At 76.0% G+C, this 57,671-nt stretch carries 44 protein-coding genes (1 of these 44 running past the window's edge); 21 read left to right on the top strand and 23 right to left on the bottom strand.

Features of this window, described 5'->3' with window-relative positions:
- From LG943_RS20010 to map, 5 genes are all read right to left on the bottom strand, one after another.
- Positions 1 to 389 carry the start of a S66 peptidase family protein gene (locus LG943_RS20010; protein WP_270073856.1) on the bottom strand. It extends 550 nt beyond the left edge of the window, so 389 of the gene's 939 nt are visible here — the first part of the coding sequence; its start codon is at positions 387 to 389; its stop codon lies beyond the left edge, outside the window.
- Positions 386 to 2,407, bottom strand: a complete 2,022-nt coding sequence (locus LG943_RS20005) for a prolyl oligopeptidase family serine peptidase (protein ID WP_270073855.1) — start codon at positions 2,405 to 2,407, stop codon at positions 386 to 388. Before LG943_RS20005 ends, LG943_RS20010 begins: the two co-directional genes overlap by 4 nt.
- Before the next feature lie 121 nt (positions 2,408 to 2,528).
- On the bottom strand, positions 2,529 to 3,920 hold the full coding sequence (locus LG943_RS20000; RefSeq protein WP_270073854.1) for a M20/M25/M40 family metallo-hydrolase: 1,392 nt from the start codon (positions 3,918 to 3,920) through the stop codon (positions 2,529 to 2,531).
- A 54-nt stretch (positions 3,921 to 3,974) separates the two neighbouring features.
- Positions 3,975 to 4,808 (bottom strand): M55 family metallopeptidase, encoded by an 834-nt coding sequence (locus tag LG943_RS19995; protein WP_270073853.1) that lies wholly within the window; start codon positions 4,806 to 4,808, stop codon positions 3,975 to 3,977.
- 117 nt (positions 4,809 to 4,925) lie between these two features.
- Positions 4,926 to 5,777: a type I methionyl aminopeptidase gene (gene map, locus LG943_RS19990; protein ID WP_270073852.1), complete on the bottom strand. Its 852-nt coding sequence runs from the start codon at positions 5,775 to 5,777 to the stop codon at positions 4,926 to 4,928.
- Between the two features lie 114 nt (positions 5,778 to 5,891).
- Here map and LG943_RS19985 point away from each other — a divergent pair, with 114 nt between their 5' ends.
- On the top strand, positions 5,892 to 6,095 hold the full coding sequence (locus LG943_RS19985; protein WP_270073851.1) for a hypothetical protein: 204 nt from the start codon (positions 5,892 to 5,894) through the stop codon (positions 6,093 to 6,095).
- 100 nt (positions 6,096 to 6,195) lie between these two features.
- Here the strand turns inward: LG943_RS19985 and LG943_RS19980 are convergent, their stop codons facing one another.
- Entirely contained in the window at positions 6,196 to 6,786 is a 591-nt protein-coding gene (locus LG943_RS19980; protein WP_270073850.1) for a hypothetical protein, read from the bottom strand.
- 147 nt (positions 6,787 to 6,933) lie between these two features.
- Here LG943_RS19980 and LG943_RS19975 point away from each other — a divergent pair, with 147 nt between their 5' ends.
- A complete protein-coding gene (locus LG943_RS19975) occupies positions 6,934 to 8,211 on the top strand; it encodes a cytochrome P450 (protein WP_270073849.1) in 1,278 nt (425 codons plus the stop codon).
- Between the two features lie 64 nt (positions 8,212 to 8,275).
- Here LG943_RS19975 and LG943_RS19970 read toward each other — a convergent pair whose 3' ends face one another.
- From LG943_RS19970 to LG943_RS19950, 5 genes are read right to left on the bottom strand one after another with little or no spacing between them, the layout of a single operon-like run.
- Positions 8,276 to 9,310 carry an ABC transporter ATP-binding protein gene (locus LG943_RS19970; protein WP_270073848.1) on the bottom strand — a complete coding sequence of 345 codons (1,035 nt, stop codon included), beginning with the start codon at positions 9,308 to 9,310 and terminating at the stop codon, positions 8,276 to 8,278.
- The gene (locus tag LG943_RS19965; protein WP_270073847.1) at positions 9,307 to 10,446 is read right to left on the bottom strand and encodes an oligopeptide/dipeptide ABC transporter ATP-binding protein; all 1,140 of its coding nucleotides are present in this window, start codon (positions 10,444 to 10,446) and stop codon (positions 9,307 to 9,309) included. The genes LG943_RS19970 and LG943_RS19965 overlap by 4 nt, the downstream gene beginning before the upstream one ends.
- Positions 10,443 to 11,369, bottom strand: a complete 927-nt coding sequence (locus LG943_RS19960; protein ID WP_270073846.1) for an ABC transporter permease — start codon at positions 11,367 to 11,369, stop codon at positions 10,443 to 10,445. Before LG943_RS19960 ends, LG943_RS19965 begins: the two co-directional genes overlap by 4 nt.
- Positions 11,366 to 12,409 carry an ABC transporter permease gene (locus tag LG943_RS19955; RefSeq protein ID WP_270073845.1) on the bottom strand — a complete coding sequence of 348 codons (1,044 nt, stop codon included), beginning with the start codon at positions 12,407 to 12,409 and terminating at the stop codon, positions 11,366 to 11,368. The genes LG943_RS19960 and LG943_RS19955 overlap by 4 nt, the downstream gene beginning before the upstream one ends.
- A gap of 4 nt (positions 12,410 to 12,413) precedes the next feature.
- Entirely contained in the window at positions 12,414 to 14,267 is a 1,854-nt protein-coding gene (locus LG943_RS19950) for an ABC transporter substrate-binding protein (RefSeq protein ID WP_270073844.1), read from the bottom strand.
- Positions 14,268 to 14,558: 291 nt separating this feature from the next.
- Here LG943_RS19950 and LG943_RS19945 point away from each other — a divergent pair, with 291 nt between their 5' ends.
- From LG943_RS19945 to LG943_RS19930, 4 genes are all read left to right on the top strand, one after another.
- Positions 14,559 to 15,272, top strand: a complete 714-nt coding sequence (locus tag LG943_RS19945; protein ID WP_270073843.1) for a metal-dependent hydrolase — start codon at positions 14,559 to 14,561, stop codon at positions 15,270 to 15,272.
- Between the two features lie 39 nt (positions 15,273 to 15,311).
- Positions 15,312 to 15,974, top strand: coding sequence for an O-methyltransferase (locus LG943_RS19940; RefSeq protein WP_270073842.1), 663 nt, complete (start codon positions 15,312 to 15,314; stop codon positions 15,972 to 15,974).
- Positions 15,975 to 17,174: 1,200 nt separating this feature from the next.
- Complete coding sequence (locus LG943_RS19935) at positions 17,175 to 18,326, top strand: exonuclease SbcCD subunit D (RefSeq protein WP_270073841.1); 1,152 nt, start codon at positions 17,175 to 17,177, stop codon at positions 18,324 to 18,326.
- Positions 18,326 to 21,334 (top strand): AAA family ATPase, encoded by a 3,009-nt coding sequence (locus LG943_RS19930; RefSeq protein WP_270073840.1) that lies wholly within the window; start codon positions 18,326 to 18,328, stop codon positions 21,332 to 21,334. Before LG943_RS19935 ends, LG943_RS19930 begins: the two co-directional genes overlap by 1 nt.
- Positions 21,335 to 21,907: 573 nt before the next feature.
- Here the strand turns inward: LG943_RS19930 and LG943_RS19925 are convergent.
- The gene (locus tag LG943_RS19925) at positions 21,908 to 22,774 is read right to left on the bottom strand and encodes an aldo/keto reductase (protein ID WP_270073839.1); all 867 of its coding nucleotides are present in this window, start codon (positions 22,772 to 22,774) and stop codon (positions 21,908 to 21,910) included.
- Positions 22,775 to 23,008: 234 nt separating this feature from the next.
- Here LG943_RS19925 and LG943_RS19920 point away from each other — a divergent pair, with 234 nt between their 5' ends.
- The gene (locus LG943_RS19920) at positions 23,009 to 23,716 is read left to right on the top strand and encodes an AAA family ATPase (RefSeq protein WP_270073838.1); all 708 of its coding nucleotides are present in this window, start codon (positions 23,009 to 23,011) and stop codon (positions 23,714 to 23,716) included.
- A gap of 7 nt (positions 23,717 to 23,723) precedes the next feature.
- A complete protein-coding gene (locus tag LG943_RS19915) occupies positions 23,724 to 24,155 on the top strand; it encodes a hypothetical protein (RefSeq protein WP_270073837.1) in 432 nt (143 codons plus the stop codon).
- Between the two features lie 9 nt (positions 24,156 to 24,164).
- Here LG943_RS19915 and LG943_RS19910 read toward each other — a convergent pair whose 3' ends face one another.
- Positions 24,165 to 25,145: a TIGR03621 family F420-dependent LLM class oxidoreductase gene (locus tag LG943_RS19910; protein WP_270073836.1), complete on the bottom strand. Its 981-nt coding sequence runs from the start codon at positions 25,143 to 25,145 to the stop codon at positions 24,165 to 24,167.
- A 120-nt stretch (positions 25,146 to 25,265) separates the two neighbouring features.
- Entirely contained in the window at positions 25,266 to 27,422 is a 2,157-nt protein-coding gene (locus LG943_RS19905) for a cytochrome c oxidase assembly protein (RefSeq protein ID WP_408648621.1), read from the bottom strand.
- 890 nt (positions 27,423 to 28,312) lie between these two features.
- Between LG943_RS19905 and LG943_RS19900 the strand changes: the two genes are divergently transcribed.
- The 3 genes from LG943_RS19900 (at position 28,313) to LG943_RS19890 (ending at position 31,643) form a co-directional block, all read left to right on the top strand.
- Positions 28,313 to 29,602 carry an amidohydrolase family protein gene (locus LG943_RS19900; protein WP_270073835.1) on the top strand — a complete coding sequence of 430 codons (1,290 nt, stop codon included), beginning with the start codon at positions 28,313 to 28,315 and terminating at the stop codon, positions 29,600 to 29,602.
- A 148-nt stretch (positions 29,603 to 29,750) separates the two neighbouring features.
- Positions 29,751 to 30,869, top strand: a complete 1,119-nt coding sequence (gene ald / locus LG943_RS19895) for an alanine dehydrogenase (protein WP_270073834.1) — start codon at positions 29,751 to 29,753, stop codon at positions 30,867 to 30,869.
- A 126-nt stretch (positions 30,870 to 30,995) separates the two neighbouring features.
- Positions 30,996 to 31,643, top strand: coding sequence for a class I SAM-dependent methyltransferase (locus LG943_RS19890; RefSeq protein WP_270073833.1), 648 nt, complete (start codon positions 30,996 to 30,998; stop codon positions 31,641 to 31,643).
- On the opposite strand, the gene LG943_RS19885 is transcribed toward LG943_RS19890, so the two are convergent.
- Positions 31,631 to 31,930, bottom strand: coding sequence for a hypothetical protein (locus LG943_RS19885; RefSeq protein WP_270073832.1), 300 nt, complete (start codon positions 31,928 to 31,930; stop codon positions 31,631 to 31,633). The two genes, LG943_RS19890 and LG943_RS19885, sit on opposite strands and share 13 nt — an antisense overlap.
- A 271-nt stretch (positions 31,931 to 32,201) precedes the next feature.
- Between LG943_RS19885 and LG943_RS19880 the strand changes: the two genes are divergently transcribed.
- Positions 32,202 to 33,332 carry an enolase C-terminal domain-like protein gene (locus LG943_RS19880; protein WP_270073831.1) on the top strand — a complete coding sequence of 377 codons (1,131 nt, stop codon included), beginning with the start codon at positions 32,202 to 32,204 and terminating at the stop codon, positions 33,330 to 33,332.
- 46 nt (positions 33,333 to 33,378) lie between these two features.
- On the opposite strand, the gene LG943_RS19875 is transcribed toward LG943_RS19880, so the two are convergent.
- Positions 33,379 to 34,440, bottom strand: a complete 1,062-nt coding sequence (locus tag LG943_RS19875; protein ID WP_270073830.1) for a 2-oxoglutarate and iron-dependent oxygenase domain-containing protein — start codon at positions 34,438 to 34,440, stop codon at positions 33,379 to 33,381.
- Positions 34,441 to 35,118: 678 nt separating this feature from the next.
- On the opposite strand from LG943_RS19875, the gene LG943_RS19870 reads away from it, so the two are divergent.
- Together LG943_RS19870 and LG943_RS19865 are read left to right on the top strand one after the other, a co-directional pair.
- Positions 35,119 to 36,234 (top strand): phosphodiester glycosidase family protein, encoded by a 1,116-nt coding sequence (locus LG943_RS19870; RefSeq protein ID WP_270073829.1) that lies wholly within the window; start codon positions 35,119 to 35,121, stop codon positions 36,232 to 36,234.
- 172 nt (positions 36,235 to 36,406) lie between these two features.
- Positions 36,407 to 36,862 carry a MaoC family dehydratase gene (locus tag LG943_RS19865; RefSeq protein WP_270073828.1) on the top strand — a complete coding sequence of 152 codons (456 nt, stop codon included), beginning with the start codon at positions 36,407 to 36,409 and terminating at the stop codon, positions 36,860 to 36,862.
- A gap of 88 nt (positions 36,863 to 36,950) precedes the next feature.
- Here the strand turns inward: LG943_RS19865 and LG943_RS19860 are convergent, their stop codons facing one another.
- The 4 genes from LG943_RS19860 to LG943_RS19845 all read right to left on the bottom strand — a co-directional run bounded on the left by LG943_RS19860 (position 36,951) and on the right by LG943_RS19845 (position 44,050).
- Positions 36,951 to 38,573 (bottom strand): glycosyltransferase, encoded by a 1,623-nt coding sequence (locus tag LG943_RS19860; RefSeq protein WP_270073827.1) that lies wholly within the window; start codon positions 38,571 to 38,573, stop codon positions 36,951 to 36,953.
- A complete protein-coding gene (locus LG943_RS19855; RefSeq protein ID WP_270073826.1) occupies positions 38,570 to 40,621 on the bottom strand; it encodes a glycosyltransferase in 2,052 nt (683 codons plus the stop codon). The genes LG943_RS19860 and LG943_RS19855 overlap by 4 nt, the downstream gene beginning before the upstream one ends.
- Complete coding sequence (locus tag LG943_RS19850; protein ID WP_270073825.1) at positions 40,618 to 41,640, bottom strand: class I SAM-dependent methyltransferase; 1,023 nt, start codon at positions 41,638 to 41,640, stop codon at positions 40,618 to 40,620. Before LG943_RS19850 ends, LG943_RS19855 begins: the two co-directional genes overlap by 4 nt.
- A 346-nt stretch (positions 41,641 to 41,986) precedes the next feature.
- A complete protein-coding gene (locus LG943_RS19845) occupies positions 41,987 to 44,050 on the bottom strand; it encodes an acyltransferase family protein (protein WP_270073824.1) in 2,064 nt (687 codons plus the stop codon).
- 355 nt (positions 44,051 to 44,405) lie between these two features.
- Here LG943_RS19845 and LG943_RS19840 point away from each other — a divergent pair, with 355 nt between their 5' ends.
- The 5 genes from LG943_RS19840 (at position 44,406) to LG943_RS19820 (ending at position 53,823) form a co-directional block, all read left to right on the top strand.
- Complete coding sequence (locus LG943_RS19840) at positions 44,406 to 44,954, top strand: hypothetical protein (protein WP_270073823.1); 549 nt, start codon at positions 44,406 to 44,408, stop codon at positions 44,952 to 44,954.
- 84 nt (positions 44,955 to 45,038) lie between these two features.
- Positions 45,039 to 46,682, top strand: coding sequence for a DUF2397 domain-containing protein (locus LG943_RS19835; protein WP_270073822.1), 1,644 nt, complete (start codon positions 45,039 to 45,041; stop codon positions 46,680 to 46,682).
- Entirely contained in the window at positions 46,679 to 48,121 is a 1,443-nt protein-coding gene (locus tag LG943_RS19830) for a TIGR02678 family protein (RefSeq protein ID WP_270073821.1), read from the top strand. Before LG943_RS19835 ends, LG943_RS19830 begins: the two co-directional genes overlap by 4 nt.
- Before the next feature lie 708 nt (positions 48,122 to 48,829).
- Positions 48,830 to 53,299, top strand: coding sequence for an SbcC/MukB-like Walker B domain-containing protein (locus LG943_RS19825; protein WP_270073820.1), 4,470 nt, complete (start codon positions 48,830 to 48,832; stop codon positions 53,297 to 53,299).
- 161 nt (positions 53,300 to 53,460) lie between these two features.
- A complete protein-coding gene (locus LG943_RS19820) occupies positions 53,461 to 53,823 on the top strand; it encodes a hypothetical protein (protein ID WP_270073819.1) in 363 nt (120 codons plus the stop codon).
- 42 nt (positions 53,824 to 53,865) lie between these two features.
- Here LG943_RS19820 and LG943_RS19815 read toward each other — a convergent pair whose 3' ends face one another.
- Entirely contained in the window at positions 53,866 to 54,591 is a 726-nt protein-coding gene (locus tag LG943_RS19815) for an SDR family NAD(P)-dependent oxidoreductase (protein ID WP_270073818.1), read from the bottom strand.
- A gap of 90 nt (positions 54,592 to 54,681) precedes the next feature.
- On the opposite strand from LG943_RS19815, the gene LG943_RS19810 reads away from it, so the two are divergent.
- Positions 54,682 to 55,293 (top strand): MarR family winged helix-turn-helix transcriptional regulator, encoded by a 612-nt coding sequence (locus tag LG943_RS19810; protein WP_270073817.1) that lies wholly within the window; start codon positions 54,682 to 54,684, stop codon positions 55,291 to 55,293.
- 220 nt (positions 55,294 to 55,513) lie between these two features.
- A complete protein-coding gene (locus LG943_RS19805) occupies positions 55,514 to 56,128 on the top strand; it encodes a superoxide dismutase (protein ID WP_270073816.1) in 615 nt (204 codons plus the stop codon).
- Positions 56,129 to 56,229: 101 nt separating this feature from the next.
- Here the strand turns inward: LG943_RS19805 and LG943_RS19800 are convergent, their stop codons facing one another.
- The gene (locus LG943_RS19800; RefSeq protein ID WP_270073815.1) at positions 56,230 to 56,904 is read right to left on the bottom strand and encodes an HAD family hydrolase; all 675 of its coding nucleotides are present in this window, start codon (positions 56,902 to 56,904) and stop codon (positions 56,230 to 56,232) included.
- A gap of 122 nt (positions 56,905 to 57,026) precedes the next feature.
- Positions 57,027 to 57,671, bottom strand: a 645-nt coding sequence (locus tag LG943_RS19795) for a transposase (protein WP_270073814.1), incomplete at its 5' end; no start/stop codon positions are given.

Raw genomic sequence — 57,671 nt, 5'->3', positions numbered from 1 at the left:
ACGGCGATCGCCTCGTGCAGCGCGGTGACGTCGCTGAAGCCGACGAACACCTTGGCGGGGGCGCGGCGCAGCTCGGCCGGGTCCAGCAGGGCCAGCAGCCGGTGCGCGCCGTCGCCGCCGCGCGCGCACAGCACGGCGGCGCTGCCGGGGTCCAGCCACGCCGCGCGCAGGTCGGCGGCGCGCTGGGCGTCGGTCCCGGCCAGGTAGGACAGCGTGGGGTGACGCGCGAGCACGTGCTCGCCGGGCACGGCCTCCAGCCCCCAGCCGCGCAGCACGGCGACGGCCTGCCGCAGGGTCTCCTCCTGCACCGGGCTGCACGGGGCCACCAGCGACACCCGGTCGCCGGGGCGCAGCCGGCGCGGGCGCTTCGCGGGGACCACGCCGCTCACGAGTGCAGCTCCAGCTTGGGCGCGTCGGTGGCGAACCCGAACACCTGGGCGTACAGCGACAGTTCGGCGTGCAGCGCGGCGGTGATGGTCTCGGCGCGGCGGAACCCGTGCTGCTCTCCCTCGAAAGCGAGGTAGGCGTGCGGCACGCCGCGCACCCGGGCCAGCAGCCGCTCGCACTGGGCGGGCGGGCAGATCTCGTCCTCCAGGCCCTGCATCAGCACGAAGGGGGCGCTGATGCGGTCGGCGGCGTTGACCGGGGAGCGCTCGGTGTAGCGCCGCCGCTCCTGCGGCCAGGGGCCCACCAGGCTCTCCAGGTAGTGCGACTCGAAGTCGTGGGTCTCGCCGGTGCGCCAGCCCGCCAGGTCCACGATGGGGAAGAGGATGGCGGCGCAGCGGAAGGCGTCGGTGAACGCGAGCGCGGCGGCGCTGGTCCAGCCGCCGGCGCTGCCGCCCCGGATCGCCAGCCGCCGGGGGTCGGCCAGGCCGCGCGCGACCAGCCCCTCGGCGGCGGCCACGCAGTCGGCCACGTCCACCACGCCCCAGTTGCCGCGCAGCCGCTCGCGGTAGGCCCGGCCGAACCCCGTGGAGCCGCCGTAGTTGACCTCGACCACGCCGATCCCCCGGCTGGTGAAGTAGGCGATCTCGATGTCCTGCACCAGGGGCGCGCGGCTGGTGGGCCCGCCGTGGGCCCACACGACGTAGGGCGGGAGTTCGCCCGGCAGCGGCTCGGCGGCGGGGTTGCGCGGCGGGTAGAGCAGGGCGTGCACCTCGCGGCCTCCGGGGCCGGTGAACTCCACCGTGCGCGGCTCGGGCAGGTAGGCGGCGCGCTCGTCACCGGCGGAGGCGTCGGCTGCGGCGGGGGCGTCGGCGCCCCCGGCCGGGCGGGGCCGGCTCAGGGAGCGCCACGAGCCGTCGGGGGCCACCGCCACGACCTCGGCGGCCAGGGCGGCGGAGGCGGCCACGCCCACGACGGTACGGCCGTCGGCGCCGGCGGCGGCCAGCCGGCCCAGCCACTCGGTGTGCGGTGTCGCGGCGTCCTCCAGGCGGCCGGTGGCGGTGTCGAGGACGCCCAGGGCGGTCGCCGCCCGGCCGTGCACGGCCGCGAGCCGCCCTTGGGGCAGCGGCAGCAGCCACGTGTAGCCCGGTTGCCACAGGGGGCCGCCGAACTCCTCCTCGCGCCGGGCCAGGGGCTCGGGGGCGTGCCATCCGCCGCCGGGGGCGGCGCTGAGGCGGTAGGGGTTCCACCAGCCGTCCGGGTCGGCGACGAAGTACAGGGTGGTGTCGTCGGCCCACTCGGCCTGCACGACCGACACCTCGGGGCCGCCGGCCACCTCCTCGGGGGTCCCGGCGCGCCCGTCGGGTCCGATCGGGGCCACGAGCAGCCGGGTGCTGTCCCAGGGCATGTCGGGGTGGTCCCACCCGATCCAGGACAGGCGGGAGCCGTCGGGCGAGATCCGGGGGCAGGCGAGGAAGCGGTGCCCGGCGGCGACCTCGCGCACTTCGTCGGGACCGTCGCAGCCGGCCAGCGGGACGGCGACGATCGAGCGGCGCACGTCGGTGGGCCGGGGGCCGGTGCGGCGCTCGCACACGCACCACACCTCCCCGCCGCCCGGCGCGAGCACGGGTTCGACGTAGCGCACGGCGGCGGGCGCGGCCGGCTCGGGCGTGAGGGGCCGGGGCTCGCCGCCGGGGTCCAGGCGGTAGAGCCGCTGGTCGGTGAACTCGGCGAAGACCACGGCGGCACCGGCCGCGCCGGGCACGAGCACGAAGGGCCGGCCGCCGTACTCGTGCACCCGGCTGCGGGCGTTCCAGGGGGCGGGCAGCACGGTTTCGGGCCGGGCGGCGGGGTCGTCCAGGCGGGTGCGGCACAGCGCCACCCGGCCGCCCTCCTGCGGGCGCGGCTCGGTCCACCACACCTCCTCTCCCAGGGCGGCCGGCCAGTTGGGGGCGCCGTCGCGGCGGGCGGCGTCGGCGGCGCTGATCGGCGAGGGCCAGGATCCGCAGGGCAGGGCGCTCATAGACGGGTAACGCCTTTCGTGGCAGGGGGCGGGGGGCGGTCGACGGGTTCTGTGGAGAGGGTCTGTCGACAGGTCTGTCGGCGGGTGCCCTCGGCGGGGTGCCGCCGGCAGGCGCGGCGGCTCAGGCGGTGCGCAAAAACCGGTCCAGCACGCGCGCGCCGAAGTGCAGGCCCGACACCGGCACGCGCTCGTCCACGCCGTGGAACAGCGCGCCGTAGTCGAGGCCGGGGGGCATGTGCAGCGGGGAGAATCCGTAGCCGGTGATCCCCAGGTCGGCGAACTGCTTGGCGTCGGTGCCGCCCGAGAGGCACACCGGCACCACGTGGGCGCCGGGGTCGAACTCCAAAAGGGCGGCGCGCATCCGGGCGAAGACGGGGGCGTCCACGGGCGCCAGCAGGGGGCGCGAGCGGTGTTGGTAGGTCCAGGAGACGCGCGGCCCGGTCAGCTCGTCCAGCACCGCGCGGAACTCCTCCTCGGCGCCGGGCAGCACCCGGCCGTCGATCCCGGCGGTGGCGGTCTGGGGCACCACGTTGACCTTGTAGCCGGCGGCGAGCATGGTCGGCACGGAACTGTTGCGCACGGTGGGCGCCACCAGTTCGGCGGCCTCACCGAGGCGCGCCACGAGGGCGTCCACGTCGCGCTCGGGGTCGAACCCGGGGGCGTCGAGGTCGGCGGGCACGCCCACGGCGGCGGCCAGGCCGGTCAGCGCGGCGCGGGTGACCGGCGTGAGCCGCACCGGCCAGCGGTGGGCGTGGATCCGGGCGACGGCCTCGGCCAGGGCGGCGACGGCGTTGTCGGGGTTGGTCTTGGAGCCGTGCCCGGCGGTGCCGGCGGCCGCCAGTTCCAGCCAGGCGGTGCCGCGCTCGCCGGCTCCCACGGGGTAGATCCGCACGGGCTCGCCGCCGGCGGTGCGGGCGTGCACGGTGTAGGCCCCCGACTCCCCCACGGCCTCGGTGCAGCCCTCGAACAGGTCGGCGCGGTTGTCGACCAGCCACTGGGCGCCGTAGGCCGCGCTGTCCTCCTCGTCGGCGGTGAAGGCGAGCACGATGTCGCGGCGCGGGCGCAGCCCGGTGCGCGCCCAGTGCCGCACCACCGCCACCGCCATGGCGACGGTGCCCTTCATGTCGACCGCGCCCCGGCCCCACACCATGCCCTCGGCGACCTCGCCGGAGAACGGCGGCACCCGCCACTGGGCGGGGTCGGCGGGCACCACGTCGAGGTGGCCGTGGACGAGCAGGCCGGGTGCGGCGGGGTCGGTGCCGGTCACCCGCGCCACGACGTTGGCGCGGCCCGGCGCCGTCTCCAGCAGCAGCGGGTCCAGGCCCGCGTCGGTGAGGCGCTCGGCGACGTACTCGGCGGCGGGCCGCTCAACGCCCTCGCCGCCGCCCCGGTTGGTGGTGTCGATGCGGATCAGCTCGGCGGTGAACCGCACGGCCTCCTCGTCCAACCGGGCGTGGGCGCCCTCGGCGCCGGCCGCCGCATCGGTCCGGGTCTCCTGGTCAGCGTGGCGCACGCGCCCCTCCGCCCTTTCGTCGCCGCGCGGCCCCGCCGGGTCGGCCGGGGCGCCTCAGCCGTACCGCTCCTCCACCGCGTTGGCGATGACCGTGGTCACGACCTTGAAGCAGCGGATCATCTCAAAGGCGGTGGGCGCGGTGTAGCGGACACGCCGTTCGCCCGCGAGGTCGACACCGGGCACCAGCGCGGCGGCGCCGGCCAGGTGGGCGGCGTCGACCTCCACCTCGACCGTGAACGGGCCCCGACGCGCGGGCTCGGTGCGGCGCGCCCCGGCAGCGGCGGCCTGGGCCGCGTCGGCGATCTCGGCGGCGGTGGCGGCGGGCGGGCGGCACACGGCGGCGTAGCGCGACACGTAGGTCTTGACGGCGACCGTGCGGGCGCCGGGGGCGTAGCCGGCGGCGTCCAGGCAGGTGCGGTCGTCGCCGGTGACCAGCACGACGGGGCTGCCGTACTCGGCGGTGACGGCGGCGTTGAGGCGGCCCTCGCTCGCGGGCTCGCCGTCCAGCCACACCCCGGTGACGGAGTTGGGCAGGTAGGTGTGGGCCAGCACGCCCTCGGTCCCGGCGCCGGTGTGGTAGCCCAGGAAGGCCACGCCGTCGACGTCGCCGCGCTGGACGCCCTCGACCATCGACAGCTCCTTGTGTCTGCCGGTGAGCATGGCCGCGCGCGGGTCCAGCCGCTCCAGCAGCAGGTTGCGCATGGTGGCGTGCGCCTCGTTCACCAGCACCTCGGTGGCGCCGCCGGCGAAGAAGCCGGACACTGCGGCGTTGACGTCGGAGGTGAACATGGCCCGGCAGCGCTGCCACTGCTCGGTCCCGGGCTCGACGTCGGCCGGCCAGGTCACGCCGGTGGCGCCCTCCATGTCGGCCGAGATCAGGATCCGCACCGCGCCTCCTCGTCTGGGTCGCCGGGGCGGAGGCCCCGCCCGTCAATCGTCGGGCGCGAGCCTAGCCGCCCCGTGGCCCCGGCGGGCGGACATCGGGTCGCGGGGAAGGTAGAGGGGCTAGGGCAGGGTGAGGACCTCGGCGCCGTCCTCGGTGATGACGAGGGTGTGCTCGAACTGCGCGGTGCGGCGGCGGTCGGCGGTCACGGCGGTCCAGCCGTCGTCCCAGACCTCGTACTCGACGGTGCCCAGGGTGATCATCGGCTCGATGGTGAAGGTCATGCCGGGCTCCATGACCGTGGTGGCGCGGGGGTCGTCGTAGTGGGGCACCGCCAGGCCGGAGTGGAACTCCGGGCCCACGCCGTGGCCGGTGAAGTCGCGCACCACCCCGTAGCCGAACCGCTTGGCGTAGGACTCGATGACGCGGCCGATGACGTTGATCCGGCGGCCGGGCCGGCACGCCTTGATGCCGCGCTCGGTGGCCTCGCGGGTGCGCTCCACCAGCAGCCGGGACTCCTCGTCGACGTCGCCGGCCAGGAAGGTGGCGTTGGTGTCGCCGTGGACGCCGTGGATGTAGGCGGTGATGTCGATGTTGACGATGTCGCCGTCGGCGATCACGGTGTCGTCGGGGATGCCGTGGCAGATGACCTCGTTGATCGAGGAGCACAGCGACTTGGGGTAGCCCTTGTAGCTGAGGGTGCTGGGGTAGGCGCCGTGGTCGCACAGGAACTCGTGGCCGACGCGGTCGAGTTCGTCGGTGGTGACCCCGGGCCGCACGTGCCGGCCGACCTCCTGGAGCGCCTGCGCGGCGATCCGGCCGGCGATCCGCATGGCCTCGATGGTCTCGGGTGTCTGGACGTCGCCGAGCACGCCCTCGACCGGGCGCTTCTTGCCGACGTACTCCGGACGCTCGATGCCGGCGGGGACCGAACGGGGCGGCGAGATGCGCCCGGGAACAAGCGGCGTAGTCATGTCTGCGGATTCTAGTTCGTAGCCGTGACCGGCCGATCCGCGTCGATACACCGACACGCGGGTAAGAGCCCGGAAGTAGGCAGGCGAAGCCGGACGAACCCGCAGGAGCCGACCATGAGCGACCGGGACCACTCCGCCACGCCGGACGAGGACCGGCAGTGGTGGTATTGCCTTCGACACAGCAGGCCCGAGCAGGGCCCGGGATGCCCCGGCAAGTACCGGCTGGGCCCCTATCCCGACGAGGCCACCGCGGCGTCGGCGCTGAACATCGTCTCCGAGCGCAACGAGGCGTGGGACGAGCAGGAGGACCGCGACTGAGCACCGCGACCGAGCGCGCCTGAGGACGCGACCGGAAAGCGCACCACCGGCGCCCGCGGCCTTCCCCACCGCCGCGGGCGCCGGGCGTGCGCCCGGCCCGCTACTCCGGGATCCGCGGGCCGCTCACGACGTCCAGGAACCGCGACAGCCGCTCGCGGAACCCGGGCTTGCGGTCGGGGTCGGCCTGCCCGGCGGCCGTGCTCACCAGGTGCTGCAACCCCTCGAAGGTCAGCGGTGAGGTGGCGGGCCGCAGGCTGATGGAGTCGTGCGCCAGCGAGGTCAACTCGGGGTCGCCCTGGTCCAGCGACAGGATGGTCGCGCCGGTGTGGCGGGCGTCGTCCACCCGCTCCAGCAGCGGCACGGGGGCCTCCTCGGCGGCGTTGACCACGAACAGGGTCTCACCCCGGCGGGCCTCGGCCAGGCGGTCCAGGCCGATCCGCAGGTGGGCGGGGGCGTCGGGCGGCGGCTGCCAGCGCACCAGCGTGGGCGCGAGCACCGGCAGGCCGCTGTAGCGGGCCTCGTCGTCGAGGTGGGCGGCCAGGTGCCAGGGCTCGTCGTCGGGCGTGCCGAGCAGCATCAGCCCGCCCGGGGCGCGGGTGCGGCGCAGCGCGCGGGCGAAGTCCTCGCTGCGCTCAACCCAGGGGGTCGAGGCCAGCAGTTCGCGCAGCAGCATCACATGTTGGGCGTCCACGTCCTCATGGTGCCTCATCAGGGCCCCGCCGCGCAGCGGTTCCGCCCGTTGGGCCCGGGGTTACCCCGCTTCGGGCGCGGGTAGGCGCGGCCGGTGGGCGCCGCGGGCGAGTGGCGGCGCCACCAGGCGCGACGGGAGGCCACCGCCATGGAACCCACACCCGGCACGACGGGGCTGGACCGCACCCTGGCCGCGCTGCGCGACCCCTACCGGTTCATCGGGCGCGCCGTGGACCGCCACGGGTCCCCGGTGGTGGCCACCCGGCTGCTGCTGGCACCGGCGGTGTGCGTGACCGGCGCCGCCGCGGCGGCGGAGTTCCAGGACGACACCCACTTCACCCGGCACCGGGCGGTGCCGCGCCGGGTCGTGGCCACGCTGTTCGGCCGGGGCGGGGTGCAGGGGCTCGACGGCGCCGAGCACCGCCACCGCAAGGCGATGTTCACCGGCCTGATGAGCGCCGACCGGGTCGCCGAACTGGCGGCGCTGGTGGACGCCGAACTGCTGCGCGCCGCCCGGTCCTGGCCCGTGGGCGAGCCGGTTGTGCTCTACGACGCGTTCCGCGCGGTGCTGACGCGCGCGGTGTGCGCGTGGGCGGGGGTGCCGCTGCCCACCGTGGACGCCGAGCGGCGCACCCGCGAGCTGACCGCCCTGTTCGACGGCGCGGGCGCCGTGGGGCCGCGCCACTGGCGCGCTCGGCTGGCCCGCCGCGCGGCCGACCGCTGGGCCGCCGACGTCATCCGCCGGATCCGCGCCGGGCGCATCACCCCGCCCGAGGACTCCGCCGCCCACGCCGTGGCCTGGCACCGCTCCCTCGACGGCGCGCTGCTGGCGCCGCACACCGCCGCCGTGGAGCTGCTCAACGTACTGCGGCCCACCGTGGCGGTGGCGGTCTACCTCGCCTTCGCCGCCCACGCCCTGCACCACCACCCGCGCTGCGCCCGCGCGATCGGCGACGAGGCCGCGGCGGACGCGCCGGGCGGCGGCTACGCCGAGCTGTTCGCCCAGGAGGTGCGGCGCCACTACCCCTTCTTCCCGGCGGTGGCCGCGCGCGCCCGCCACGACCTGCTGTTCCAGGGCCATCCGGTGAGGCGGGGCCGGCGGGTGCTGCTCGACCTCTACGGCATCAACCACGCCGCCGAGCGCTGGGGCGACCCCGAGGAGTTCCGGCCCGAGCGGTTCGCCGACGCGCAGTGGGACCCCTACGGTTTCGTGCCCCAGGGCGCGGGCGACCCCGCCACCGGGCACCGCTGCCCCGGCGAGCCGATCACCGTGGCGCTGATCGCCGCCGTGGCACGCCGCCTGGTCGGGCTGCGCTACGAGGTGCCCGAGCAGGACGACACCGTGGACATGGCGCGGCTGCCGGCGCTGCCGCGCAGCGGCTGCGTCATCCGCCCGCTTGGCCCGCCGCCGGAGCAGGCCCCGTAGGACAGGTGGTCCCCGCAGTCCTCATCGCCCCCGCGCCGGGCGCGCCCCGCGCGCCCGCCGGAGGTCAGCCGCCCGCGGCTTGCGCGCGCGCCCAGTGGCAGGCGGCGTCGGCCGCGCCGCCGGCGGGCAACGGACCGGGGTCCTCGGTGCGGCACCGCTCGGCCACGCCGGCGGCCTCGGCCCGCCCCGAGGCCAGCACCGGGCAGCGCGCGTGGAACCGGCAGCCGCCGGGGATGCGGGTGGGGTCGGGCGGCTCACCGGCGAGCACCTGCGGTTCCTGGCCGGCCTCGGGCAGCACCGACAGCAGCGCCCGGGTGTAGGGGTGGCGCGGCGCCGACAGCACCTCCTCGACCGTGCCGGTCTCCACCACCCGGCCCAGGTACATCACGGCGATGCGGTCGGCGATGTTCCACGCCAGCCCGAGGTCGTGGGTGACCACCAGCGCCGCCAGGCCGAAGTCGTCGCGCAGCCGCATCAGCAGGCGCAGGATCTCGCCGCGCACCGAGGCGTCCAGGGAGGCCACCGGCTCGTCGGCGACGATGACCTCGGGGTCGAGGATGAGCGCGCCCGCGATGACGACCCGCTGGCGCTGCCCGCCCGACAGCTCGTGGGGGTAGCGCAGCAGGAACCGCTCGGGCGGGCGCAGCCCGGCGCGCGACAGCGCCTCGGCCACGCGCTCCTGCTCGTCGGGGGTGGCGCCGTTGTGGATGCGCCGCCCCTCGGCCACGGCGTCGTAGACGGTGTGGCGGGGGTTGAGCGAGCCGCTGGGGTCCTGGAGCACCAGTTGGGCGCGCTCGCGGAACCGCTTCAGCTCCCGGGACCGGTAGTCCAGCGGGCGGCCGTGGTAGGCCACCTGCCCGGAGGTGGGCCGCACCAGCCCCAGCAGGGCGCGCGCCAGCGTCGACTTGCCGCAGCCGGACTCCCCCACCAGCGCGACGATCTCGCCGGGGCGGATTTCCAGGTCCACGCCGTCGACGGCGCGGGCGGCCCGGCCGCCGCGCCCGGCGAAGGTCACGTGCAGGCCGGAGGCGCTGAGCACCGGCCCGGCCGGCTCGGGCGCCGGCTGGTCGGGGGCGGCGGGCGCGGCGGGCGCCGTCATCGGGTCTCCTCGGGTTCGGGTGCGCGGTCGCCGCCGGACTCCGGCGTGCCGCCGGGCTCAGGCGTCCCCCCGGGGTCAGGCGTCCCGCCGGGGTCCTCGGTGGCCGCGGGGGCGGCCGGGACGCCCCCGCCGTCCGACCCCTCGGGCGGCGGCACGCCGAGGGCGCGCGCCTCCTCGGCGGAGAGCACCCGCACGCAGGCGGCGCCGCGGTCGGGGCCGGCCGGCCACAGCGCGGGGTCGACCTCGGCGCAGCGGTCCTGGACGGCCGGGCAGCGCGGCCGGAACGCGCAGCCGGAGGGCAGGTCGGCGGGGTCGGGCGGGTCGCCGGGCAGGCCGCGCGGCGCCCGGCGGGAGGCGGGGTCGCCCACGCGGGGGAACGCGGCGCTCAGCGCGGCTCCGTAGGGGTGGCGGGCGTCGGCGAACACCGCGCCGGCCGGCCCCTCCTCCACGATCCGCCCGGCGTACATCACGGCCAGGCGGTCGCAGGTGTCGGCCAGCACCGACAGGTCGTGGCTGATCATCAGCATGCTGATCCCGCTGCCGGCGACCAAGTCGTCGATCAGCCGCAGGATCTGGGCCTGGATCATGACGTCGAGCGCGGTGGTGGGCTCGTCGGCGATGATGAGGCGGGGCCGGCAGGCCAGCGCCATCGCGATCATGGCGCGCTGGCGCTGCCCGCCCGACAGCTCGTGGGGGTAGGAGCGCGCCCGCCAGGCGGGCAGCCCCACCTGCTCCAGCAGTTCGCCCACGCGCCGCCGCGCCTGGGCCGGGGTGGCCTGGCCGTGCACCAGGACGGGTTCGGCGATCTGGTCGCCGACGCGGTGCACGGCGTTGAGCGAGTGCATGGCGCCCTGGAAGACGATGGACGCCCCGGCCCAGCGCACCGCGCGCAGCCGGCCCCAGCGCATGCCCAGCACGTCCTCGCCGTCGAGCAGCACCTGGCCGCTGACGCGCGCGCTCGCCGGCAGCAGCCGCAGCAGGGCCAGGGCCACGGTGGACTTCCCGCAGCCCGACTCCCCGGCCACGCCGAGCGTGGTGCCGGGGGCGATGCCGAAGGAGACCCCGCGCACGGCGGGGACCTCGCCGCCGGCGGTGCGGTAGGCGACGTGCAGGTCGCGGACGTCGAGGTAGTTCACTGGCGCTCCCGCAGCCGGGGGTTGAGCACGCTTTCCAGGGTGCGACCGCACATGGTGAAGGCCAGGGACACCACGGCGATGGCCACACCGGGCGGCACCATGTACCACCAGATACCGGAGCTGATGGCGCCGGCGGTGCGGGCGTCCTGGATGATCCCGCCCCAGGAGACGGTGGCGGGGTCGCCCAGGCCGAGGAAGGCCAGGGTGGCCTCCATCATGATGGCCTCGGCGACCAGCAGGGTGGTCTGGGCGAGCACCACCGGCATGACGTTGGGCAGCACGTGGCGCAGCATGACGTGGGCGTGGCCGCCGCCCAGCGCCCGCGCCCGCTCGATGAACGGCCGGGCCTCCACCGCCAGGGTCTGGGCGCGCACCACGCGGGCGGTGGCCGGCCAGGCGGTGACCCCGATGGCGATGATGATGGTGAGGGTGCTGCGGGTCATGACCGCCGCCAGCGCCACCGCCATCACCAGGGCCGGCAGCACCGCGAACCAGTCGGTGACGCGCATCAGCACGTTGCCGGCCCACCCGCCGAAGTGGCCGGCGGTGACGCCGACGAGCGTGCCCAGCGCCACCGACACGAACGCCGCCAGGAACCCCACGGTCAGCGAGATCCGCGCGCCCCACACCACCAGGTCCAGCACCGAGCGGCCGTAGGCGTCGGTGCCCAGCGGCGCGCCCGCGCCGGGCGGGTCGAACCGGCCGCCCGGGGCGTCGGTGATGGAGAGGTCGCCGGGGCCGATGAACAGCGGGGCCGCCAGCGCGGCCGCCGCGATCAGCAGCAGCGCCGCCAGGCCGGCCATGCCGCCCCGGTTGGCGGCGTAGGCGCGGGCGTAGCCGGCGAGGGCGCGGCGGCGGCGCGCCCAGGCCAGGCCGCGCCGGCTCGCGGGCGCCCCCGCCGCGGGGGCCTCGGCGGCGCTCATGTGCGCACCCGGGGGTCCAGCAGCGGGTACACCAGGTCGGCCAGGAGGTTCATCAGGATCACCGAGCCCGCGAAGACGACGAAGAGGGCCTGGACGATGGGCAGGTCGGGCACGCGCAGCCCGGAGTAGAACAGCGAACCCAGACCGGGCCAGGCGAACACGGTCTCGATGAGGATGACGCCCGAGACCACCCGGCCCAGGTTGAGGAAGATGAGGGTGACCGTCGGCAGCAGCGCGTTGGGCACCGCGTGGCGGCGCAGCACCAGCGCGTCGCGCAGCCCCTTGGCGCGGGCGGTGGTGAGGTAGTCCGCGCCCGCCTCGTCGACCAGCGAGGACCGCATGATCATCATGTACTGGGCGTAGACCACGGCGACCATGGTGGCCACCGGCAGCACCATGTGGTGGGCGACGTCCAGGGCGACGTTGAGCGGGCCGGTGACCCCGGGGGTGGACATCCCGCTGGTGGGGAACAGCCCGGCGCCCGAGGCCAGCAGCACGATCAGCAGCAGGCCCAGCCAGAAGGAGGGCACCGACCACAGGGTCAGCGCCACCCCGGTGTCCACCCGGTCCATGACCGACCCGCGCCGCCACCCGGCGCGGGTGCCCAGCACCAGGCCGAGCACGGCGGCGATCAGCGTGCCGGTGCCGGCCAGCAGCAGGGTGGGGCCCAGCCGCTCCAGGATGAGGTCGGACACCGGCACCCGGTACTGGTAGGAGGTGCCGAAGTCCAGGGTGAGCATGCCCAGGCAGTAGTCGAGGAACTGCTGGGGCAGCGGCTGGTCCAGGCCGAAGTCCCGCCGCATGGCCTCCAACTGCTCCACCGTGACGGCCCGGCCCTGGGTCAGCGCGGTGACCGGGTCGCCGGGCAGCACGCGGAACAGGAAGAAGCTGGTGACCATCACGGCGAGCAGCGACACCAGGGCGGTGAGGACGCGCCCGCCCAGGTAGCGCACGGTGGGCGGCAGGCCGGGCCGCCGCCCGCCCGCGCGCGGGGCGGGGGCGGCGTCGGCGGTGGCGCCCGCGGCGGGTGGCGCGGTCATGGGGCTACTCCCGGTCCTCGGCGGTGGCGGAGCGGCGGCGCAGCAGGACGACCCCGCCCACCACCGCGACCAGGGCGAGCACGCCTGCCCCGGCCAGCGCCCAGGCGGGCACGCTCGGGCCGGAGGCGGCCTGGGTCTGGGCGGGGGTGGCCGAGGTCCAGGCCCAGTGGCCGTCCTGGCCCCAGATGTTGCCGCCGGGGTCGGGCTGGACCTGGATGTCGGAGATCTGGTCGGTGCGGTAGGCCTCCAGGGTGTCGGCGTAGGTCAGGACGTTGACCACAGCCTCCTCGTAGAGGATCTCCTGCATCTGGCGGACCTGCTCGGCGCGGCCCTCGGGGTCGTCGTAGTTGGCGAGCTGCTGCTCGTAGAGCCGGTCGTACTCCTCGTCGCAGAAGTAGGCGTCGGTGCGCATGGTGCCGCGCTCCACCGGCAGGGCGTCGCAGGTGTGGATGCCCAGGACGTAGTCGGGGTCGGGGTTGACCGACCAGCCGGTGAAGATGAGGTCGTAGGTGCCGTTGTAGAGGGCGTCGCTGAGCACGCCGGGGTCGACCGTCTGGTTGTCGATCTCGATGCCGATGTCGGCCAGGCGCTCGTCGATGAGGCGGCCCATGGCGACGTAGTCGGGCCGGTCGTTGTGGACGTGCAGGCGCAGTTCGAGGCGGTCGCCGTCGGGCGAGACGCGCACGCCGTCGTCGCCCGTCTCGTAGCCGGCGTCGTCGAGCATCTCGTTGGCGGCGTCGACGTCGAAGCTGAGCGCCTGGTCGGGGTCGGGCTCCCAGTGGTAGTTCTCGTAGCGCGCCGGGATGTAGCCGCCGGCGGGTTCGGCGTAGCCGCCGTAGACCGACTCCACGATCTCGTCCTTGTCGATGGCGCGCATGATGGCCTGGCGCAGCACGCGGTCGGTGAGGGCCGGGTGGCCGTCGCCGAACTCCTCGCCGTCCTGGGTGCGGGCGCCGGGGTTGATGGTGAACGCCTGGAACCGCTTGCCGGTGGCCTCGTTGACGGCGATGTTCTCGGTCTCGCGCAGGGCGTCGGCCTGGGCGGGGGTCAGCTCGGCGATGAAGGAGACCTCGCCGGCGCGCAGCGCCTCGACCTGGGCGTCCTTCTCCGGCATGTAGCGGAACACCAGCCGGTCGAACTTGGGCGGTTCGCGCCAGTAGTCGTCGTTGGCCTCCAGCGTGATCGACTGGTTGGCCCGGTGGTCGGTGATGACGAAGGGCCCACTGCCGACGATCGGGAAGTCCTCGTCGTTGTTGAACGCCCCGAAGTCCTCGACGTCCTCCCAGACGTGCTTGGGCACGATGGGGATGTCCAGGGCGAGCATGGTGGCCTGGGGCTCAGCCAGCTCGATGCGCAGGGTGGTGTCGTTGACGGCGGTGGCGCTCTCGAAGTTGGCGACGAAGTTGCCGTTGGCGGTGGCGGCGCCCTCGTCCTCCATCATCGTGGTGTAGGTCCAGGCGATGTCCTCGGCGGTGAGGGGCCGGCCGTCGCTCCACTCCACGTCGTCGCGGATGGTGAAGGTCCAGGTGCGGCCCTCGTCGGTGGTCTCCCAGGACTCCGCGAGCGCGGGGATGGTCTCGTTGGTCTCGGGGTCGTAGTTGGTGAGGTAGTCGTAGGCCAGCCGGTGGATGGTCGTGCTGATCAGCCGCTGGGCGAGGAAGGGGCTCAGCGAGTCGACCGGCTGCGAGACCGCGATGGTGAGGGTGTCGCCCTCGCCGCCCCCGCTGTCGGGGGAGGCGGCGGCGGGCGCGGCGGGCAGCGCCGCGAGCGCGGCCGCCAGGACGGCGGCGGCGGAGGACTTGAGCGCGGCGAGCGCGGCGGCGGCGCGCCGCCCGGGACGTTCCTGCGATCTGGCCATGAACTGGGCTACCCCTCTGTGGCGATGACGGGGGGACGGGGTGGTATTGCGGTGATCGCGACACGAACAGTTGGTTGTTTACCAGCGTGGACAGAATTGCGTCAACGATTTACACCGCGCGCGTCACGCGTTGTTCACAATCGCGAATCGGGTGGCCGACGGCCCGAAACGGACGCACGGCGCCTGGGCGCGCACCCGGCGCGGTTGGGTGCGTTCCCGCCGCCCGATCCGCGCCCGCCGAAACCCCTCCCGGATTCGCCAGAAAACCCGCCAACCGCTACGGTTCCCGCCATGATGGGGCACTCTCACGCGCTGAGCGGCGTGGTCGGCTGGATGGCGATCGTTCCCTTCGTCCAGGGCCGGGAGTTCCTCGGCATCCAGTTCGACATCGGCCCCGGTGAGATCGTGGCCGGCGCGCTGGTGTGCGCGGGCGCGGCCCTGATCCCCGACCTGGACTCCAAGAGCAGCACCATCACCCAGACCTACGGCGTGGTCACCAAGTGGCTGAGCATGGTGTTCGCCTGGATGTTCGGCGGGCACCGCAACGGCACGCACTCGCTGCTGTTCGCCGCGCTGCTGGGGCTGATCACCCAGTTGCTGGCGATGTGGTCCGACCTCGCGGTGCAGGTCTTCGTGTTCCTGCTGATCGGCATCGCGTTCAACGGCCTGGGGTTCGGCTCGGAGAAGAACCGGGTGGCCTCGGAGATCATCACCGCGATGGTGGTCGGCGGCATCACCCTGGCCCTCTACACCTCGGGCGTGGACTACTCCTGGATCGGCCTGGCCGTGGCGTTCGGCTGCATCCTGCACTTCATCGGCGACATGGCCACCGAGATGGGCGTGCCGCTGCTGTGGCCGGCGTGGAAGTACCGCTTCGGGCAGAACATCGGGTTCACCACCGACGGCAAGGTCGAGCGGCTGATCGTCACCCCCGCGCTCACGGTGGCCATCCTCCTGCTGACCGCCTACCTGTTCCCCTGGCCCGAACTGCTGCCGGAGGCGTGAGCGACGCCCGCCGGGGCGCCCGGGGCTAGAGTGTGTGGTGTGACTCGCCACACCGAACCGCTCACCCCGGAACTGCTGGAGTACCTGGTCGCGCACGGCGCGCCGGTCGACGACGTGCTCGGCGACCTCGCCGAGGAGACCGCGCGCAGCTACCCCGACCTCACCAGCATGCAGATCGGCCCCGAGCAGGGCACGTTCATGACGCTGCTGGCCCAGGTCGCGGGGGCGCGCGACGTGGTGGAGGTCGGCACCTTCACCGGCTACTCCTCCATCTGCCTTGCGCGCGGCATCCCCGACGACGGCACCCTGCTGGCGCTGGACGTCAGCGAGGAGTGGACCTCGGTGGCGCGCCGCTACTGGGAGCGCGCCGGAGTGGCGCACAAGATCGACCTGCGGCTGGCTCCGGCCCTGGAGACCCTGCGCGCCCTGCTGCCCGGCCCCGCCTTCGACCTCGCCTTCATCGACGCCGACAAGACCGGCTACATCGGCTACTGGGAGGAACTGGTCCCGCGCATGCGCCCCGGCGGGGTGCTGCTGGTCGACAACACCCTGTCCCACGGCCGCGTGGTCGACCCCGCCCAGGACTCCCCCGACGTCCAGGCCATCCGCGACTTCAACGACCACGCCCTGGCCGACCCCCGCACCCACCTGGTGCTGCTGCCCATCGGCGACGGCCTCACGATGGCCCGGCGGCTGCCCTAGGGAAGCGAAGCAGAGAAGAAGCGGAGAGGACCAGGGCACGCGGGTCGCGGGTGCAGGGCCGCGACCACCGTCCTTCGGGGCGGTTGGGCGGGGTTGCGACGGGGGCACCGAGGTGGGGCTGGGGTCCTGGGCGTGCGATCACCGCTCAGCGGAGCGGATGGTTGGGTGGCAACGGGGCGCCGAGGCGAGGCCGGGGTCCGGGCGGGCGATCATCGCTCAGCGGAGCGGACGGCTGAGATGGCGACGGGGCACCAACGCGAGGCGACCGGCCGGGGCTGCGGTCGTCGGCCAGCCGGGCGAACGGCCGGGGTGGCGACGGGCACCGAGGCGAGGCGGGGGGCCGAGCGGGCGGTCATCGTTCTTCGGGCGGGTGGCCGGAGTCGCGACGATCGGGCGGGGACGGCTTGCCGCTCGGGCGGCCGGGTGTCTGCTGGGGGTGGCCCGTCGGAGGGGGCGGGCGCGGCGAACCCGCGCTTCGTCTGCGCTCGGCGCGGCGCGTTCTTGGGATTCGCCCCTTTTGTCTCTTACAAGAGGGGCCGTGGCGGCGCCGAGGTGGCCCCATGGAGACCAATGTGTCCACATGATGAGACACCAAGACGATTTCCGCACCCTTTTGTCCGCGATGCCCGTTTCTGGGGATGACGAAAGTGCTCTTTGCTCCAATGCGGCGACCCGTAGGCGCATCTCGCGGTAAAAGAGGCCAATTTCGTCTCACCACGTGAGATTTCAGGGTTACGGTGACCGACTTGCCTGGTTTGCGAATCGGAAGGTCTCGCTCAACCGCAGATGAACGGCGAGACCAGCGACCAGGTCCCCGCGCCGCCCTCCCCGCCGCCCCGGTCGCCTGAGCGGCCACCGCCCCGCCGCGCCGATCCCGCCCGCCCGAGCCACCCACCGCCGTCGCCGCCCCCGTCGCCCACCTCAGTCGCAGGCACGCGCCCCGATCACCGCCCGCCCCAGCCACCCACCGCCGTCGCCGCCCCCGTCGCCTGCCCCAACCATCCGCCCCGCCGGACGGAAACCGCATCCCCGGGCCACCCGCCCCCCGTCGCCGCCCGTCGCCCACTCCCGCCACCGACCCCGCGACCCGGTCACCGCCCACCCAGACCGTCCGCCGCCGTCATCGCCCTCACTCGCCTCAACCCGCCGACCACCTGCCCCGCTGCGGTCTCGGCCTCCCCTGCACTACGCTGCCGGAACATGCGCCTCTTGCACACCTCCGACTGGCATCTGGGCCGCTCGTTCCACCGCGAGAACCTGATCGACGCGCAGGCGGCGTTCATCGACCACCTGGTGGAGACCGTGCGCGCCGAGGCGGTGGACGTCGTGGTGGTCGCCGGGGACCTCTACGACCGCGCGCTGCCCCCGGTTGAGGCGGTGCGACTGTTCGGCGAGGCGCTGCGCCGCATCCGCGCCACCGGCGCCCGCGCCGTGCTGATCGCCGGAAACCACGACTCCATGGCGCGCCTGGCCTACGCCACCGACCTCATCGACGCCTCCGGCGTCCACGTCCGCGCCTCACTGGAGGGGGTGGGCACCCCGGTGGTGATCGAGGACGCCCACGGCCCGGTCGCCTTCTACGGCATCCCCTATCTGGAGCCCGAGATCGCCCGGCCGCACTGGGGGCTTTCGGGTCGCGGGCACGCCGCCGTGCTGGGCCACGCCATGGACCTGGTGCGCGCCGACCTCGCCGCGCGCCCCGCCCCCACCCGCTCGGTGGTGCTCTCCCACGCCTTCGTCACCGGCGGCGCGCCCTCCGACAGCGAGCGCGACATCGCCGTGGGCGGCGCCGCCCACGTGCCGGTATCGGTGTTCGACGGGGTGAACTACGTCGCGCTGGGCCACCTGCACGGCCGCCAGACCATGGCCGAGTCGGTGCGCTACTCCGGATCGCCGCTGGCCTACTCCTTCTCCGAGGAGCACCACCTCAAGGGCAGTTGGCTGGTGGACCTGGACGCCTCGGGCTTCGCCGGCGCGCGTTTCGTGGAGGCGCCGGTGCCCCGGCCGCTGGCCCGTATCCGGGGCCGGCTGGAGGACCTGCTGTCCGGCGCGGAGTGGGAGCGCTACACCGGCCACTGGCTCCAGGTGACCCTCACCGACCCGCTGCGCCCAATCCTGCCGATGGACCGGCTGCGCGAGCGCTTCCCGCACACGCTCGTGCTGGACTTCGCCCCCGAGGGCGAGCAGCCGCGCGACGACCGCGCGTGGGCGCGGCGCACCGCCGACCGCAGCGAGCCCGAACTGGTGCTGGACTTCGTGGACTGGGCGCGCGGCGCGCCCGCCACCGACGAGGAGCGGCGCCTGGTGCGCGCCGCGTTCAAGGACATCCGGCACCGGGAGGCCGCGCGCTGATGCGACTGCACACCCTGACCGTCCAGGCGTTCGGCCCCTTCGCCGGCGCCGAGACCGTCGACTTCGACCGGCTCGGCGACGGCGGCCTGTTCCTCATCCACGGACCCACCGGCGCCGGCAAGACCTCGGTGCTGGACGCCGTGTGCTTCGCCCTCTACGGGCGCGTGCCCGGGGTGCGCGAGGCCGCGAAGTCCCCGCGCAGCAACCACGCCGCACCCGGCGTGGCACCCCGGGTGGAGTTGGAGCTGACGGTGCGCGGGCGGCGGCTGTCCATCAGCCGCTCCCCCGCCTGGCAGCGGCCCAAGAAGCGCGGCACGGGCACCACCGAGGAGAAGGCCAAGGTGGTGGTCAGCGAACTGGTGGACGGCCGGTGGCGGGGGCTGACCAACCGCCCCGACGAGGCCGGGCAGATCATCGACGACCTCCTGGGGCTGTCGCTGGCGCAGTTCTGCCAGATCGTGCTGCTGCCCCAGGGGGAGTTCGCCCGGTTCCTGCGCGCCGACGCCAAGGAGCGGCGGGCATCGCTGGAGCGGATCTTCGCCACCGGCGTGTTCGCCCGCGTGGAGGACTGGCTGGCCGACCGCGCCCGCTCGCTGGGCCAGGCCGCCGCCCGCGCCGAGGAGGCGGTCCTGCGCAAGGCCGACGCCCTGGCCGAGGTCGGGTCTTCGCCCCGCCCCGAGGGGGACGACCTGGACGCGCTCTCCCCGTGGGCCGCCGAGCTGGCGTCGGTCACGGCCGCCACGGCGTGCGACACCCGGCCCGTGGTCGAAGAGGCCGTGGCCGCGCGCGAGCGCGCCCGCCGGGCCGTGGAGGAGGCGCGCACGCTGGAGGACCGGCGGCGCCGCCACGCCGAGGCGCTGCGCCGCCAGGAGGAGCTGGCCGCGCGGGAGCCCGCCTGCGCCGCCGCCCGCGCCGAGCTGGCCGCCGCCGAGCGGGCGGCGGCGGCCGTGCCGCTCCTGCGCACCGAGGAGCACCGCGCCACCCAGGTGGACAAGGCCGACCTTGAGGCCGCCGAGCGCCTGGCGCTGGTGCGCGAACTCGCCGGCGACCCGCCGGCGGGCGCCGAGGAGGCGCACGACACCGAGGCCGCCGCGCGCCGACGCGCGGTGCTGGCCGAGGCCGAGCGCGAGCGGCGGGACGAGGCCGCGCGGCTGGAGCAGTTGCGCGGCGAGGCCGACCGCCTCGGCACGGTGGACGCCGACCTCGCCGCCATCGACGCGCGCGCCCGCGCGGCGCGGCAGGAGCTGGAGGAGTGCCGCGCCGGCGCCGCCGGGCTGCCCGAGCAGCGCGAGCGCGTCGCCGCCGAGCTGGAGGAGGCCCGCCGGCACACCGGGTCGCGCGAGGCCGCCGAGGCGGCGCTGCGGCTGGCCCGCCGCCAGCGCGAGGCGGCCGAGGCGGTGGTGCGCCTGGGCGCCGACCTGGCCCGCGCCGAGGCCGAGCGCGTCGCGGCGGTGGACGCCGCGCAGGCGGCCGTCGACCGCCTGCTGGACGTCCGGCGGCGGCGCATCGAGGGCATGGCCGCCGAACTCGCCGACGCGCTCGGCCCGGGGCGGCCCTGCCCGGTGTGCGGTTCGGCCGAGCACCCCGCGCCCGCGCGGGGCGCCGCCGACCGTCCCTCCCCCGCCGACGAGGAGCGGGCGCAGACCGCCGCCGACGCCGCGGCGGCGGAGCGCAGCCGCGCGGAGAGCGCCACCGCCTCCCTGGCGGAGCGGCTGAACGCCGCCCGGGCCGACTCCGGCGGGGTGGACGAGGCCCAGGCGCGCGACCTGGAGGAGCGGCGGCGGGGCGAGCTGGCGCGACTGGACGCCGCTGCCGCCGAGGTGGAGCGGCTGACCGCGCGGCTGGCGCGCACCGAGGCCGCCGTGGAGGCGGCGCGGGCGCGCGAGGCCGAGCTGGCCGCCGACCTCGCCGCCCTGGCCGAGCGGCGCGCGGGGCGCGCCGAGGAGCGCGAGCGGCTGGCCGGGCTGCTCGACGCGGCGCGGGGGGACGATTCCGACCTGGCGGCGCGGATCGCGCGCCTGATCGGTGAGGCCGACCTGCTCGGCGAGGCCGTGGCGGCGCTGGACCGGCGCGCGGCGGCGGCCGAGGAGCTGGCGACCGCCGCGCGCGAGGCCCGCCGCGCCGTCGCCGAGGCCGGGTTCGCCGACGCCGTGGAGGTGTGGGCGGCCGAGCGCGGCGAGGAGGAGCGCCGCCGACTGCGCGCCGACATCCGCGCGCACGAGGACCGGGTCGTGGCCGTCGCCGCGGTGCTGGCCGACCCCGAGGTCGCCGCGGCCGCAGCGCTCCCCGAGCCCGACACCGCCGGGCTGGCGGCCGCCGCGCGGCACGCCGAGGCCGCGGCAGAGGCCGCGCTGACCTGGCGCGACCGCTTCGAGCAGCGGGCTCGCCGGCTCGCCGACCTGCGGGCCGACCTCGACCGCCTGCTGGCCGACTCCCGGCCGGCCCGCCGCCGCCACACCACCGCCGACGGCCTGGCGCGGCTGGTCGCCGGGACCTCCGCCGACAACCGGGAGAGCGTGCGGCTGTCCGCCTACGTGCTGGCCGCGCGGCTGGAGCAGGTGGTGGCGGCGGCCAACGACCGGCTGCGCACGATGGCCAACGGCCGCTACGAGCTGAAGCACACGGTGGACAAGGCGGCGGGCGACCGGTCGCGCTCGGGCGGCGGGCTGGGCCTGCGGGTGCTCGACGCCTGGACGGGCCAGGAGCGCGACCCGGCCACGCTGTCGGGCGGCGAGACGTTCGTCGGCTCGCTGGCCTTGGCGCTGGGGCTGGGCGACGTCGCGGCCCAGGAGGCGGGCGGCGGCGACATCGGCACGCTGTTCGTGGACGAGGGGTTCGGCACGCTGGACGAGGACACCCTGGAGGAGGTGATGGAGGTCCTCGACGGCCTGCGCGACGGCGGGCGCGCCGTGGGCGTGGTCAGCCACGTGGCCGACCTGCGCACCCGGATCACCACCCGGCTCCAGGTGATCAAGACCCCCACGGGATCGCGCCTGCGCCAGACCTGAGGCCGAAGCGCGACCCGCCGGAGCCACCGTCCCGCTTCCCGGACCAGCGCCGAACCAGGCCGGGTGTGACCGCAGGCGCGGCGCACCGCCCCGCAAGGCATCGCCTCGGACGCCATCGGCGAGGCCGCTCCATCCCAGGGGCTGAGGCCGATGGGCACGGACGGGGATACGGCCTAGGCCGACAACCACGCGGCGCCCACGGCGGCTGACCCAGCCGTCTCCAACAAACGCGATGCGCGGATCCACCTTCCCGCTCCCCATGCCGGATCCGTCACCGAGCCCCGCGCCGGGAACGGTGCGACCGCACACGCGCCGCACCGCCCCACGCGGCAACCCGCCCCGGGCACCGGCGAAGAGGCGGCCCCTGTCCCAGGAAGGCTTGAGCCGACGGCCGAACGTCCGCGAGGCACCGACCCGGCGCGGCCGGCACTACGTGGAGGCAGGGCGCGGCGGTATCACCGCACACGCCGGGGGCCGGGCGCCCCTGGTGCCCCCGCGCCCGAGGCGCAGGGCCTAGGCGGGGAGCCCGACCCGCACCTGCGCCCGTCCGCCCGACCCGCTCGGTTCCCCCCGTCAGGACATCTCCAGGGGCCGGCTGCCGCGCGGCGGGGGGAACGCTGTGTCGAGGGCGGCCAACTCCTCAGCCGTCAGTTCCAGGTCGAGGGCCTCGGCGTTCTCCCGGACGTGGTCGGGGTCGACCGCCTTGGGGATCGCCAGTACGTCGCCCTCGCGCACGGTCCAGGCCAGCGCCACCTGCGCCGGCGTCACCCCGCGCGCCGCGGCGACCTCGCGGACCGCCGGGTTGGTGAGGATCTGCTCGCGCGCCCGGCCGCCCTGGGCCAGCGGCGAGTAGGCCATGGTCGGCAGCGCGGGCGCGGTCTCGCGGCACCACGGCAGCAGGTCGTACTCGATCCCGCGCTCGGCGAGGTTGTAGAGCACCTGGTCGGTCACGCACGCCTGCCCGGACGGCACCCGCCACAGCCGCTCCATGGTCTCCCGGTCGTAGTTGGAGACCCCCCAGTGCCGGATCTTTCCCTCGTCGCGCAGCTCCTCCATGACCGCCACGGTCTCCGACAGCGGCACCGGCCCCGGCGCGTGGACCAGGTAGACGTCGATCACGTCGGTGCCCAGCCGGGTGAGGCTCCTCTCACAGGCGGTGCGGGCGCCGCGTCGGCCGGCGTTCCTGGGGTACACCTTGGACACGAGCACGACCTCGTCGCGCCGACCCGCCACGGCCTCGCCGACCACTCTCTCCGCACCGCCGTCGCCGTACATCTCCGCCGTGTCGATCAGGGTCAGCCCCAGGTCGAGCCCCATGCGCAGCGCCCGCACCTCGTCGGCGCGCCGGTCCTCGCGGACGCCCATCTGCCAGGTCCCCTGGCCGATGGCCGGCGCCCGCAGCTCCGGGCCGAGCGGGATCCCGCGGTCGCTACGTGCCATGTCACCGAACTCCCTGCATTCGTCGTCACCTCGGTCCGCCGCCCGGCGCGGCGCGCGCCGGGCGCGGCGGGCACACCGCGCGGCGCCGGAGCGTTGGAAACGGCACGGCGCACTCCGCCCGCACTCCACGCGCATACCCCGCTTACCGAACATATGCCCATCGCGACCTCTTTAGCCGCCCATGAACGCACCCACCCTTAGCCGCCGCTTATCCGAAAGGCGCATAACGACCTCATGTCCCCTTCGACGCTTCCCGCCCCGGCACCCGGCGCGGCGTCGGGGTGCCCGCCGCAGATCCGGCGGATCTCCCCCGTGCCCCGCGTCCTGCGCTACCCCGCGAACTCCCTGGTCCTGGTCGCCGGCATCCCCGGCGCCGGCAAGAGCACGATGCTCAACCGCCTCTTCGGCATGACCGGCCGCGAGTCCGCCACCGTGCGCACCCGCGCCGGCGTGCGGGTGGTCGACTCCCAGCAGTCGCGCAACCGATTGCACCCCCTGCTGAGCGCCGTGCACTACCCGCTGTGGCGCCCGCTGATGCACCTGCTGCACTACCTGCGCATCCTCGCCGCGCTGCGCCGCGGCGGCCCGGTGGTGGTCCACGAGAGCGGCACCCGCGGCCCGGTGCGCCGCCTGCTGGGCTGGTACTGCCGCCGCCGCGGTGTGGAGGTGCACCTGCTGCTCATCGACAGCGACCCCGGCGACGCCCTGCGCGGCCAGATCCAACGCGGCCGACAGGTGGCGCCGCGCAGCCACCGCACCCACGTGCGCCGGTGGCGGCGGCTGCTGGCCGCCTGCCCCGCCGGTCCCGGGGCGGTGGTGCCCGGGGCGCGCTCGCTGCTGCTGCTCGACCGCGGCCGGGCCGGCGACCTCGCCGAGATCCGGTTCACACCCGGCCCCGCGCTGCCCGCTCCCGGCGGGGCGGCGGCGGGCGCGGTGCCATAATGACGGGGTGGATTCCCTGGTCAACATCGCTGTGTTCGGAGTCGTCGGCGCCGTCATGATGGCGGCCCTGGTGGGCCTGCTGCTGGTGGTGCGCCGGCGCGGCACCGGGCCGCTGCCCTCGGCCCTGCTGGGCGCGGCGTGCGTGGCGCTGCTGCTGGCCGTGCCCGCGCTGGCGGCGGCCGGGCTGTGGGGCGCGCGCCCGGGCGCGGGGATCGGCCAGGCGTTCCTGGTGGCCTCGGCCGCCGTGGTGGTGGTCTACGCCGCCGGGGTGGCGCTGCTGCCGCTGGTGGCCCGCCAGGCGGCGGCCGCGCGCGGCCAGGCCGCGCCGCGCCTGGCCGGCCTGGGGCTGCGGCTCGTGGCGGGCGCGGCGCTGGGCGGGCTGGCGGTGTGCGCCCTGCTGGGCGCGGCGGGCACCGGGATCGCCGCCGCCCTTACCTGAGCCCTCCGCTCACTCCCCTCCGGCGCGCTCCGGCTGCGCCGGGGCCGGCGCGGACTCCTCCGCCTGCTCTCCCATCTGCTCCCCCGCCTGCTCCCCGGCTTGGCGCCGCACCAGCGGGATGGCCTCGGCCAGGGCGTCGCGGTAGGCGCCGTGCGTGGTGATGTAGCTGAACCCGAAGCGCTCCCGGTTGGCCACCAGTTCGCCGGCGATCTCGGCGGCCGTTCCCACGAGCACGTAGGGGCTGGCCAGCACGGCCTCGGCGGTGTCCAGGCCGGGGCTGGAGTAGGCGGCGGCGAGCTCGGCGGCGGTCTTGTGGGCGTCGTCGGTCACCACCACCGCCTGCACCAGCACGTTGAACTCCAGGGCGTCGGCGCGCGAGCCCGCCCGGCTCCGCACGAAGTCGACCCGGCGCAGGGTCTCCTCGGCGTCGGCCACCCGGAAGGTGCCCATGCGGGCGCCCCGGACCTGGGTGAGCCCGGCGAACCCGACGATGTCGGCGTGGCGGGCGGCGAGGTCCAGGCTTCGCTCGCCGTGCCCGCCGATCAGCAGCGGCGGGCGCGGCACCTGGGTGGGAAGGGGCTGCTGGCCGTCCTCGGCGAAGAGCCGGTCCAACTCGCCGATGCTGCGCTCCAGGTTGGCCACGCGCTCGGCGTGGGGGCGCCAGGGGATGTCCGCGGCCTCGAACTCCGACCGCATGTGGCCGGCGCCCAGCCCCAGTTCCAGCCGGCCGCCGGAGAGCCGGTCGACGGTGGCGGCCTCGCGCGCCAGCAGCGCGGGGTTCCAGAACTCGTTGTTGAGCACCAGGGTGCCCAGCCGGATCCGGGAGGTCACCGCCGCGGCGGCGGCCAGCATCGCGAACGGGGACGCCGCGCCCAGGTGGTCCGGCGCCTGGATGACGTCGTAGCCCAGCCGCTCGGTGGCGCGGCAGGTCTGGGTCCAGCGGTCGATCTCCTGTTGGCGGCAGTTGATCCCGAACCGAAATCTCTTCATGGGCACCGACCCAACCTGATCCGCCGGTGCCGCGCCACCCCATTCCGCTATCGGCGCAGCCGCCTGGACACCGCCCCCGGCCACGCTCTACGGTGGCTGCGGCCGGGGTGGCCCCCGGCCTCAGGCTGGGATGTCGCCCTCGGCGGCCGGCGACTCGGCGGCGGTGCGCCCGGTGGGCTCCGTGCCCCCCGTGCCCCCCGTGCCCTCCTTGCCCGCCTGGCGCCGCGCCCGGCGGTCCAGGTCTTGCAGGTAGGCGTTGTAGGCGTCCATGTCGGCGTCGTCGGAGCCGCCCCGGCGGCTGTGCCGCTCGCGGCGGCGCTCCCGGCGCTCCTCGTCGCCCGCCCACTGCCGCAGCAGCGCGAGCATGACCAGCAGCGTGGGGATCTCGCCGATCGCCCAGGCCACCCCGCCGCCGGCGTACTGGTCCTCGCCCACGCTGTCGGCCCAGGGGACGTCGAACTGCCCGTAGTAGGACATGGCCAGCGGTTCGGTCTGCATCATGATCGTGATGCCGAAGAACGCGTGCACGCCCATGGCCAGCAGCAGGAGCAGGATGCGCAGCAGGTGGTGCAGGCGGCGCGGACCGGGGTCGACCCCCACGATCGTCCAGTAGTACAGGTAGCCGCTGAGCAGGAAGTGCACGTTCATGAGCACGTGCCCGCTGTGGTCGCCCATCAGCACGCCGAACAGCGGCGTGAAGTACAGCACGTAGGGGCTGAGCACGAACAGCGGGGTGGCCACGCCCGGGTGGGTGACGACCTTGGAGAAGCGGCTGTTGAGGAAGGCGTTGAGCCATTCGCGCGGGCCGCGGTCGCCGCGGCGGCGGGCCGGGCGCAGCGCGCGCAGCGCCAGGGTCACCGGGGCGCCCAGCACCAGCAGCACCGGCGCCATCATCGACAGCAGCATGTGCTGCACCATGTGCGTGCTGAACAGCACCATGGAGTAGGTGGCCACGCCGCTGAGCAGCACGCCGGTCATCAGCAGCAGACCGGCCAGCCACGCCACCAGGCGGCCCACCGGCCAGGTGTCGCCGCGGCGGCGCAGCCGGACGACCCCGGCCACATACAGCCCGCCCATGACGGCCACCAGCACCGCGAAGAACAGGTCGGGGCGCCACAGCGTGAGCAGGGTCTGGACGCTGATGGGCGGCGGCATGGGGAAGCCCAGCACCGACTCGGCGGGGGTGGGCACGCCGCCGTCGTCGGGCGGCGGCGGGGTGCGGCTGAGCGCGGCGCCCAGCGCCATGGCCGCCGACATCACCACGATCTCCACCCCGGCCAGGCGGGCGAACAGCCGCCGCCCGGCGGTCTCGGTGATGCGGGGCACGGTGGCGCGCCGGTGCGCGTAGCCCACGGCGCCCAGGACGGCGAACAGCGCGATCTTGACCAGGATCAGCAGGCCGTAGGAGGTGGTGAACAGTTGGGCGGGCTCGTAGAGGCGGCTGACGGCGCTGGCGACGCCGCCCACGGCCACGCCGATGTAGGCCCACAGCGCCGTGCGGCTGAAGCGCTCGGCGGCCACGGGGGCGTCCTGGGCGCCGGCGCGCAGGCCGTGGAAGGTGACGGCGGCCAGGCCGCCCACCCACACCGCGATCGCCAGGACGTGCAGGGCCAGCCCGGCGACGGCCAGCTCGTGGGCGCCGGCCGAGGCGGAGTGGCCGGTGAGGACCGGCGGGACCATGCCCGCGGCGGCCAGGACCACTAGGAGCGCGCCGGCCGAGGCCGACTCCACGGTTCGGCAGAACAGCGCCAGCGCGGTGGCCGCCAGGATCATCAGCAGCAGGCTGATGCCCTGGGAGACCGAGACGGCGTAGCTGGTGAGCTGGTTGCCCAGGACCTCCTGAGGCGGCAGGCCGGAGATGTCGGAGAGCTGGAAGACCAGGGTGGCGGCGGCCGCGGCGGCCCAGCACAGGGCCGCCCACGAGGCGGCGCGCACGTAACCCAGCGCCTGGGCGCCCAGGGGGCGCGCGCCGCTCTTGTCGGCGGGGGCGGGCAGCGGCAGCAGGAAGACGGCGAGCACCAGCAGGCCCAGGGTGAGGGCCGAGGCGAGGTCGCGCACCATGGTCGAGACCGGCAGGCCCCAGCGGGTGAGGGGGCCGGAGTCGGGCAGGCCGGGGATGACCTCGGCGGTGACCGCTCCCCCGGCGACCAGGGCGACGATCAGCGAGATGGCGCCGCCGGCGATCGCGGCGACGCCGATGGTGACCGCGGTGTCGGCACCGGGGGCGCCGCCTCCGCTGCGCGCCGGGGTGGTGTCGCGGACTCCGGGGGAACTCACGCGTGCCGCTCCGTGGGGTAGGGGTCGCTACTGGCGGTGGCGGTGACGGATCACCGCGGCGGCGATGGCCGCACCCACGATTACCCCCAGACCGCTCCAGAACCAGGCGGCCGTCTGTGCGGACACCTCAATCAGGACCGGCAGCAGGAGGCCGGGCCACGGGGGGCCGGGAACGGCCGGGCCGGCGAGCAGAGCTGCGACGTTCAAGCGCGAACACCACCACGAACCAGGATAAATCTACTACAGCGTGTCGGAGACGGGCGGCGGGGCGGCGAAGGCGCCCCCACCAGGGCGCGCGGGCGCGCTGACCGGCCCGCCCGCGCCCGCGCGGGCGGCGCGGGGCCGCCCGGAGGGCCGGTCCGGCGCACCGCGCGCCGCGGGAGTCCCAGGAGCATTCCGCCGCCCCTTCCGTCGCACCGGGTGGCGGGCGGCGCCGCCACGGACCCACTCCACCCCATGGCGGCCCCGGGCACAAGCGCGACCCGCGCCCCGTGGCGGCCGGGGCGGGCCGCGCCGGGTGCCGGGGGCGGCGCCGCGAACGGGCGGGCGCGCGCCTTCCCGCCGGCGAATCACCGCCCCCGGCCCGTCCTTCGGTCAAAATACGGCGCGCTATCCCCTGGCCGCAATTGCGCTTCCTCGGGCGCGCCCGATAACGGATTTCGGGCCTGTTGGAAAACACCGACATTCCACTGGAAAAAGCCCTGAATTACCGACAACAGCGCACGTCACCCGGCGCGTTACTGGACAACGGCCCCGACGGCCCTCCGCGATCGCGATACGGTCGAACAATCGCCGCACGTGTGAGGAGTGCGACACCCACTCCGGGCACCGGAGGCGACATACGCCGCACCGCGCACGAATTTCGCCAGAGAACTACGAAGGGGATTCAGATGCCCCATATCGACACCGTGATCCGCTCGCGCCGCGTGGTCACGCCCGAAGGGGTGGCTCCGGCGGCGGTCGCCGTGCGCGCGGGCCGCATCACCGCCGTCACCGCCTACGACCGCCCCCTCCCGGCCCGCACCCGGGTCGACCTCGGCGACACCGCCCTGCTGCCCGGCGCCGTGGACCTGGACGCCGCCGTGCAGGCGCCCGGCCGCACCCTGCGCGAGGGCTACGCCGAGACCGCCGCCGCCGCCGCGCGGGCCGGCGTCACCACCCTGGTGGCCGCCGCCGCGCCCGCCTCACCGGCGGTCACCGACGTCGCCGCGCTCACCGTCCACCTGGCCGCCGCCGCCGAGGCCGCCGTCAACGTCGCCTTCCTCGGCGGCATCACCGCCTCCAGCACCCCCGCCGACCTCGCCGACCTGCGCGCCGCCGGGGTGGTGGCCTTCCACTGCTCGCTGTCCGACGGCGCCGGCGCCGGCACCCGCCCGCTCGACGACCACCGCCTGCGCAAGGCCATGGTGGAACTGGCCGCCATGGAGGTCCCGCTGCTGGTGCACGCCGAGGACGCCGCCGAACTCGCCGCGCCCGCCGGCCCCGGCAACGTCGCCCTGCTGGCGGCCCGCCCCCCGCGCGCCGAGCGGCGCGGCCTGGAGCGGGTCATCTCGGCCGCCCGCATGGCCGGCACCCAGGCGCACATCTCCCCCTTCACCGCCGCCGAGTGCGCGGCGGTGCTGGCCGGGGCGCGGGCGATCGGGGTCGCGGTGAGCGCCCAGACCTGCCCGCACTACCTGTGCCTGCCCGCCGAGCAGGTGCCCGACGACTCCGCCTCCCACGCCTGCCGCCCGCCGCTGCGCGCCGGCACCAACCGCGAGGCGCTGTGGCGGGTGCTGCTGGAGCGCGGCGACTGCGCCATCACCACCGTGGGCTCGGGCCACCGGCCCGGCACCGGGGTGGCGGGGATCTCCTGGACGCTGCCGGCGCTGTGGACGGCGGCCCGCCGCCGGGGGTGCGACCTCGCCGACCTCTCCCGCTGGACCTCCACCGCGGCGGCCGACCTGGTCGGCATGCGGCACAAGGGCCGGCTGGCGCCCGACTGCGACGCCGACCTGGTGGCCTTCGACCCCGACGCCCGCCACGAGGTCCCTCAGGCGGACCCCGGCCCGTACGCGGGCCGCGTCCTCACCGGGCGGGTGGAGCGCACCTGGGTCGCCGGGCGCCCGGTGTTCACCCGCCCGGCGGGTCCGGGCGGGGTGCGCCCGGCCGCCGAGGGCTCCGCCGTGGCCGCTCCGTGACGGTGCGCGACCCCGCCCCCGCGCGCGGGTCGCGCGGATTACACCATGTCAACAAGACGTGAAATCAGCAGCCATGTTGGAGATGGCCGCCCCTGCGGCGGGCACGCCACAGTGAAGAGGTGTCAATGACGATACGAGGAGGAGCCCCGTGCGCGTCGGCGTGCCCCGAGAAGTGAAGAACCACGAATACCGGGTTGCCATCACCCCCGCCGGAGTCCACGAACTGGTCACCCGCGGCCATTCGGTCGCCGTGGAGCGAGGTGCGGGCCTGGGCTCCTCGATCACCGACGAGGAGTTCGCCGCCGCCGGCGCCCGCATCCTCGACACCGCCGACGACGTCTGGGCCGAGGGCGACCTCGTCCTGAAGGTCAAGGAGCCGGTGGCCGAGGAGTACCACCGCATGCGCCGCGGTCAGACGCTGTTCACCTACCTGCACCTGGCCGCCTCCGAGGACTGCACGCGGGCGCTGCTGGACCGCGGCGTCACCGGCATCGCCTACGAGACCGTGCAACTGCCCGACGGCTCCCTGCCGCTGCTGGCGCCGATGTCGGAGGTCGCCGGCCGGCTCGCCCCCCAGGTGGGCGCGGCCACCCTCCAGCGCCCCAACGGCGGCCGCGGCGTGCTGATGGGCGGCGTGCCCGGGGTCAGCCCCGCGCGCGTCACCGTGATCGGCGCCGGGGTCTCCGGCCTCAACGCCACCCGCATCGCGGTGGGCATGGGCGCCGACGTCACCCTGCTGGACCTCAACGTCGCCAAGCTACGCCACGCCGACGACGTCTACCAGGGGCGCGTGCGCACCGTGGTGTCCAACGCGCTGGAACTGGAGCGCGCGGTGCTCGACGCCGACCTGGTCATCGGCGCGGTGCTGGTGCCCGGCGCCAAGGCGCCCAAACTGGTGTCCAACGACCTGGTCTCGCGCATGCGGCCGGGCGCGGTGCTGGTCGACATCGCCATCGACCAGGGCGGCTGCTTCGCCGACTCCCGCCCCACCACCCACGCCGACCCCGTGTTCGCGGTGCACGACACCGTCTTCTACTGCGTGGCCAACATGCCCGGCGCGGTGCCCAACACCTCCACCCGCGCCCTCACCAAGGACACCCTGCGCTACGTGGTGGAACTGGCCGGCAAGGGCTGGCGGCGGGCGCTGGCCGAGGACCCGGCGCTGGCGCTGGGGCTGAACACCTTCGACGGCGTGCTGACCAACGAGGCCGTCGCCGAGGCCCACGGCCTGAAGTCCGCGACGATCACCGAGGTCCTGGCGGGCTGAGCGAACCCGCCACCGCACGGCGCGGCGCCTCCCCTGGCGGGGTTGGGCCGCGCCGCCTGCGGGGTAGCGTCTCCCCACGGTCGGCGGTGTCCGACCGGCCGGACACCGGGCGGCGAGGGGGCGACCATGGCCGAGCGCGAGTTGTGGACGGGGCAGCCGCCCGGATCCAACCCCTTCGCCCTTCCCCGGGGACCGCTGGGCCGGGCGGCGGGCTGGGTGCTGGCCGTCACCAACCGGGCGCAGAACGCCGAGGTGCTGCGCGCCGCCGGGGTGGCCGGGTGCCGCCGGGTGCTGGAGGTCGGCCACGGCCCCGGGGTACTGGTGCGCATGCTCGCCGAGGTCCCCGGGCTGAGCGTGACGGGGGTGGACCCCTCACCCGAGATGGTCGCCATGGCGCGCCGGCGCAACGCCGCCGCCGTGCGCGCGGGCCGGGTGCGGCTGCACCGGGGCACCGCCGCCGACACCGGTGAGCCCGACGCGGCGTTCGACCTGGTGCTGTCGGTGAACACCGTGGCCATGTGGCCCTACCTCGACCCCGGGATGGCGGAGTTCCACCGGGTGCTGCGCCCCGGCGGCCGGGCGGTCATCACCTGGCACCGGTTCCCCGAGAGCTTCCGGCTGACCCCCGAGCAGCTCGCGCGGGTCGAGGAGGCCATGGCCCTGCGGTTCGGGGCGGCCCGGCGGCGGATGCTGCCGGGGTCGGTGGTGTTCGAGGCGGTCAAGGAGGCGCGGGCGGTGCCCGGCGGTTCGGCCCGGGCGGTTCAGGGGGCGTAGACGCCGGCGCCCCGCACGGCGGGGTCGGCCTCGCCCGGCAGCAGCACGGCGGTGACCTCGCCGGTGCAGTCGGCGCCGCTGAGCACGAACACGGTCTCGTCGGTGCGGTTGTCCACGGCGGCCGGGACGGACTCCAGCGGCAGGCAGCCGCGGGGGTCGCGGTGCTCGGCGCCGTTGAGGGCCAGGACACCGGTCGCGGCGTGGGCCGGGACGGCCCCGGCGGCCAGGACCGCGGCGGCCGCCAGGCAGCCGAGGGTCCGCACCGCGCGGGCGGGACGAGGGCGCATCAGACGCCTCCTTCTCGTGATGGGTCGTGCACACCGGGTAGTCGCAGGTCACACCCTAGCCAGGGCGGCGCGCCCCCGCCACCGGTTCGGGCGGGGCGGCTCCGCGACGCCCGCCGGCCCGCCCGATGGGGCGCGCGTCGGCGTGGCGCGGCACCCGGCGGCGGCCGCCGGTGGACTAATCGCGCTTTGCGGATAGTTTCGAGAGGGCGGGGCGCCCGCCTTCGCCGAGCCGCCCCGCCCATCCACTCCCGCGCATCGAGACGGAGCACGCGTGTCACGCACCGAACCGGCCATCCTCACCCGCGTCGCGGGGGTCGACGCCACCCTGGTCCGGCTGCCCCTGGCCCACCGCTCGCGCGGCGCGGTCCAGACACGCCAGGAATTCTCCCGGCACGCCCTGGTGCGCGTCAGCGACGAGCGCGGCGGCACCGGCTGGGGCGAGGTCCCCCAGGCCGACGCCGAGCGGTGGCGGGCGCTCCTGGAGGACTACGCCCCCGCGCTGCTCGGGCACTCCTGGCACCGCCCCACCGACACCGAGGCCGCCTGGGCCGGCCTGGCCTGGCAGCCGGCCGTGGCCGCCGCGCTGGACACCGCCTGCTGGGACCTGTGGAGCCGGCGGCGCGGCACGCCCCTCTCCCACGCGCTGGGCGGCGAGCGCACCGCCTTCACCGCCGGCACCACGGTGCGCCGCCAGCCCTCCGATGAGTCGCTGGTGCGCGAGGTCAACCGGCAGGTGGGCGCCGGGTTCCGCCGGGTGCGCCTGGAGATCGGCCCGGGCTGGGACATCGACGTGGTGCGCACCGTGCAGGAGAGCTTCCCGTTCCTGGTGCTCCAGGCCGACGCCGGGGGCCGCTACACCGAGGACCCCGCCGACCTGCGGGCGCTGCACGCGCTGGACGACTACGGGCTGGCCGCCATCGAGGAGCCGTTCGGCGCGGGCGGCCTGGCGGCCCACGCGCGGCTGCGCCGCGACCTGCGCACGCCGGTCGCACTGAGCACCTCGGTGGACTCGCTGGAGACCCTGGACCGCGCCATCGCGATGGAGGCGGCGAGCGCCCTGAGCCTGCGCCCGGCGCGCCTGGGCGGCCTCACCCCGGCGCGGCGCGCCCACGACCGGGCCGTCGACGCCGGGTGGGCGGTGTGGTGCGGTGCGGACGCGGAGTCGGGGCTGGGCAGCGCCGCGATCGCCGCGCTGGCGTCGCTGCCGGGGGTCACCCTGCCCAGCGAGATGCCGGGCGCGGGCGGCCGGTTCACCCGCGACACCGTGCGGCCCTCGGTGCGCGCCCACGAGGGCATCACGCCCATCCCGCTGACGCATCCCGGCCTGGGCTATGAGATCGACTGGAAGCAGTTGCGCGGCCTGACCGTGGAGTCGGTCGCGCTGGGCTCCGTCGACGACTGACGGAGCCTCCCGCCGCCGCTGGGGCGCCCTGGACGGGCCGGCCCGCTCAGCCCTGCCGGAAATCCCGGCCGCCGTAGGCGCCGGTGATCAGCCGCTGCCACCGGCCGCCGAGCCGCACCGCCAGGTGGCGGGCCACGGTCACGGGCTCGTAGTAGTCGGGCCGGTCGGGGCCGACGCAGGTGGGCAGGGTGGTGACCAGCGCGTCGAAGTCGGCGCCGTGGGACAGGGCCGCCGCGCGCCAGCGCTGCCCGCCACCGCCCGCCGGCGCCGGCGGGAGCGCCGCGCGGAACGGCGGCGCCTGCCAGCGGTCGTTGGTCCAGCGCGCCAGCAGGTCGCCCACGTGCACCACCAGGGCGTCGGGCCAGGGAGCGACGTCGTGCCACCGGCCCAGGTCGTCGGCGAACTGGAGCGGCGCGCCCTCGGCCCACACCACCCGCAGCAGCCCCGGCTCGGTGTGGCCGGCGGAGCCGCCCTCCGCCGGCGCGGTCCCGGCCGCCGCCAGGGGCACCCCGGCCACGCCCACCGGCGCGGCGCAGCCGTCGCCCGCCACGGGCGCGCCCGCCGGGGCGGGCGGCCGGTGCTCCAGGCGCAGCACGTCGATGGGGTGGCCGGTGTAGGGCTCGAAGAACCCCTCGGGGACGTCCAGGGCCACCGCGAAGATGCGGGTGAGCCGCCGGGCCAGGCGCTGGGCGGCGTCGAACCACGCCATCACCTGCGGCTGGAACTTGGGCAGGCCCACGGGCCAGATGTTGGCGGGGTAGACGGCGGCGGGCAGCGCGCGGTCGGGGAAGTCCCGCGCCTGGGTGCCCAGGTGGAAGGACTCGGCCGCCCCCGGGACCGCCGGGGCGCGGTAGCCGCGTTCGGAGTCGGGTTCGGGCGGGGCGTAGCGCAGCTTGCCCGCCGGCGGGCGGTCGAAGAACAGGTCGATGGCCTCGCGCACGCCGTCGTGGATCTGGCCGGGGATCCCGTGGCCGACGACGCGCATGAACCCGGGGTCGGCGGCGGCCGCGCCCACGCGCGCGGCGATGCGCGCCTGGGCGTGCGGGCCGGAGTCCCACCCCGAGATGTCGATGAGGGGCACCTCAACTGCGGTGGTCGACTCGCCCATGCGTCCTCCGTAGGTGGTCGGGCGGCCCGGACGGGGCCTGAGCGGCTCGTGCGCGCGTCTCATCGGCGATGCGGCGGCGCTGCGGACCGGGCGGGGTGCGGGCCGGGCGTCGAGGAGCGGTGGGGTGCGGCCTGGCGTCCGCGCCACGGCGCACGGCCCGGCCTGCGCGCGGGGGCGCGGCGGCGGCGCGCCGGTACGGGTGGCGGACGGTGTTCGGCGGCCGGTGCGCGGTCGCGGCGCCGGCAGGAGCGGCGCGGGAGGCGGCGGCGCGGCGCGGACATCGGCGGAGCCCCGGCCCGCGGCCCCCGGCGGGCCGCCGCCCGGGTGCGCCGGAGGAGGGGGTGCGGCGGGGTGAGCGGCGGTTTCGCCCGGGGGGTTCGCGGCGTGGGATGCGCATCACAGACTCCCGTCGGATGGCCGGGTCAGTGGGAGCCGGTCGCCGGTTCCGCAGGGGTGGCGGCGGGGCGATCAGCCGTGACTCTAGGCAAACCGTGTTGCCCCGGGATCAACCCGCGATACACGGCCGTTAATCGGCGGTAGTTGGACGACTACGTTGTGCGGCGCGCCCGGGCGAGCGTTGGCCGATACTCTACGCCTCCGGTGGATTACTTTGGGTTGCCGTCCTGTTTCCGGTCTGTTTCGGCTGCGCGCCCGCCGCGCGCTCGGAGGTATCCCGCCGTGTCCCGCCGTGCCGCCGCAGCGGCGCTCGTCCTCGCCCTGTCGTGCCTGCTCAGCCCGGCGGCACCGGCCGCCCTCGCCGCCGCGCGCGGCGAGGCCCTCGCCCCCGGGGTGCACCTCTCCACGGCCTCCGCGGAGGCCGACGAGGGCACCCAGTACTTCACCACCCTCCGTGTCGACCTCGGCGCGGGGCCCGAAGTGGACTACGTGGACCCGGGCAGCGTGGCCGCCCGGGCGCCGCTGCGGGAGATGGCCGACGTGCCGGGCGCCGTGGCCGCGGTCAACGGCGACTTCTTCGACTCGGGCGCCTCCTACGCCCCGCTGGGTGCCGCCGCGCGCGGCGGCACCGCGCTGAAGTCGCCCTCGGCCGACAACCGCGCCACCGCCGTCTTCGACGCCTCGGGGCGCGGCCGCATCGCCACCGCCTCCTTCACCGGCACCGCCGGGCTCCCCGGCGACGACCTCCCTCTCGACCGGCTCAACAGCCACGAGGTCCCGGCGGATGGCACCGGCGTGTTCACCATCCACTGGGGCGACCACCCGCGCGAGCGGGCCGCGCCGAGCGGTCCGGTCACCGAGGTCGTGGTGGCCGAGGGCCGCGTGCGCGACGTCCGCACGGGCACCGGTTCGGAGCCGGTCGCCTCGGGCACCCGGGTGCTGCTGGGGCGCGGCGCGGCCGCCGACCGCCTCGCCGCGCTGCGGCCCGGCGACCCCGTCTCGCTGGACTACCGGCTCACCGCCGACGGCGCCCACCCGCACCTGGCCGTCGGCGGGCGACACGTGCTGCTGCGCGACGGCGCCTATACCGGCGCCACCGACAACGCCCGCCACCCGCGCACCGCCATCGGGTTCTCCGCCGACGGCACGCGGATGTTCGTGATGACGGCCGACGGCCGCGAGCCCGGCACCGCCGGCGCCACACTGGGCGACATGGCCGAGCGCATGCTCCAGGCCGGCGCCCACGACGCCCTGGAACTGGACGGCGGCGGCTCCGCCACCCTCCTCGCCCGCGCGCCCGGCACCGCCGACCTGGTCCGCCGCAACCGCACCGGCGAGGACGAACGCGCCATCCCCAACGGACTGGTCGTGCGCACCGGGCCCGGGTCCACCCCCTGACCGCCGGGCGCGGTCGGGGCGACGGCGCGGACGCCGAGGACGGCGGTGGCCGAGGCGCGGCGGCCACCGGACTCGGCGGTCGGAAGCCAGGACACCTCCCCCTCCATACCGAATGGTCGGTTCGCTAGAGTCGGGGGCGTCCTCCGTCCGGGTCTAAGGAGCGCAGACGATCATGCGGACTTTCACCGACCTCGCCGAACTGGTCGCCGCCAAGGGCGAGCACCTGGGCTACAGCGACTGGCTGACCGTCACCCAGGACCGGATCGACCGGTTCGCCGAGGCCACCGACGACCACCAGTGGATCCACGTCGACCAGGAGCGCGCCGCGAACGGCCCCTTCGGCGGCACCATCGCGCACGGCTTCCTGACGCTGTCGCTGCTGTCCGCCTTCAGCCCTCAGGTGTGGACCCTCCGGCAGCGCCCCTCCATGGCCATCAACTACGGCCTCAACCGGGTCCGCTTCGTGCAGCCCGTGCGCACCGGCTCCCGGGTGCGCGACGGCATCGAACTCATCGACACCCGCGAGACCAAGAACGGCCTGCTCCTGACCTTCCGCCACACCGTGGAGATCGAGGGCGAGGAGCGCGCCGCGCTCGTCGCCGAGGGTCTCACCCTGATGGTGCCCTAGCGGGCGTCGTGTTCGGGGGCGGGTCCGCGCGGACCCGCCCCCGAACCCGCCGAGCCGGTCAAGCCCGCCACCACGCCTGCCGTTGCCGTCAGCGCGCCAGGCGGCGCGCCAGCCGCGCGGGCAGTCCGCGGCTGAGCCAGGCCAGCCGCCGCTCCAGGCGGTCGGCGCGCTCGCGCTGGACGCGGGCCTCCTCCTCGGCCTGGCGCAGCCGGACGTGCCAGTCGGTCGGCGGCTCCTCGGCGGGGCCGTCGGCCAGCACGCCGGGGCCGCGCACCCAGTGCAGGCCGAACAGCCGCTCCACCGCGCCGTCCAGGTCGTCCTCGGGGGTGCCCAGATGGCGCGCCCGCGCGTAGGCGGCGGTGCGCTCCAGCCGGATGGACCCCGGTCCCGACGCCGGCACGCCCGCCGCCGCCACCCGCACCAGCCCGGCGCACTCGCGCTCGGCCGCCTCGGTCAGCCGGGTCAGGCCGCGCGGCGCCGGGCGGCAGCCGGCCGGCAGGGTGAGGCGGAAGGGCACCAGCGGGTCGGCGGCGGGCGCGGTGTCGGCGAAGCGGATCCGCGCGTCGCCGCGGAAGGTCTCGCGGATCAGCCGCAGGTCCAGGCGGGGGTCGTCCAGCGGCGCGCGCCGGTCGTCGGTCAGGGTCGACCACGGCCCCACCAGCCACACCCGGATGTCGGCGGTCTCGCCCGCCAGCAGCGCCGACACCGTGGTGTCGGCGTCCTCCAGCCCGGCCTCGGCGACGTCGACCACCACGTCGACGTAGGGCACCGCCCACTGGCGCGGCCCCTGCTTGCGCCGGTTGGCGAAGTTGGGCACCCGCGTGGCGACGTAGGGGTGGCGGAACCGGGTGCCGGCGTCGCGCTTGGCCTGCATCTGGCTGCGGCCCAGGTGCCAACTGCTGGTGTCGGTGTCGGGCACGAACACCGCGCCGGTCTGGGCCACCCGGTAGGCGAACTCGGAATCGCCACCCAGGACCATGTCCTCGGCCATGCCGCCGGCCGCGTCGAACACCGCCCGGTGCAGCGACCCGGTGGCGCCGATGAACACCCGGTAGGCCAGCGGGTCGGGCCGGGTCAGCCGGTCGGTGCGGGCGATGACGCCCTCGATCCAGTGCGGTTCGGCCGAGGCGGCGTCGAACAGCCGGTCGGCCTCGCCGGCGGCCACCGCGCGCCGCACCTCGGCCGGGTCCAGGGCGCCGGGGGTGAAGGGCACGAACATCTTGTGGCCCAGGACCGCGAGGTAGTCGGCCCGGTGGTGCCAGCGCGCCTGCGACTCCACGTGCTCGCGGAAGACGAGCATGTCGGCGTCCAGCCGCAGCACCACGGCGCCGTCGCTGGCGGCCACCCCGCAGTTGACGGCGTGGCCCGAGCCCCAGGCGCCGGGCGCGGCGGTGATGAGGCGGGTGTGCTCGGGGCGGATCTCGGGCAGCCGCAGCGGCGGGGCCGACCCGTCGTCGACCACCACCACCTCCATGAGGTGGGCGGGGTAGCTCTGCGCCGCCAGGGCCGCCAGCACCAGGTCGAGCTTTTCCTGGTGGCCGTGGGCGGGGATCACGACGCTGACGGGCAGGTGGGGGGTCCACTGCCCCAGCGGGGGGACGTCGAGGACCGTGTAGTCGTTCCGGGTGATCGGGGGGCGGGGCACCGCCGGTCCGGCGCCGGGGTCGTCCGCCTGGTCCGTGGCCGCGCCGCGACCGCCGAGGATCGTCACACCGACTCGCTTTCCTGTTCTCGGGTGCCGGGCCGCCCGGCCGGGTCGTCGTCCAGGAGCAGCCCGCCGGCCCAGCGCCCCGGCCACTGGCGGGCGGCGTCGCGCAGGAAGTAGCCGGCGTCCTCGCTCCAGGTGTGGCCCGCGGCCCGGCGGCGGACCAGGTAGTTGTGGCCGTGGGTGCGGTAGATGCGGCCGCCCCCGCCGGCCACGCCGAGCAGCAGTTGGGTGTCGATCGCGCGGGGCAGCGGGCGGAACCCCCCGCACTCCTCCAGCACGGTGCGGTCGAGCATGAGGGTGCCGCCGGCGACGAAGGGGCCGGTGGTCTCGGTCTCGACCGGCCGCCACACGGTACGGTCGATCTCCTCCAGGTAGATGAACTCCTGGGCGCAGCCCACCAGGTCGGCGGAGGCGTAGGTGCGGGCCAGCAGCAGGTCGCCCAGGTGGTGGGGGCCGTACCAGTCGTCGTCGTCCCACTTGGCGATCACGGTGCCCGCCGCGCGCCCGGCGGCGTTGTTGAGCACGGTGCCGAAGACCTCGTCAGCGGGGGCCTCGTAGACCGTGACCTCGCGGCCCGTGCGGGCGAAAGCGGCCAGGGCGCGGCGCACGCGCGGGTCCTCGGCGGTGAACCCGTGGAGGGCGAGCACGACCTCCAGGTCCACGTCGCGCTGGGCGGCCACCTGGGTGAGCGCGAAGTCCACCATGTCGGGCCGCCGGGTGCACAGCAGCACCGAGACGCGGGGCTCGGGCACCGGGCGCACCCCGGCCTGGTGGGCGAGTTCGCGCCAGCGGGCGGCGGTGCCGTGGGTGCGCAGCGCCGCGCGGCGCAGATGGATGCTGTGGCGCTCGCGGGCCAGCCGGTCGTCGAGGTCCTGGGCGGTCACCGAGGTCAGCAGCGCGGTCAGCTCGGGGCCCAGCGGCTCGGCCCAGCCGGGGACCTCCTCGCAGAACAGGGGCACCCCGCCGGCGGCCAGGCCGGCCACGGCGCGCGCGGCGGCCAGCGGACCGGCGTGGCCGCGCCAGCCCACCTTGACGCCGCGCAGGTCGCGCAGGCCGGCGATGTCGGTGTCGGTGACGGCGCCGGTGGGCGGCAGCTCCAGGTAGACCCGGCGGCCGTAGGCGATGACCGCGCGGCCGTCGCGCACGCCGAACTCGGCCACGCGCGGCCGCGACTCCCCGGTGAACCCGATGGGGTTGACCACGCGCTCGTCCACGGGCGGCAGCCGGCTGCTGCCGAACCCGCCGGCGGTGCCCTGGCGCACGCGGTCCACGCCGTCGGCGGCGCCGATGCGCTCCCAGGTCAGGGCGCCGGCCGGGTAGCGGTCGACGGCGGGCACGGCCTCGTCGCGCCAGTCGGGCAGCCGGCCCTCGCCGGTGCGCAGGGCGATGTCGGCCACGGGCGTGGAGCGGTGCCGGGGCACCGGGCCGCGCGGCGCCACCCCCCGGGCGCGCGGGACGGCCGGGCGCCAGGCGGGCGCCTCGGTGCCGCTGAGGGCGGTGGGGGGCGCGGTGGCGGGGCCGCGGCGGCGGCCGATGGCGCCGAAGGCGATGGCGTCGAGCGCCGGCGCGGTCTCGACCGGCTCCAGGAAGAACAGCTCGCACGCCCAGCCGCCGCCGTCGAGGCGCACCACCCGGGCCTCCTGGAGGTCGCGCCACTGGCCCAGCCCGGGGGCGGCCGGCAGCGGGGGGTCCAGGTGGGCGGCGGGGGCGGTGAGGAGGACGACGACCTGGTGGGTGCGGGGCAGGCGCGCGCCCAGGCTGACGGCGCGGCGCAGGTCGGCGACGGTGGTGGCGACCACCGCGACCAGCCCGACGTGGTCGGGGGCCTCGGGCGCGGGCTCAACACCCTCGCCCTGTAGTGCGGCGTCGGTCTCGGCGGGCAGCAGCAGGGGGTCGCCGTTGGGCGGGGTGCGGTCGAGGTTGACCACGAGGTCGGCGGGCAGCAGCGGCAGGCCGCGCAGCGGGCTGTGGGAGCCCGCGCCGACGTGGCCGAGCAGGGCGGGGCGCTCGCCGCGCAGTTGCAGCGCCCGCCGCAGGACCTGCTCGGTCACAGCGCCGTCCGGGTGAAGACGCGGGCGCCCTTCTCGGCGGCCTCCTCGCGGGCGGTCAGCTCCGGGTAGTCGGCGACCCAGCGGTCGCTGATGGCGCGCTCGTCGGGGCGGGCGGCGTCGTCCAGGACGAGCACGGCGTCGGGGGCGCAGCGCGGCATCAGCACCGGGACGGCCGGGTAGCGCGCCTCGGCGGCGGTGGCCTCGGGCGGGCCGTCGATGAACACCAGGCCGATGTCGTGGAGGTCCTCCACGGCGGTGGTGTCGTACCAGGGCTGGGTGCGGGCGTCGTCCTCGCCGGCGGTGTCGGGGGTCCAGTCGGTCAGGGGCGCGTGGCGGACCTCCACGATGTCGTCCAGGCCGTGGTCGCGCACCAGTTGGCGGGACAGCTCGGCGTAGCGCGCGTCGTGCTCCAGGGCGATGAGGCGCCCCCCGCCGGAGCGGCGCAGCGCGTAGCCCAGCCAGACGCTGGAGGCGCCGCTGCCGCACTCGACCACGAGCTTGGGGTGGCGCTCGTCGATGAGGCGGACCAGCACCCGCATGACGTCGGGCGAGGCGGCCCAGCCGCGCAGCGAGGGCATGAACGGCGCGGGGCGCAGGAAGTCGCGCAGCTCGTTCCAGGCGACCTGCTGCTCGTAGTCGTTGCGGCCCTGGAGGTTGACGGCCTTGGCCACCTCGGCGGAGACCCGGGGGATGGCCTGGGCGCGGACGCGCTTCAGCTCGTTGCGGGCGCCGTCCAGGGACTTGACGATCTCCATGCGGTCGGTGCCGATGGCCTCGGAGACGGTGCGGGCGCCGGCGTCGATGCGGCGGTCCAGGGTGGAGACCCGGCGGGTCAGCCGCACGGTCAGCCAGGCGTTGCCGGCCACCGCGGCTCCCACGGCCCCCAGTCCGGCCAGCAGCACCGCGCCCTCCCAGCTCAGCACGCCCAGGGCGGCCAGCGCGGCGAGGACGGCGACGCCCACGGCCGCGGCGGCGAGGACGGCTGCCAACTGCTTGAGCCGGGGACGTAGGAACCGCATGGTGATGCCTCCAGAGTGGTCGGGCCGCGCCGCAGCGGGGGCGGAGCCGGGGGATTCCCGCGCCGGTGAACGGCGGATCGTATCAGCGCGGTGGGGCGGGTGTCAGGGGCCGCCGGGGGGTGGACCGGGTGGCCGGGGTTCCTGTGCGGGGACCCGCGCGAAAACCGTCGTAACGGCGGAATTCACCTGCGATACGGATGAAATCGACAGTAACGCAAGGAAGGTGTCCCGGCAGGGGAACGGCGCGCCTTACCGACACTTCGCCGATGTTGTTCTTCCAATGTTCATGATCGAATTACCACGGTGCCGCCGGCGGCGGGGACCGGCGCGCGCGGCCCGCCGGCGGTCACCACCCGGTGGCCGCCTTCAGGCGCGCCTCCAGCATAGGGGCCAGGGTGGCGCTGTAGGTGGCGGTCAGGTGGGAATGGTCCCAGTAGACCAGCACGTTTCCGATCACCGCGGGGCACCTGCCCGCCGGGCACACGTATTCCGTGAGGTCGATGAGGTGCACATTGTCGGGAATTCCGCTGACCTGGAGCGCCGGATCGCGCGGGGCGTGGCTGAAGGACTCCGGCGACACGCATTCGGCCGGCCCGTTCTCCTCCACGCACTCGGCGCCGGAGTAATTCAGCCGGGGCAGATCGCGGATGCCGATGACCTCCACACCCAGCGCGTCGAGTTGGCGCCAGCGCTCCACGAACCCGGGGTGCACCCGCTCCCCCGCGCTGGTGGCCCGCGTGGATGAGGTGAGCACCGCGTCGGGGCGCAGCCGCTCCAGGTGGTCCATGGCGCCCTCGCGCCAGGTCTCGCACTCGGGGAAGGGCCGGCCGTCGCGAGTGGGCGGATCGGTGCTGAACTGGCAGCCGCTCTTGGTGAGCGAGACGACCCTCCAGTCGTTGTCGCGGGCGGCGCCCATCAGGGCGGGGAACCAGTGCGCGGTGCGTGAGGCGCCCACCAGGGCGATGGTGCGGGTGGGCGTGTCCGAGCCGTACTCGCACACGACCGCCTCGGCGTCGTCCAGCCCGGCGTGGCAGCCGTCCAGGAACGCCTGGTTCTGGTCGTCCTTGGCGTCGGCGGGCGCGGGCAGCACCGGGACGTCGGGCTTGGCGGCGTCGACCCGGGGGTCCACCAGCGCCTGCGCGCCCGGGTAGGCGATCTGATCGGTGGCCAGGTCCTGGCGGCGCTGGCGCTGCTCCTCCAGGTCGGCCGACCACATCGAGGCGGCCGCCAGCACCGGTACCAGAGTGGCCGCGGCCACCGCCAGGGGCCAGGCGCGCCCGCCGCGCACCCGGCCCAGCGCGGCGGTGCCGTCCTCGACCAGCGCCTTGGTGAGGGCGGCCAGCACGCCCGACACCGCCAGCACCAGGCAGCCGCCGAGCACGCCGGGCAGCTCGCTCCCGGAGATCTCGCGGTAGCAGACCAGCACCGGCCAGTGCCACAGGTACAGCGCGTAGGAGTGGTCGCCGACCCAGGTGAGCACCCGGTGGCCGAGCAGCGCGTCGGCGCCCCAGGCTCGCTTCGATCCGCCGCCCAGGACCACCAGCACGGCCGCGCCGGTGGGCCACAGCGCGATGTAGCCGGGGAACAGCGTGGAGACGTCGACCAGCGCACCGCACAGCACCAGGGCGGCCACGCCGACCCAGCCCAGCACCGCGCGCAGGGCGCCGGGCAGCCGCAGCAGCGGCAGGGCCAACGCCAGCAGCCCGCCCAGCGCGAACTCCCACAGCCGCGCGCCGGTGTCGAAGTAGGCCCACGCCTGGTCGGCGGCGGTGGCATGCACCGAGTAGGCCAGTGAGGCGGCGAAGACCACTGCCAGCGCCGCCGCGGCCGCGCGGCGCACCGGCGCGCCCAGGGCGCGGGCCGCCAGGGCGGCCGCGGCGATCAGCACCGCCCACACCAGGTAGAACTGGCCCTGGATGGACAGCGACCAGAAGTGCTGGAGCGGGGACACCGCGCCGTCGCGCTCCATGTAGTCGACCGCGTTCAGCGCCAGGTGCCAGTTCTCGTGGTACAGCGCCGAGGCGACCGTCTGGTCGGCGACCTCCTGCCACTGCGAGGCGGGCAGCCACACCGCGGCGGCGGCCAGCACCGCCCCCAGCACCACGGCCGCCGGCGGCACCAGGCGGCGCACCAGCCGGGTCACAAACGGCACGAACCGCACCCCGCCGTCGCGCTCGGCGGCGCGCAGCAGGGACCCGGTGATCAGGAAGCCGGTGATCAGCAGGAACACGTCCACGCCGCCGGAGACCCGGCCGAACCAGATGTGGTAGGCGGCCACGAGCAGCACGGCGACGGCGCGCAGGCCCTGGATCTCGGGGCGGTAGCCGGAGGGCCGGGCGCCGGCCGCGCGGGCGGCCGCGGCGCCGTCGGCGGGCGGGGCGGCCACGGCGGCGGAGGCAGGAGCGGACATGGAGGCAGCGAACCGCCTATCTGGGGGCAGGGGTCGCGGGGCGGGACCGCGCCCGGGCCCCCGCGCGGGCGGGAGCGGGCACGGGCCAGGAGGGGCCGCCGCTCCCCGAGCCTGTAAAGCTCCCGGCGGCCGGTGTCGGGCGGGCGACGGACGGGCCACGCGCCGCTGAACAGCGGCGCACATGTCGGCGACGGGCGCGGTCGGGCCGCCGTCCCGACACGCCCAACTGTGGACGATGGCCCCACAGGTGCGCGTTGGCCCCACAATGGCACGAGGTGCACATCCGCGCCAGCCGGGGGCAACCGCCGCCGCGCCGCCGCAGTGCCTTCCAGTACCGCCACAGGAGGTTCGTCGTATGCGCGTCTTCGTCCTCAACACCGGCCGCTGCGGGTCGGTGACGCTCGCGCGCGCCTGCGAGCGGCTGACCAACTACACCGCCGGGCACGAGACCCGGGCGCGGCGCGTCGGCGACGACCGGCTGGACTACCCCGACCAGCACATCGAGGTCGACAACCGGCTGTCGTGGTTCCTGGGCGCCCTCGACGAGCGCTACGGCGAGGAGCCGCTCTACGTCCACCTGCGGCGCGACCCGGTGCAGGTCGCCCAGAGCTTCGCCAAGCGGTGGGAGAACGGCAACCCCGCCGGGGTCATCACCGCCTTCGCCACCTCCCTGGTCATCCACCCCGCGCCCTGGCCCGACGCCCAGCGCATGGAGGTGTGCCGGTTCTACGTGCAGACCGTCACCGCCAACATCGAGGCGTTCCTGGCCGACAAGCCCAACCAGATGACCGTGTGGCTGGACGACGCCGCCACCTGGTTCCCCGCCTTCTGGGACCGCATCGGCGGGCAGGGCGACTACGACGCCGCGCTGGCCCAGTTCGGCATCCAGCACAACGCGAGCTGAGGGCCGCCCCGCGCGCCCTCAGCCGCAGGTCACGCCCTGGTGTGGCCGCGCGCGTCACCGCGACGCACTAAGTTGGTGCGGGTCATGCCTAACGAAGCCGACGACCACCCGCCGGGCGCCGCCGACCACCCGGCCGACCCCTCCGGCAGCGGCCCCTTCGACCGGCTGCGGCTCTACGGCTACCTCACCGCACCCGAGCGGCGCACCTACCTGGCCGTGATGCGGCTGTTCACCTCCACCCTCATGGCCGACCTGGGCGCCGGCGAGGTCGCCTCGGCGCTGGCCGCCGCCGAGCGGCGCGGCGAGATCGACCCCGGCGAGTCCCGCCTGGAGGTCGTGGTGGACCGCCTGGAGCAGCTCGCCCGCTGGGGCAACCTGGTGCCCGGCCGCCGCGAACCCGCCGCCACCATCGCCGAGTTCACCCGCAGCCGGGTGCGCTACCAGGTCGCCAAGCTCGCGGTGCGGGTCCAGCGCGACGCCGAGGACGTCCTGGAGGTCGCCGAGGGCGCCCGCGAGGTCTCGCGCGAACTCCTGCCGGCCATCGAGCAGGGCCTGGCCGACGTCGAGCGCACCCTGGGCGACCTGGCGGCCTCCGCCGCCGGGCGCGGCCCCCACGACGCGTCGGCGCGCGGCCTGCGCGAGCAGCTCGCCCAGCAGGTCACCACCCTGTTCCTCCAGCACGAGGAGTTCGCCGCCGCCGTCCGCGACTTCTACGCCTACCTGGGCTCGGTGATCGCCCGCTACGACCTCGCGCCCGCCGAGATGACCGGCTTCAAGCACATGCTGCTGGAGTACGTGGAGCTGATCGCCAAGGACGTGCTGCGCCACTCCGAGCCGATCGTGGCGCGCCTGGGCGCCCTCAACCGCCGCCGCGCCGACCTGCTGGACCACCTGGGGGCCGGTCCCGGCGACGACCTGGCGCCGCGCCCGGGCCGCCTGGGCCAACTGGAGCTGATGGAGCGCGCCCCGGGCCGCCGCGAGGCCGACTGGGACGGCCTGACCGGCTGGTTCATCGGGCTGCCCGGCCGGCCCTCCGAGGTCGACGCGCTGCGCGAGGCCACCAGCCGCGCCATCACCGCGCTGTTCGCCAACGTCAAGCGGGTCACCGGCGCGGGCGGGGTGGACCCCGGGCGGCGCCGCGACCTGCTGCGGCTGGCCGCCTGGTTCGACTCCGCCGAGCCCGAGGCGGCCCACGACCTCTACGCGGCGGCGTTCGGCCTGTTCTCTGCGCGGCACCTGGCGCTGGCGCCCGAGGACGACTCCCCCGACCCCGCGCGCACCTGGGCGCGGGGCCGGCGCGTGGACGTCGAGGTCAACGTCCGCAGCCGGGGCGAGCGCACCCCCGGCGGGCAGGTGCCGCGCGTGGGCGACGACCCGCTGGGCCGCGCCGCGCTGCTGGAAGAGGAGGAGCGCCGCCACCGCCGCCGCGCGGCGGCGGTGGGCGAGCTGTCGGCGGCCGGCGCCGACCTCGCCGGCGCGCGGCTGTCCAGCGACGCCCTCGAGGTGCTGTGCGAGCTGCTGACCCTGGCGGGGGCCACCCGCGACGGCACCGCCGACCGGGGGGTGGCCGCCGACGCGGTCACCGGGCTGACGGTCGAACTGGAGCCGCGCCCCGCCGGCCAGGTCACCCGCATCGGCTCGGTGCTGGGCGACCTGGAGCTGCACGGGGTGGACGTGCGGCTGCGGGTGGACGACCCGCTGCTGCCGCAGGCGGAGGGGGCGCCGTGAGCGGGCCGCGGACCGCGCGGCGCGACCCGCTCGCCGGCGGCGAGCCGGCCGCGTTCGAGGGGTTGGACGCCATCGAGGCGGCGCAGGTGCGCCGCTGCGTGCGGGTGCTGCTGCGGCGCCCGCTGCTGCGCGCCGAGGGGCCCGACGGCGAGACCCTCTCGGCGGTGCGGCGCTACGCCGACAGGTTGCAGACCCTCTTCGCCGCCTACCTGGGATACCGGCTGGTGGTGGAGCCGGGGTTCGCCCGGCTGTACAAGACCGGCCGCACCCCCGACGGCGTGCGCGGCGCGCACAAGCCCAACGGGGCGGCGTTCACCCCGCGCGCCTACGCCTACCTCGCGCTGGTGCTGGCGGTGCTGACCGGGGGCGGCGGGCAACTGCTGCTGTCGTCGCTGGTGGCCGAGGTGCGGGCGGCGGGCGCCGAGGCCGGGCTGGACCTGGGCACCGGCATCGTCGACCGGCGCGCGCTGGCGGCGGCGCTGCGCCACCTGATCGACCTGGGCGTGCTGGCCGAGACCGACGGCAGCGTGTCGCCGTGGGCCGAGGACGCCGACCGCGAGGCGCTGCTGACCGTCGACGCCGAACTGCTGGGGCACCTGGTGGCGGCGCCGCTGGGGCGCCACGCCTCGCCCGAGGCGCTGGCGGGGGCGGTTGAGGACGCCGGCGCCGAGGGCGGGCCGGCCCCCGCCGACGAGCGGCACGCGGTGCGCCGCCGCCTGGTGGAGGACCCGGTGGTGCTGCTCGCCGCGCTGCCCGCTGCCCAGCGCGACTGGCTGCGCGCGAACCTGCGCGCCGAGGCGCACCTGCTGGAGGAGTTGACGGGCCTGCGCATGGAGGTCCGCGCCGAGGGCGTGCTGGCGGTCGACCCCGAGGGCTACCTGACCGACCGCGTGTTCCCGGGGACGGGCACGGTCGCGCGCATCGCGCTGCTGGCGGCGGCCGAACTGCTGGCGGACCCCGGGGCGGGCCGCACCGGGCCAAAGTCCGCCGCCGGGGACGCGGAGGGGGACGGGGAAGGCGCGGAGCCTTCGCCCGGCGCGGCGGGCGGCGCGAGCGAATCGGAGCCCCCCGGCGAGCCAGTAGAGCCCGTAGAGCCCACCGAGGACGGCTGGACACCGGTGGCGCCCGGCCGCCTGCGCGCGGTCGCGGCCGCCATCGCCGAGCGCTACCCCCGGGCGTGGTCGCGCGAGGCCGTCCGCGACACCGGCCGCCTCGCCGAGTCGGTCGCCCACGCCCTCGCCCAGGCGGGCCTGGCCCGCGTGCGCCCGGGCGGCGCGGTCGAACTGAACCCGGCGGCGGCGCGGTACCGCCCCGTCCCCGACGGCCCGGCCGGCGAGGACCCCGGCAGCGGCGAGGCCGCCGAGGACGCGCGCGCCGGCGCGGCCTCGCGCGGGGCGCCCCGCCCCGCCGAGGGCCAGGACGCCCTGTTCGGGTTCTAGCCCGCTTTCCTTCGGCCGCCCAGGGGCGCGGCCGCGACGACGACAGACGTGAGGACCTGACGTGGACAGCGCGCGTGAGCCCGGTGGGCGCGGGGGCGCCGGCGCCCCCGCCGCCCCCGGCGGGCGGGCGCTCCGCGGCGGCCCCGCCGCCGAAAGGCGCGCCCCGGCCGGAGTGCGCGCGGCCACGGCTCCACAGCGGGTGTGCGGCCGCCGGCCGGCTCCGCGCGGAGGTGGCGGCCTCCGCCACCGCGCGGGGCCGCACTGGCCCGGGGACCACGGCGCCCTTCCCCGCCCGCACCGCCGCTCGCTGCCTGTCCACAGCCCCGGGCGACCGCTCGCGCGGCCGGGCCGCCGCCGCGAGACTGGTGGAGATCGAGAAGTACGCGGCACCGGCCCCTCCGCCGGGCGGGCCGGGCCGGCTCCGCGCGCGGCCCTCGGCAAACCGCCCCGGCCAGGCGGCGTGCCCCGGCCGCATCCCACCCGCTCGGCGGGTGCGCGCCGGTTATCCACAGCCGCCGCATCCGGGTCGCGGACGCGATCCGGCACCGTAAGACTGAGAAAGGCAGGCGGCGCACCCCGTCGAACCGCGCCCGGCCCGGTCAGCACCGGGCGGGCCGCCCCGCACCGCCGCCGCACCGGGCCGCCCCGCGTCTCCGCCGCCCCGCCCGCCCCTGTCCCGACCATGATCGATCGGAGTGAACCGCAGCCATGTCTCTCCCCGAGGTACCCACCCCGGAACCGGCCGGTGGCGAGCCCGCGGCGAGCGCCCCCGGGGCGCCGCGCGAGCGGTGGCGGCTGCACCGGGGCGGTGTGGTCAACATCTGGCAGTACCGCGACGAGGAGTTCGACCTCTCCGGCGGCCGCGTCATCTTCAAGGGCACCAACGGCTCCGGCAAGTCCCGCACCCTTGAACTCCTGCTGCCCCTCTGCCTCGACGGCGACCTCCGCAACATGGGGTCCAAGGGCTTCGACACCGTCAGCATGAGCCGGCTGATGCTCGACGACTACACCGAGGGCACCATCCGCGTCGGCTACGCCTGGGTCGAACTCCGCCGCGTGTCGGCCGACGGCACCGAGTCCTTCCTCACCTGCGGGGTGGGCGTCAAGGCCAGCGCCGCCGGGCGCCAGGTCAGCGACTCCTGGCGGTTCATCACCCCCCAGCGGGTGAACAAGGACTTCGCGCTGATGGAGCAGGACCGCCCCATCAGCCAGGCGCGGCTGCGCGAACGCGTCGGCGACGACTCCGTGGTCAGCGGCCAGGAGGCGTTCCAGCAGCGGGTCGCCGCCGCCGTCTACGGCATCAGCGGCGGCAGCCGCTACACCGACCTCCTCCACCTCCAGCGCACCCTGCGCAACCCCGACATCGGCCTGAAGGTGCTCCAAGGCCAGTTGGAGCAACTGCTCTCCGACGCCCTGCCGCCGGTCGACCCCGACGTCATCTCCCGCACCGCCACCGGCCTGGACAACCTCGAAGGCGTGCGCCGCAACGTCGCCCGGCTGCGCCAGGCCGACTCCGCGCTGGGCGGCTTCCTCACCGGCTACCGCGGTTACGCCCTGGGCGTGCTCGCCGACCGCGCCGCTGCCCTCGACAAGGCCGAGGCCGAGGTCGACCGCGCCGCCGCGCGGCGGGCCAAGCGCGAGCAGGAGCGCGCGGCGGCCGAGGACGCCCTGCGCGCGGCCGAGGCCGAGCGCGACACCGTGACCGAGCGCGCCGAGGCCGTCCAGACCGAACTCGACGCGTTGAAGGCGTCCCCGGCCTACACCGCCCTGGGCGACCTGGAGGACAAGGAGGCCGTCGTCGCCTCCCAGCGCCGGCACGTGGCGGCGGCGCTGGACAACGCCGACGGCCTGCGCGCGGCCGAGGACCAGTCGATCGGCGCGATCGAGCGGGCGGGTGCCCTGGCGGTGCGCCTCGGCGACACCGTGGCCTCCCAGGCGGCCGAGGCGCGCGAGGCCCTGGCCGGGATCGGCCTGCGCTCGGCCCTGGGCGCGCTGCCCGACCTGCGCCCCGACCTCGCGCGCACGCGCGTCGCCGCGCGGATCCTGCGCTCGCCCGAACCCGGCGCCCGCGCCGAGGAGGTCGAGCGCGAGTGCGCGCCCGCCGTCGACACCGAGGCGCTGGAGCGCGCCGCCGCCCAGGCGCGCGAGCACGTCGCGGCGGCCGGTGAGGCCGCCGCGCACCGGGCGCCCGAACTCGCCGGCCTGCGCGCCGAGGCCGAACGCCTCGCCGAGGACGACTCCCGCCTCCAGCGGCTGGGCGAACGCGCCGCCCAGGCCGCCGAGGACGCCGCCGAGGCCGGTCGGCGGGCGCGGGAGAGCGAGGAGCGGCTGCACGGCCTGGGCCGGGAGTGGGCCGACTCCGTGCGGCGCTGGTACGCCGAGGCCCTGCCCGCCCACGACCGCCCCGGCCCCGGCGAACTCCCGCCCCCGCCCGAGGCCGACGCCGTGGCCACCGACCCCGAGGGCTTCCGCGACACCCACCGCGACATCCGCGCGGCGCTGCGGCCGCGCCTGCGCGCGGCCCAGCACGCGGTGCTCCAGGCCGAGCAGCGGCTGGCCCAGGCCGAGGCCGACCGGGTGCGGCTGGAGGCCGAACGCGACCGGCACGGCGAGACCGCCGAGGTCGACCCCGCCGCGCCGCCGCTGACCACCGCCAAGCGCGTCCCCTCCGACGGCGCCCCCTTCCACCGCCTGGTCGACTTCCACACTGACACCCCCGCCGACTCCCGGGCCGCCCTGGAGGCGGCGCTGGAGGCCGGCGGCCTGCTCAACGCCTGGGTGCGCGCCGACGGCGGCATCAGCGGCCCCGACTCCGCGCCCGACACCGGCGACGACACCTGGGCGGTGCCCGGCCCGCCGTGCTCCGGCCCGTCGCTGGCCGACGTCCTGCGCCCCGCCGCCGCCGACACCCCCGTCTCCGACGACACGGTCGCGGCCATCCTGCGCTCGGTGCCCCTGCTGGCCACCGGGGCGGGCGCTGTCGGCGCCGCCGACCCCGGCACCGCCGCCGCCCCGGCCTCCTCGGAACCGGCTGCCTCCCCGGCCGCAGCCCCCTCGTCCGCCCCGGCCCCCGGCGCACCCGACCGCCCCGCGGCCGCGGCGGCCCCGCCCGCCGGTGCCGGGGCCGCCGCGGACGGCGCCGCACCGGGTCCGGTGGCCGACTCCGTGCCCGGATCCGCGCCCGGTTCCGGCGGCGCTCCCGGTCTTCCCGCGTTCTCGCTGGACGGCTGGTGGCAGGCCGGTGTCCTGCGCGGGCGCCACCGCAAGGCGGCGGCCGAACTGATCGGCTCGGGGGCGCGCGAGCAGGCCCGGCGCCGCCGCCTGGCCGAGGTCGAGGACGAACTCGCCCGGGTCGACACCGAACGCGCCGAGTCGCGCGCCGCGCTCGCCGAGGCCCAGCGAAACGAGGCCGCCTGGAACACCTGCCTGGACTCCTTCCCCGACATCGGCGAGGTCCTGCGCGGCCGGATCGAGACCCAGACCCGCCGCTCCGCCGCCCAGCGCTCGGCGGCCGACGCCGAACGCGCCGAGGCCGAGCACGCGCGGGCCCGCGCCCGCGCCGCCGCCGAACGCGCCGAGCACCAGCGCGCCTGCGCCGACCTCGGGGTGGCCGCCGGCCTGGGCGAACTCCGCGACCTCTCCGAGCGGGCGCACCGCGCCGCCGACCTGCTGGCCGCCACCGGCGCCCTGCTGGAGCGCGACTACCCCGAGGCCCTGCGCTCGGTGGCGGCGGCCCGGGCCGACCACGACCGCACCGCCGAGGCCCGTGCCAAGGCCGAGTCCGACGCCGCCGAGACCCACCGCGCCTACACCGAGGCCCACGCCGTCCTGTCCACCCTGCGGGCCAGCCTGGGCCGCGACGCCGAGCAGGTCGGCGCCGAGATCAGCGCCTTACAGGAGGAGCGGCGGCTGCTGCGCGCCCGGGCGCCCAAGGCCCAGAGCGAGGTGGAGGCCGCCATCAAGGCGCTGGCCGACGCCGAGGCCCGCGTGGCGGCCGTGGACGTGCAGGTGGCCGACGCCCGCGCCAAGGTCGCCGACGCCGAGGACGCCCTGACCGACGCCGCCGGGGTGGGCGGCGTGTGGGAGGCGGCCACCGGCGAGGTCGAGCCGCCGTTCGAGCGCGCCGACCTGCGCGCCGCCCTGGCCCGCGCCCTCGCCGCGGACACCCCCTCCGGCACCGATCCGGCCGGGCGAGCCGGGCGGGCCGGGCGCGGCGCCGGCGACCCCGCCGCCCTGGAGCGCGACCTCATCGGCCGTATCCAGACCCTCCAGGCCGCCCTCGCCGGAACCCACGACGTCCAGGCCGACCGCGACCACGGCATCCTCACCGTGACCGTCAGCGACGAGTCCGGCACCGCCCCGGTCGCGGCCACGGCCCGCGCCACGGCCGCCCGGCTCGCCCAGGCCCAGGACAACCTCACCGAACGCGAGGAAGGCGTCTTCGAGGAGTACCTGCTGGGCGACATCGCCGAGGAGCTGCACCGCCAGATCCGCGCGGCCGAGGCCCTGACGCGGCGGATGAACACCGTCCTGGAGGGCGCCCACTCCAGCCAGGGCGTGCGGGTGGAGCTGTCCTGGGAGCCCGCGCCGCACCTGGACCCCGCCGAGCGGTCGGCGTTCGCACTGGCCAAGAAGTCGGTGGCGCAGCGCACCCCTGAGGAGAACGACCGGCTGCGCCGCGCGCTGATGGACCGCATCCGCGCCACCCGCGAGCAGGGCAGCAGCACCGGCTACGCCGAGGTCCTTGCCGGCGCGCTGGACTACCGCCAGTGGTACGCCTACCGGGTGCGCATCCACGACACCGGCCCCGACGGCAAGCCGCGCGACCGCCGCGTCCGCCAGCTCTCCTCGGGCGAGACCCGCCTGGTGTCCTACGTGACCCTGTTCGCGGCCAGCGCGGCGTTCTACGACGCCCTCCAGGCCGGGGCCGACGGCCCGCTGCGCATGGTCCTGCTGGACGAGGCGTTCGAGCGGCTGGACGACCCCACCATCGCGCGGCTGCTGGAGCTGCTGGTGGACCTGGACATGGACTGGGCCATCACCTGGCCCTCGGGCTACGGCGTCTCGCCCCGGATCGACCGCATGCACATCTACGACGTCCTCAAGCGCAAGGGCGCCTGGGGGGTGGCCTGCGCCCGCACCACCTGGACCGGCTCCGCCTTCGAGCGGGCCGGGTAGCCCGGCCGCCGACCGCCTGCCCCCGCGCGGCGGGTCCGCGCGGGGGCGGGCGGTCGGCCCGTGCCGCTGCCGCCGTCCGCGCCGGCACCGCCCCGCGCGGAGGTTGTCCGGTGCGCGCCTGGGCAGTGGGCCCTCGTCCGAGCACACAGGAGGGGGCACCCATGTCCGAGAACCGGCCGGTCGAAGGCGAGCACCGCTACCAGCAGCGGATCGATTCCCCCGACCAGCACGAGGAGCGCCCGGGCAGGAGCCTGGTCACCACCAACCACGACGTGATCCGCCGGTGGGCCGAGGACCGCGACGCCCGGCCGGCCACGGTCCCCGGCAGCGAGTACGACGGCCGCCCCGGACGGCTGCTGTTCGACTTCCCCGGCTACTCCGGTGAGTCGCTGGAGCACATCGACTGGGACTCCTGGTTCGCGGCGTTCGACGAGCGCGGCCTGAACTTCATCTACCAGGAGCACAAGAAGGACGGCCAGCCCAGCAACTTCTTCCAACTGGAGAACCCCACCGAGAACTCCTGAGGCGCCCGGCCGCCACCGCGCCCGCCGCCGGCCACCGCCCGCTCAGCGGGTGGTGTACTCGCCGCCGTTGACGGCGATCACCTGGCCGGTGAGCTGCCGGGCGGCGGGCGAGCACAGGAACGCCACGGCGCCCGCCACGTCCTCAGGCGTGCCGGCCCGGCCGGTGAACGTGGCGTCGATGAGCGCGGTGCGGCGGGCGTCGGTCAGCCGGTCGCGGAAGAACTCGGTGTCGGCGATGTAGCCGGGGGCGACCACGTTGGCGGTCACCCCGCCGCGCCCCAGCCGCCGCGCCAGGCCGATGTTCCACGACGCCAGGGCGGCCTTGGCCGCGCCGTAGGAGCCCGATCCCTTGTCGGCGGCGATCGAGCCGATGCTGACCACCGCGCCGCCGGACGCCAGCCGCTCGGCCAGCGCCTCGGTCATCAGGACCGCGCTGATCAGGTTGGCCTCAAGGTTGGCCCGCCACGCCAGCGCCACGGCCGCGAGGTCGCCGGGCTCCTCACCGTCGAAGTCGGTGTTGCCCCCGGCGTTGTTCACCAGGACGTCGACCGGCCCGTCAAGACCGTCGGCGAACGCGGCGACCTGCCGGGGGTCCGCCGCGTCGCACACGACCGCGCGCACGCCGGGCCCGAGTTCGGCGGCGGCGGCCTCCAGGGGTGCCGCGCGCCGCCCCGTCACCACCACGGTGTCGCCCGCCTTGGCGAACACCGCCGCCACGGCCCGGCCGATACCTGTTCCGCCTCCGGTGACCACGACCGTACGGCTCATCCCCGTCACCCCTCTGCTCCGCAATGACGTACGTTTAGGTCTAAACGATAGCAGCTCGTTTAGACCTAAACGACAAGGAGGGCCGACCCGATGACCGACCGCGCCCGCACCGGGGACGACCCGCCCCCGCCCGCCACCGCCCCCGCGCACCTTGACCCCGGCGACCCCGTCGACGCCATCGCGCTGGCCTGGCTGCGCGAACGCCCCGGCACGCCCGTCACCGGGATCGGCATCGTCACCCGCCTCTGGCACGCCGCCAAGCTCCTGGGCGAGGACCGCCGGCGGGTCCTGGCCGCCGCCGGCCAGGACACCGCCACCCTCGACCTGCTCAGCGTCCTGCGCCGCAGCGGACCGCCCTACCGCCTCACCACCCGCGAACTCGCCGAGCGCACCATGGTCACCCCCGGCGCGGTCTCCCAGCGCGTGGCCCGTGCCGAGCAGGAGGGCCTGGTGGAGCGCGCGGCCCCCGCACCGGGATCGCGCGCGGTGGCCGTCACGCTCACCGACCGGGGGCACGAGGTGGTGGAGTCACTGGTCGACCGGGTCCTGGCCCGCGAGGCCGACCTCGTCTCGGGCCTGGCCCCCGAGCAGCAGCGGGCGCTGGCCGAACTCCTGCGCGTGCTGCTGGCCGACCTGCACACCCGGCTCGGCGACCGGCCCATCTCCCAGGTCGGCACCGAGCCCCCGGGCCGGAGCGGCTAGCCTCGCCGCCACCACCCGCCCCGCTTTGCGGGCGCCACCGGGGCGCGCGGATTCAGCCGGAAAGGCGCGGGTAGTGCGGGGGTGGGCCGCCCGGATTATTCCCGACCGGACCTGTCAGAAGGGCTATACGGCCGGGCCCGCACGGCTGCTGATAGCTTCTGTAGCAGCGATCAAGGGTCGCCCGATAAACACTTAAACCGCGTCAGGAAGGTGCCTAAGAATGCCTGCGCCGTACTCGCTGCCGGAGCTTCCCTACGACTACGCAGCGCTGGAGCCGTGGATCTCCGGTCAGATCATGGAGCTGCACCACGACAAGCACCACGCCACGTACGTCTCGGGCGCCAACACCGCGCTGGAGAAGCTGGCCGAGGCTCGCGAGAAGAACGACCTGAGCACGGTCAACCTGCACCAGAAGAACCTGGCGTTCAACCTGGCGGGGCACGTCAACCACACGGTCTTCTGGCCGAACCTGTCGCCGGACGGCGGCGACAAGCCCGAGGGCGAGCTCGGCGCGGCGATCGACGACCAGTTCGGCTCCTTCGACGCCTTCCGCGCGCACTTCAGCGCCGTGGCCACCGGCGTCCAGGGCTCCGGCTGGGCCATCCTCGCCTGGGACATCCTGGGCCAGCGGCTCATCATCGAGCAGCTCTACGACCACCAGGGCAACCTCGCCGCGGGCTCCTACCCGCTGCTGATGCTCGACATGTGGGAGCACGCCTTCTACCTTCAGTACAAGAACGTCAAGGCGGACTACGTCAAGGCGTTCTGGAACGTCGTCAACTGGGCCGACGTGCAGCGCCGCTTCGAGGACGCGCGCAAGGTCCAGTTGGGCTGACCCAGCGGTTGAGCCCGACCCAATGAGGGGCGGCGCCTTCGGGCACCGCCCCTCATTCGCGTGCGGGGCCTGGCCCGCCTCCGGGCGCGGGCCGGGCGGCCTCAGCGGCGCAGCAGCTCCATGGCGGCCCGGGGGCTGTCCACCACGGGGTGGCCGGTGGCCGCCAGGCGCTCGCGGCTCATCATGCCGCTGGCCACCAGCAGCGCGTGGGCGCCCACCGCGCCGGCCGCGCGGGCGTCGTCGTCGATGTCGCCGATGAGCACCACGGTGGCGGGGTCAAGGTCGAGCGCGTCGAGGTGAGCGGCCAGGTGCTCGGCCTTGGAGTCCTCGACCGTGTCGTAGCGCCGGCCGTCCACGCGCAGGAAGTGCGCGGTGAGGCCGCGCTCCTCGATGAGCGGCACGAGCGCGTCGTGCCCGGCCATGGACAGCAGCGACTGCGAGCCCCCGGCGCGCGCCCAGTCGACCAGCATCTGCGGCGCGCCGTCGGCCAGGCGGCAGGCCGGCAGGGCGGTGCGGTAGTGGCTGTCGTAGATCTCGTTGATGCGCGCCCACTCCGCACCGGTGAGCGCGCGGCCCAGCAGGTCCTCGTAGCAGGCGATGAGGGGCCGCCGGAAGAACGACCGCCAGTGGTCGAGTTCGACGGGATCGCGGCCGAAGGCCGCGCACACCCCGTTCAGGCCGGCGAGGTTGGCGTGGTTGTCGTTGAGAAGGGTGCCGTTCCAGTCCCAGACGATGTGCTTGATGCCGCTGAGGTGGGGAAGCTCGTTTTCTACCACTCTGTGCACTGTAGGGGACGGATGCCGGGGTGCCCAGCCCGCGCCGGGCCCGCGGCCCGTCCCGGCCAGGGTCCAGGCACCCGGCCGCCCGCTAGATCGTTGATGGGGAATTGGTGTCCTGGTCAGTGGTCGTAAGCGATCAATGACCGCTTGACCGGGGCCCCGATCAGCCAGTTGTGCCAGATCGCGGCGTTGAGCGCGCAGACGCGCTGGCAGGTGCGCGCCCACAGGCCCTCGGTGGTGCGGGCGGCGTGCCGCTCCTGGCCGAGCTGGTTCTTCAGCGTCCAGATGACGGCTTCGATCCGCTGGCGCAGCCAGGACGGGAACACCTTCACCTGGGGTTCGGGCTCGTCCTGGCGGACCGGGCGGATGAGCAGATGGCCCAGTTCCTCCGCGGCGGTCTCGATCCCGGCTCCGGCGAAGCCCTTGTCACACACGATCGGCACTGGCCCTGGGCCGGGCGCGCAGTCGTGGACGTGGAGCAGGTGCAGGGCCTGCTTGCGTTCGTCCAGCTCCTTGGGGTGGGCCAGGGAGAAGGCGGTGATGGCGCCGTCAACGGTGGTGATGAGCATGAGCTTGGCGCCCCAGTAGAAGGCGTGGTGGGACTTGTCCATCCCGTACCCGGCGATCTCACCCAGGCCGGAGCGGTTGACGGTGACGCGGGAGGCGCCACAGCGCAGGGGGGTGCCATCCATCAACCGCAGGCGCTCCCACCAGGTGGGCACGGCCCGGGCCAGCCACATCGCTGCTGTGAGCAGGGCCGATCC

Source organism: Streptomonospora mangrovi, assembly GCF_027604915.1.
GTDB classification, from domain to species: domain Bacteria; phylum Actinomycetota; class Actinomycetes; order Streptosporangiales; family Streptosporangiaceae; genus Streptomonospora; species Streptomonospora mangrovi.
This window is presented reverse-complemented; position numbering and strand designations above follow the sequence as displayed.

Excerpts from the sequence above, each read along its gene's own strand:
- LG943_RS19885 (WP_270073832.1), bottom strand. The coding sequence starts at position 31,930 with ATGCGCCCTCGTCCCGCCCGCGCGGTGCGGACCCTCGGCTGCCTGGCG.
- LG943_RS19975 (WP_270073849.1), top strand. The coding sequence starts at position 6,934 with ATGGAACCCACACCCGGCACGACGGGGCTGGACCGCACCCTGGCCGCG.
- LG943_RS19960 (WP_270073846.1), bottom strand. The coding sequence starts at position 11,369 with ATGAGCGCCGCCGAGGCCCCCGCGGCGGGGGCGCCCGCGAGCCGGCGC.
- LG943_RS19840 (WP_270073823.1), top strand. The coding sequence starts at position 44,406 with ATGCGCGTCTTCGTCCTCAACACCGGCCGCTGCGGGTCGGTGACGCTC.
- LG943_RS19985 (WP_270073851.1), top strand. The coding sequence starts at position 5,892 with ATGAGCGACCGGGACCACTCCGCCACGCCGGACGAGGACCGGCAGTGG.
- LG943_RS19835 (WP_270073822.1), top strand. The coding sequence starts at position 45,039 with ATGCCTAACGAAGCCGACGACCACCCGCCGGGCGCCGCCGACCACCCG.
- map (WP_270073852.1), bottom strand. The coding sequence starts at position 5,777 with ATGACTACGCCGCTTGTTCCCGGGCGCATCTCGCCGCCCCGTTCGGTC.
- LG943_RS19950 (WP_270073844.1), bottom strand. The coding sequence starts at position 14,267 with ATGGCCAGATCGCAGGAACGTCCCGGGCGGCGCGCCGCCGCCGCGCTC.
- LG943_RS19970 (WP_270073848.1), bottom strand. The coding sequence starts at position 9,310 with ATGACGGCGCCCGCCGCGCCCGCCGCCCCCGACCAGCCGGCGCCCGAG.
- LG943_RS19910 (WP_270073836.1), bottom strand. The coding sequence starts at position 25,145 with ATGAAGAGATTTCGGTTCGGGATCAACTGCCGCCAACAGGAGATCGAC.
- LG943_RS19845 (WP_270073824.1), bottom strand. The coding sequence starts at position 44,050 with ATGTCCGCTCCTGCCTCCGCCGCCGTGGCCGCCCCGCCCGCCGACGGC.
- LG943_RS19850 (WP_270073825.1), bottom strand. The coding sequence starts at position 41,640 with ATGCGGTTCCTACGTCCCCGGCTCAAGCAGTTGGCAGCCGTCCTCGCC.
- LG943_RS19825 (WP_270073820.1), top strand. The coding sequence starts at position 48,830 with ATGTCTCTCCCCGAGGTACCCACCCCGGAACCGGCCGGTGGCGAGCCC.
- LG943_RS20005 (WP_270073855.1), bottom strand. The coding sequence starts at position 2,407 with ATGAGCGCCCTGCCCTGCGGATCCTGGCCCTCGCCGATCAGCGCCGCC.
- LG943_RS19930 (WP_270073840.1), top strand. The coding sequence starts at position 18,326 with ATGCGACTGCACACCCTGACCGTCCAGGCGTTCGGCCCCTTCGCCGGC.
- LG943_RS19935 (WP_270073841.1), top strand. The coding sequence starts at position 17,175 with ATGCGCCTCTTGCACACCTCCGACTGGCATCTGGGCCGCTCGTTCCAC.
- LG943_RS19810 (WP_270073817.1), top strand. The coding sequence starts at position 54,682 with ATGACCGACCGCGCCCGCACCGGGGACGACCCGCCCCCGCCCGCCACC.
- LG943_RS19945 (WP_270073843.1), top strand. The coding sequence starts at position 14,559 with ATGATGGGGCACTCTCACGCGCTGAGCGGCGTGGTCGGCTGGATGGCG.
- LG943_RS19815 (WP_270073818.1), bottom strand. The coding sequence starts at position 54,591 with ATGAGCCGTACGGTCGTGGTCACCGGAGGCGGAACAGGTATCGGCCGG.
- LG943_RS19865 (WP_270073828.1), top strand. The coding sequence starts at position 36,407 with ATGCGGACTTTCACCGACCTCGCCGAACTGGTCGCCGCCAAGGGCGAG.
- LG943_RS19890 (WP_270073833.1), top strand. The coding sequence starts at position 30,996 with ATGGCCGAGCGCGAGTTGTGGACGGGGCAGCCGCCCGGATCCAACCCC.
- LG943_RS19925 (WP_270073839.1), bottom strand. The coding sequence starts at position 22,774 with ATGGCACGTAGCGACCGCGGGATCCCGCTCGGCCCGGAGCTGCGGGCG.
- LG943_RS19805 (WP_270073816.1), top strand. The coding sequence starts at position 55,514 with ATGCCTGCGCCGTACTCGCTGCCGGAGCTTCCCTACGACTACGCAGCG.
- LG943_RS19875 (WP_270073830.1), bottom strand. The coding sequence starts at position 34,440 with ATGGGCGAGTCGACCACCGCAGTTGAGGTGCCCCTCATCGACATCTCG.
- LG943_RS19920 (WP_270073838.1), top strand. The coding sequence starts at position 23,009 with ATGTCCCCTTCGACGCTTCCCGCCCCGGCACCCGGCGCGGCGTCGGGG.
- LG943_RS19900 (WP_270073835.1), top strand. The coding sequence starts at position 28,313 with ATGCCCCATATCGACACCGTGATCCGCTCGCGCCGCGTGGTCACGCCC.
- LG943_RS19955 (WP_270073845.1), bottom strand. The coding sequence starts at position 12,409 with ATGACCGCGCCACCCGCCGCGGGCGCCACCGCCGACGCCGCCCCCGCC.
- LG943_RS19820 (WP_270073819.1), top strand. The coding sequence starts at position 53,461 with ATGTCCGAGAACCGGCCGGTCGAAGGCGAGCACCGCTACCAGCAGCGG.